This is a genomic window from Kitasatospora griseola, assembly GCF_044999035.1.
Taxonomy (GTDB): domain Bacteria; phylum Actinomycetota; class Actinomycetes; order Streptomycetales; family Streptomycetaceae; genus Kitasatospora; species Kitasatospora griseola.
Map to the genome: position 1 here is coordinate 2,539,616 of NZ_CP173360.1, position 56,605 is coordinate 2,596,220.

At 72.9% G+C, this 56,605-nt stretch carries 50 protein-coding genes (2 of these 50 cut by a window edge); 21 read left to right on the forward strand and 29 right to left on the reverse strand.

Annotated features, from left to right (window positions below; translation table 11 throughout):
• A protein-coding gene (gene cobC, locus ACI1MP_RS11560; RefSeq protein WP_380343870.1) for an Rv2231c family pyridoxal phosphate-dependent protein CobC crosses the window boundary here: on the forward strand, nt 1-476 show its 3' end. It extends 565 nt beyond the left edge of the window; 476 of the gene's 1,041 nt are visible here — the last part of the coding sequence; the start codon falls outside the window, past its left edge; its stop codon occupies nt 474-476.
• A 7-nt stretch (nt 477-483) separates the two neighbouring features.
• Here cobC and ACI1MP_RS11565 read toward each other — a convergent pair whose 3' ends face one another.
• The 4 genes from ACI1MP_RS11565 to ACI1MP_RS11580 all read right to left on the reverse strand — a co-directional run bounded on the left by ACI1MP_RS11565 (nt 484) and on the right by ACI1MP_RS11580 (nt 4,041).
• Complete coding sequence (locus ACI1MP_RS11565) at nt 484-1,260, reverse strand: MOSC domain-containing protein (protein WP_100589426.1); 777 nt, start codon at nt 1,258-1,260, stop codon at nt 484-486.
• Entirely contained in the window at nt 1,257-1,790 is a 534-nt protein-coding gene (locus tag ACI1MP_RS11570; RefSeq protein WP_380343873.1) for a hypothetical protein, read from the reverse strand. The genes ACI1MP_RS11565 and ACI1MP_RS11570 overlap by 4 nt, the downstream gene beginning before the upstream one ends.
• Before the next feature lie 74 nt (nt 1,791-1,864).
• Nucleotides 1,865-3,028, reverse strand: a complete 1,164-nt coding sequence (locus tag ACI1MP_RS11575) for a M48 family metallopeptidase (RefSeq protein WP_404868611.1) — start codon at nt 3,026-3,028, stop codon at nt 1,865-1,867.
• Nucleotides 3,029-3,108: 80 nt separating this feature from the next.
• Complete coding sequence (locus ACI1MP_RS11580; RefSeq protein ID WP_404868612.1) at nt 3,109-4,041, reverse strand: MerR family transcriptional regulator; 933 nt, start codon at nt 4,039-4,041, stop codon at nt 3,109-3,111.
• An 86-nt stretch (nt 4,042-4,127) separates the two neighbouring features.
• Here ACI1MP_RS11580 and ACI1MP_RS11585 point away from each other — a divergent pair, with 86 nt between their 5' ends.
• Nucleotides 4,128-4,892 carry a GNAT family N-acetyltransferase gene (locus ACI1MP_RS11585; protein WP_404868613.1) on the forward strand — a complete coding sequence of 255 codons (765 nt, stop codon included), beginning with the start codon at nt 4,128-4,130 and terminating at the stop codon, nt 4,890-4,892.
• Nucleotides 4,893-4,962: 70 nt separating this feature from the next.
• On the opposite strand, the gene glnII is transcribed toward ACI1MP_RS11585, so the two are convergent.
• Together glnII and ACI1MP_RS11595 are read right to left on the reverse strand one after the other, a co-directional pair.
• Complete coding sequence (gene glnII, locus ACI1MP_RS11590; protein WP_380343885.1) at nt 4,963-5,985, reverse strand: glutamine synthetase GlnII; 1,023 nt, start codon at nt 5,983-5,985, stop codon at nt 4,963-4,965.
• Nucleotides 5,986-6,161: 176 nt separating this feature from the next.
• A complete protein-coding gene (locus tag ACI1MP_RS11595) occupies nt 6,162-7,094 on the reverse strand; it encodes an SCO1860 family LAETG-anchored protein (protein WP_380343888.1) in 933 nt (310 codons plus the stop codon).
• A 245-nt stretch (nt 7,095-7,339) separates the two neighbouring features.
• Between ACI1MP_RS11595 and ACI1MP_RS11600 the strand changes: the two genes are divergently transcribed.
• Nucleotides 7,340-7,738: a hypothetical protein gene (locus tag ACI1MP_RS11600; protein ID WP_404868614.1), complete on the forward strand. Its 399-nt coding sequence runs from the start codon at nt 7,340-7,342 to the stop codon at nt 7,736-7,738.
• Between the two features lie 288 nt (nt 7,739-8,026).
• On the opposite strand, the gene ACI1MP_RS11605 is transcribed toward ACI1MP_RS11600, so the two are convergent.
• From ACI1MP_RS11605 to ACI1MP_RS11660, 12 genes are all read right to left on the reverse strand, one after another.
• Entirely contained in the window at nt 8,027-8,776 is a 750-nt protein-coding gene (locus ACI1MP_RS11605) for an ABC transporter permease (RefSeq protein WP_404868615.1), read from the reverse strand.
• Complete coding sequence (locus tag ACI1MP_RS11610; RefSeq protein WP_404868616.1) at nt 8,769-9,668, reverse strand: ABC transporter ATP-binding protein; 900 nt, start codon at nt 9,666-9,668, stop codon at nt 8,769-8,771. The genes ACI1MP_RS11605 and ACI1MP_RS11610 overlap by 8 nt, the downstream gene beginning before the upstream one ends.
• Before the next feature lie 103 nt (nt 9,669-9,771).
• Nucleotides 9,772-10,926, reverse strand: a complete 1,155-nt coding sequence (locus ACI1MP_RS11615; protein ID WP_404868617.1) for a sensor histidine kinase — start codon at nt 10,924-10,926, stop codon at nt 9,772-9,774.
• A 39-nt stretch (nt 10,927-10,965) separates the two neighbouring features.
• A complete protein-coding gene (locus tag ACI1MP_RS11620) occupies nt 10,966-11,643 on the reverse strand; it encodes a response regulator (RefSeq protein WP_380343899.1) in 678 nt (225 codons plus the stop codon).
• Between the two features lie 100 nt (nt 11,644-11,743).
• Nucleotides 11,744-12,895: a serine hydrolase domain-containing protein gene (locus tag ACI1MP_RS11625; RefSeq protein WP_404868618.1), complete on the reverse strand. Its 1,152-nt coding sequence runs from the start codon at nt 12,893-12,895 to the stop codon at nt 11,744-11,746.
• 173 nt (nt 12,896-13,068) lie between these two features.
• On the reverse strand, nt 13,069-14,211 hold the full coding sequence (locus ACI1MP_RS11630; protein ID WP_380343902.1) for a hypothetical protein: 1,143 nt from the start codon (nt 14,209-14,211) through the stop codon (nt 13,069-13,071).
• Between the two features lie 62 nt (nt 14,212-14,273).
• Nucleotides 14,274-14,945, reverse strand: a complete 672-nt coding sequence (locus tag ACI1MP_RS11635; RefSeq protein ID WP_380343905.1) for an HAD family hydrolase — start codon at nt 14,943-14,945, stop codon at nt 14,274-14,276.
• Nucleotides 14,935-16,185, reverse strand: a complete 1,251-nt coding sequence (locus ACI1MP_RS11640; protein ID WP_380343907.1) for an acetyl-CoA carboxylase biotin carboxylase subunit family protein — start codon at nt 16,183-16,185, stop codon at nt 14,935-14,937. The genes ACI1MP_RS11635 and ACI1MP_RS11640 overlap by 11 nt, the downstream gene beginning before the upstream one ends.
• 186 nt (nt 16,186-16,371) lie before the next feature.
• The gene (locus tag ACI1MP_RS11645; RefSeq protein ID WP_404868619.1) at nt 16,372-17,697 is read right to left on the reverse strand and encodes an MFS transporter; all 1,326 of its coding nucleotides are present in this window, start codon (nt 17,695-17,697) and stop codon (nt 16,372-16,374) included.
• 63 nt (nt 17,698-17,760) lie between these two features.
• Nucleotides 17,761-18,816: an amino acid--tRNA ligase-related protein gene (locus ACI1MP_RS11650; RefSeq protein WP_380343912.1), complete on the reverse strand. Its 1,056-nt coding sequence runs from the start codon at nt 18,814-18,816 to the stop codon at nt 17,761-17,763.
• 7 nt (nt 18,817-18,823) lie between these two features.
• Nucleotides 18,824-20,245, reverse strand: a complete 1,422-nt coding sequence (locus tag ACI1MP_RS11655) for an FAD-binding oxidoreductase (protein ID WP_404868620.1) — start codon at nt 20,243-20,245, stop codon at nt 18,824-18,826.
• Between the two features lie 61 nt (nt 20,246-20,306).
• Nucleotides 20,307-26,723 carry an amino acid adenylation domain-containing protein gene (locus ACI1MP_RS11660; protein WP_404868621.1) on the reverse strand — a complete coding sequence of 2,139 codons (6,417 nt, stop codon included), beginning with the start codon at nt 26,721-26,723 and terminating at the stop codon, nt 20,307-20,309.
• A 649-nt stretch (nt 26,724-27,372) separates the two neighbouring features.
• On the opposite strand from ACI1MP_RS11660, the gene ACI1MP_RS11665 reads away from it, so the two are divergent.
• Both ACI1MP_RS11665 and ACI1MP_RS11670 read left to right on the forward strand, forming a co-directional pair.
• Entirely contained in the window at nt 27,373-27,585 is a 213-nt protein-coding gene (locus ACI1MP_RS11665; protein ID WP_380344679.1) for an MbtH family protein, read from the forward strand.
• Between the two features lie 97 nt (nt 27,586-27,682).
• Nucleotides 27,683-29,461, forward strand: a complete 1,779-nt coding sequence (locus tag ACI1MP_RS11670) for a non-ribosomal peptide synthetase (RefSeq protein ID WP_404868622.1) — start codon at nt 27,683-27,685, stop codon at nt 29,459-29,461.
• 52 nt (nt 29,462-29,513) lie between these two features.
• Here ACI1MP_RS11670 and ACI1MP_RS11675 read toward each other — a convergent pair whose 3' ends face one another.
• Both ACI1MP_RS11675 and ACI1MP_RS11680 read right to left on the reverse strand, forming a co-directional pair.
• Entirely contained in the window at nt 29,514-30,191 is a 678-nt protein-coding gene (locus tag ACI1MP_RS11675) for a uracil-DNA glycosylase (protein ID WP_404868623.1), read from the reverse strand.
• 212 nt (nt 30,192-30,403) lie between these two features.
• The gene (locus ACI1MP_RS11680) at nt 30,404-31,489 is read right to left on the reverse strand and encodes an amidohydrolase family protein (RefSeq protein WP_380344688.1); all 1,086 of its coding nucleotides are present in this window, start codon (nt 31,487-31,489) and stop codon (nt 30,404-30,406) included.
• Between the two features lie 117 nt (nt 31,490-31,606).
• Here ACI1MP_RS11680 and ACI1MP_RS11685 point away from each other — a divergent pair, with 117 nt between their 5' ends.
• From ACI1MP_RS11685 to ACI1MP_RS11695, 3 genes are all read left to right on the forward strand, one after another.
• The gene (locus ACI1MP_RS11685; protein ID WP_404868624.1) at nt 31,607-32,689 is read left to right on the forward strand and encodes a pyridoxal-phosphate-dependent aminotransferase family protein; all 1,083 of its coding nucleotides are present in this window, start codon (nt 31,607-31,609) and stop codon (nt 32,687-32,689) included.
• Nucleotides 32,690-32,814: 125 nt separating this feature from the next.
• Nucleotides 32,815-34,161 (forward strand): AAA family ATPase, encoded by a 1,347-nt coding sequence (locus tag ACI1MP_RS11690; RefSeq protein WP_404868625.1) that lies wholly within the window; start codon nt 32,815-32,817, stop codon nt 34,159-34,161.
• Complete coding sequence (locus tag ACI1MP_RS11695) at nt 34,158-34,877, forward strand: HNH endonuclease (protein WP_404868626.1); 720 nt, start codon at nt 34,158-34,160, stop codon at nt 34,875-34,877. Before ACI1MP_RS11690 ends, ACI1MP_RS11695 begins: the two co-directional genes overlap by 4 nt.
• A 7-nt stretch (nt 34,878-34,884) precedes the next feature.
• On the opposite strand, the gene ACI1MP_RS11700 is transcribed toward ACI1MP_RS11695, so the two are convergent.
• Nucleotides 34,885-35,571: an SMI1/KNR4 family protein gene (locus ACI1MP_RS11700; protein ID WP_404868627.1), complete on the reverse strand. Its 687-nt coding sequence runs from the start codon at nt 35,569-35,571 to the stop codon at nt 34,885-34,887.
• 139 nt (nt 35,572-35,710) lie between these two features.
• On the opposite strand from ACI1MP_RS11700, the gene ACI1MP_RS11705 reads away from it, so the two are divergent.
• Nucleotides 35,711-37,288 (forward strand): TauD/TfdA family dioxygenase, encoded by a 1,578-nt coding sequence (locus ACI1MP_RS11705; RefSeq protein WP_404868628.1) that lies wholly within the window; start codon nt 35,711-35,713, stop codon nt 37,286-37,288.
• A gap of 101 nt (nt 37,289-37,389) precedes the next feature.
• Here the strand turns inward: ACI1MP_RS11705 and ACI1MP_RS11710 are convergent, their stop codons facing one another.
• Together ACI1MP_RS11710 and ACI1MP_RS11715 are read right to left on the reverse strand one after the other, a co-directional pair.
• A complete protein-coding gene (locus tag ACI1MP_RS11710) occupies nt 37,390-38,973 on the reverse strand; it encodes an MBL fold metallo-hydrolase (RefSeq protein WP_404868629.1) in 1,584 nt (527 codons plus the stop codon).
• Between the two features lie 157 nt (nt 38,974-39,130).
• Entirely contained in the window at nt 39,131-41,449 is a 2,319-nt protein-coding gene (locus ACI1MP_RS11715; protein ID WP_380344546.1) for a SpoIIE family protein phosphatase, read from the reverse strand.
• Nucleotides 41,450-41,564: 115 nt separating this feature from the next.
• On the opposite strand from ACI1MP_RS11715, the gene ACI1MP_RS11720 reads away from it, so the two are divergent.
• On the forward strand, nt 41,565-41,768 hold the full coding sequence (locus ACI1MP_RS11720) for a hypothetical protein (RefSeq protein WP_100589402.1): 204 nt from the start codon (nt 41,565-41,567) through the stop codon (nt 41,766-41,768).
• Here ACI1MP_RS11720 and ACI1MP_RS11725 read toward each other — a convergent pair.
• Complete coding sequence (locus ACI1MP_RS11725) at nt 41,765-42,175, reverse strand: RidA family protein (RefSeq protein ID WP_404868630.1); 411 nt, start codon at nt 42,173-42,175, stop codon at nt 41,765-41,767. The genes ACI1MP_RS11720 and ACI1MP_RS11725 overlap by 4 nt on opposite strands.
• A 43-nt stretch (nt 42,176-42,218) precedes the next feature.
• Nucleotides 42,219-42,986: a GntR family transcriptional regulator gene (locus ACI1MP_RS11730; protein WP_043910058.1), complete on the reverse strand. Its 768-nt coding sequence runs from the start codon at nt 42,984-42,986 to the stop codon at nt 42,219-42,221.
• 289 nt (nt 42,987-43,275) lie between these two features.
• Here ACI1MP_RS11730 and ACI1MP_RS11735 point away from each other — a divergent pair, with 289 nt between their 5' ends.
• From ACI1MP_RS11735 to ACI1MP_RS11770, 8 genes are all read left to right on the forward strand, one after another.
• Nucleotides 43,276-44,442, forward strand: a complete 1,167-nt coding sequence (locus tag ACI1MP_RS11735) for an ABC transporter substrate-binding protein (RefSeq protein ID WP_100589400.1) — start codon at nt 43,276-43,278, stop codon at nt 44,440-44,442.
• A gap of 8 nt (nt 44,443-44,450) precedes the next feature.
• Nucleotides 44,451-45,410 carry an ABC transporter permease gene (locus tag ACI1MP_RS11740; protein WP_404868631.1) on the forward strand — a complete coding sequence of 320 codons (960 nt, stop codon included), beginning with the start codon at nt 44,451-44,453 and terminating at the stop codon, nt 45,408-45,410.
• Complete coding sequence (locus ACI1MP_RS11745; RefSeq protein ID WP_198520667.1) at nt 45,398-46,225, forward strand: ABC transporter permease; 828 nt, start codon at nt 45,398-45,400, stop codon at nt 46,223-46,225. The genes ACI1MP_RS11740 and ACI1MP_RS11745 overlap by 13 nt, the downstream gene beginning before the upstream one ends.
• A 22-nt stretch (nt 46,226-46,247) precedes the next feature.
• The gene (locus tag ACI1MP_RS11750) at nt 46,248-47,315 is read left to right on the forward strand and encodes an ABC transporter ATP-binding protein (protein WP_404868632.1); all 1,068 of its coding nucleotides are present in this window, start codon (nt 46,248-46,250) and stop codon (nt 47,313-47,315) included.
• Nucleotides 47,316-47,548: 233 nt separating this feature from the next.
• Complete coding sequence (locus tag ACI1MP_RS11755; protein WP_380344562.1) at nt 47,549-48,217, forward strand: HAD family hydrolase; 669 nt, start codon at nt 47,549-47,551, stop codon at nt 48,215-48,217.
• On the forward strand, nt 48,217-48,537 hold the full coding sequence (locus ACI1MP_RS11760; RefSeq protein ID WP_100589396.1) for a multidrug efflux SMR transporter: 321 nt from the start codon (nt 48,217-48,219) through the stop codon (nt 48,535-48,537). Before ACI1MP_RS11755 ends, ACI1MP_RS11760 begins: the two co-directional genes overlap by 1 nt.
• A gap of 51 nt (nt 48,538-48,588) precedes the next feature.
• A complete protein-coding gene (locus ACI1MP_RS11765; protein ID WP_404868633.1) occupies nt 48,589-49,101 on the forward strand; it encodes a DUF6584 family protein in 513 nt (170 codons plus the stop codon).
• A gap of 64 nt (nt 49,102-49,165) precedes the next feature.
• Complete coding sequence (locus ACI1MP_RS11770) at nt 49,166-49,732, forward strand: DUF6584 family protein (protein ID WP_404868634.1); 567 nt, start codon at nt 49,166-49,168, stop codon at nt 49,730-49,732.
• Between the two features lie 57 nt (nt 49,733-49,789).
• Here the strand turns inward: ACI1MP_RS11770 and ACI1MP_RS11775 are convergent, their stop codons facing one another.
• From ACI1MP_RS11775 to ACI1MP_RS11790, 4 genes are all read right to left on the reverse strand, one after another.
• Complete coding sequence (locus ACI1MP_RS11775; RefSeq protein ID WP_404868635.1) at nt 49,790-51,001, reverse strand: glycoside hydrolase family 3 N-terminal domain-containing protein; 1,212 nt, start codon at nt 50,999-51,001, stop codon at nt 49,790-49,792.
• 90 nt (nt 51,002-51,091) lie between these two features.
• Nucleotides 51,092-51,772 (reverse strand): phosphonatase-like hydrolase, encoded by a 681-nt coding sequence (locus ACI1MP_RS11780; RefSeq protein WP_380344575.1) that lies wholly within the window; start codon nt 51,770-51,772, stop codon nt 51,092-51,094.
• A 34-nt stretch (nt 51,773-51,806) separates the two neighbouring features.
• The gene (locus ACI1MP_RS11785; RefSeq protein ID WP_404868636.1) at nt 51,807-52,928 is read right to left on the reverse strand and encodes a TIGR03364 family FAD-dependent oxidoreductase; all 1,122 of its coding nucleotides are present in this window, start codon (nt 52,926-52,928) and stop codon (nt 51,807-51,809) included.
• Nucleotides 52,929-53,024: 96 nt separating this feature from the next.
• Nucleotides 53,025-53,663 (reverse strand): phosphatase PAP2 family protein, encoded by a 639-nt coding sequence (locus ACI1MP_RS11790; protein ID WP_404868637.1) that lies wholly within the window; start codon nt 53,661-53,663, stop codon nt 53,025-53,027.
• A 190-nt stretch (nt 53,664-53,853) separates the two neighbouring features.
• Between ACI1MP_RS11790 and ACI1MP_RS11795 the strand changes: the two genes are divergently transcribed.
• The 3 genes from ACI1MP_RS11795 to ACI1MP_RS11805 all read left to right on the forward strand — a co-directional run.
• Nucleotides 53,854-54,222 carry a BlaI/MecI/CopY family transcriptional regulator gene (locus ACI1MP_RS11795; protein ID WP_100589389.1) on the forward strand — a complete coding sequence of 123 codons (369 nt, stop codon included), beginning with the start codon at nt 53,854-53,856 and terminating at the stop codon, nt 54,220-54,222.
• Entirely contained in the window at nt 54,219-55,208 is a 990-nt protein-coding gene (locus ACI1MP_RS11800; protein WP_404868638.1) for a M56 family metallopeptidase, read from the forward strand. The genes ACI1MP_RS11795 and ACI1MP_RS11800 overlap by 4 nt, the downstream gene beginning before the upstream one ends.
• A gap of 185 nt (nt 55,209-55,393) precedes the next feature.
• A protein-coding gene (locus ACI1MP_RS11805; RefSeq protein ID WP_380339410.1) for a GAF domain-containing protein crosses the window boundary here: on the forward strand, nt 55,394-56,605 show its 5' portion. 57 nt of this gene lie beyond the right edge of the window; 1,212 of the gene's 1,269 nt are visible here — the first part of the coding sequence; the start codon lies at nt 55,394-55,396; its stop codon lies off the right edge, out of view.

Here is a 56,605-nt window from a genome sequence, read left to right on the forward strand (position 1 = left end):
ACCTGCCCGGCCGGGTGGTGGTGCTGCGCAGCCTCACCAAGACCTGGGGCCTGGCCGGCCTGCGGATCGGCTACCTGCTCGCCCCCGCCGACCTGGTCGCCGAACTCGCCGCCGCCCAGCCCCTGTGGCCGGTCTCCACTCCCGCGCTGGCCGCCGCCGAACTCTGCTCCACGCCAGCCGCCCTCGCCGAGGCCGACGACGCCGCCCGCACCACCGCGCTGGACCGCGAGCACCTGCTGAAGGGCCTCGCCGCACTCCCGGACGTCCGGGTGCACGGCGAGCCGGCGGCCTCCTTCGTGCTGATCCGGCTCTCGGACGCCGCCGCCGTCCGCGACCGCCTGCGCACCGCCGGGTTCGCCGTCCGCCGCGGCGACACCTTCCCCGGCCTCGGCCCCGACTGGCTGCGGCTGGCCGTCCGCGACCGGGACACCACCGACCGCTTCCTCGACGCCCTGGCGGCCGCGATCCCCGGCTGACGCCGCGTCAGTGCAGCTCGACCTCGTCCCCGGCCTCCACCGTGCCCGGGGCGAGGATCTGCGCGTACACCCCCAGGCAGGGCAGCGGATCCATGCCGGGCAGCGGCACGACCCGGTTGAGCCGGGCCGGGCGGCGCAGCGCCTCCGGGTCGGCGGGCAGCTCGCCGTGCGCGAGGGTGGGAACGGCGCAGCGCGGGCTGGCCGCGATCAGGCGCAGCCGCAGGTCCGCGCCGACGGTGAGCTCGCGGCCGACCCAGTCGTTCTCCGCGAACGGCTCCCCGTCCGTCTCCAGGACCAGGTTGGGGCGGTAGCGGGCGGCGGGCGTGCCGGCCAGGGTGGCGGTGGTGACCAGGTGCAGCGGGGCGAAGTCGAAGAAGCTGCCGGGGGCCGCCGCCTTGCCGAAGTCCTGGACGGTGTACTCCACTTCGGCCTCGATGCCGTCGGCCAGCACCTGTTCGGGCACCGAGCGCAGCAGCACGGAGCCGGGCGGCCGTTCGGTGATCAGCCGGACGGGTCGGCCCACCAGCGCGCTGATCGCGTCCTCGTCCAGCTCGCCGCCGTCGGGGCCGGTGATCCGCACGCCGTCGTCCTTGGTCTCGGCGCGCAGGGTGAGCAACTGCCGCCAGGCGCGCGGCTGTTTGGCGCTGGCGACCCGGCCGGTGGTGACGTCCAGCAGGGCCCGGCGGCGGTCGCCCTCGACGCCGTGCTCGTCGATCCGGGCCCGGGAGACCTCCTCGCCGAGCATCGACTTCACGGGGTGGCGGTACAGCGCGGCGACTCTCAACGGTCCAGCTCCTCGGCCCAGGCGGTGAGTTGTGCGAAGTGTTCGGGCCGCAGCCCGTACCGGTGGTCGATCTTCAGGGTGAGCGCCGGGCCCGGGTGGTTGGCGGCGATCCACTCGGTGTCCTGCGGTTCGATCTCGTCGTCCACCCAGGCGAACGGCTGCTGGTCGGCCCACGCCACCAGCTGCCGGGTCTTCCAGTGCAGCCCGTCCGGGTCGCCGTGGTGCATCGACTCCCAGTTCACGTACGGGAACCTGGGCAGCCCGAGCAGCGGCGCCAGGAGCTCGTCCGCCTCCTCCCGCCAGGCCGTCGCCCACACCGGGCTGTACGGCAAGGCCAGCAGGGACGGTCCGTGGTCGGGGTGCAGCCAGACCCGCAGCGGCTTCGGCTTGCGCACGCCCTGATCGAGCTGCCGCTGGCGCCAGGCCCGCGACTGCACCCGGTGCGTCCGGTAGCCGCCGGGCCGCCGGAACCTGCCGTACGGGGCTATCGGGCCGTCGACGTCCAGCATCAGCAGCGGCCGGTCCGCCATGTACGCCTCCTGGGTGCTCGGTGCTCGGTGCCGGATTCTCTCCCGCACCGGGCCCGCCCGGCCACCGCTTTGCGTCAGGACGGCTGCGCGGCCCGCCAGTTGCGGGCGGCGGCGATGCGGCGGGTGGCGCTGGGGTGGGTGGAGAGGAGCAGTTCGAGGACGCGGGGCGGGTTCGGGTCGGCGACGTTGGCGACGGTGAGGCGGCGCTGCATGGCGATGAACTGCTCGGCGTCACCGGTCAGTTCGAGGGCGTGGCGGTCGGCACGGGTCTCGATCCGGCGGCTGACCGTGCACTGGGCGGGGGTGCTGGCGGCACCGAGCAGGGCGGCGAGCGCGGCGAGCAGCGGGAGGGAACGCGGGTCCTGCGGGTGCGCGGCGCCCGCGGCGTCGAGCAGCGGCTGCCAGGCGAGCAACGCCGCCAGCAGCGGCACCACGACGGCCGCGCCGATCGCCCCCAGGACGGTGCCGGTGGCGACGTCGCGGTGCTTGACGTGGCCGAGTTCGTGCGCGGCGACGAGTTCGACCTCGCGCGGGTCGGCGGTCCGCAGCAGGGTGTCGTAGACCACGATCCGCCGGGTCGGGCCGAAGCCGGAGACGTACGCGTTCAGCGCGGTGGTCCGGCGGGACGCGTCGGCGACCAGCACGTCGCGCACCGCGATGCCGTCGCGACGGGCCAACTCCAGCAGGGCGGTGCGCAGTTCGCCGTCCGGCATCGGGGTGAAGCGGTTGAACAGCGGCTCGAAGACCAGCGGGTGCAGGAACGACAGCGCCACCGTCAGCAGCGCCGCGGCCAGTGCGCCGGGCACCCACCAACCGGTCGGCGAGTGCCCGATCAGCGCGTACAGGCCGAGCGCGAGCGGCAGGAACAGCGCCAGGGCCACCGCCGTTCCGCGCACCGCGTCCACCGCCCAGCCCTTCCAGCCCTGGGTGACCAGGCCGAACCGGGCGCGGGCGGTGCGGACCCCGGCGGAGAACGGCAGCGTCACCAGCCGTCCGAGAAGCACCAGCGCCGCGCTCCCGGCCAGCACCTCCGCCGCCCAACTGCCCCCGAACCACCCGCCGACCGCCGTCACCAGCCCCGCCCCGGCCGCCGTGAACCCGAGCACCGCCGACAGCGCCAGCGAGGCCAGCTGCCCGCCGAGCGCCCACGGCAGCTGGGCCCGCCGCAACGCCCGGCCGCGGGCCAGCTCCTGCGGGGTGAAGTCGCCGGACGGGACGGAGGGCGGTGTGTCGGCCATGCCCCCAGCGTAGTGACCCGGCGCTCCGTCGAACCCCTGCGCGCGCAGCCCCGCCGTGCACCGCGCGACCCGTCATGCCGTCAGGCCGCCGCCCGCAGCGCCGCCGTGAACCACGCGAACACCGGCCCCAGCGACGACGGCACCGGCCAGCCGTTGATCCGGGCCAGCAGCTCCCAGTAGCGCTCCACCCGGTGGTCGCCCGCCACCTCCAGCCTGGTCAGCAGCCAGGCCCGGAGCGCGGCGTCGTCCGGCCGCCCGAACACCTGCGCGTACCGGGCCGTCAGGCCGGCCACCACCTGTCCGGCCCGGGCCGAGTCCGGGGCGACACCGGCCGCCAGCGCCCCGCCGACGGCCTCGCGGACCTGCTCGGTCAGCCGGTGGTGCAGCCCGGTGGTGTCGCCGGCTGCGCGTTCCGCGGCCTGGTAGGCGGCCATCCGGCGCAGCGAGGCGCGGAAGTCCTCGTCACGGGTCAGTTCGGCGAGCTCGGCCCAGGCCGCGACCTGGACGGGGCCGGGCTCCTCGGGCAGTTCCGGCACGGCCGTGCGGAGCAGTTCCACCAGTTCGGGGTTGGCGTCCGCCGTGCCGAAGGTGTCCTCGACGAACTCCTCGATCATGCGGCGGCGTTCCTCGTCGGACAGCTTCGCCAGTCGGTGCATCATCGCGATCTCCTCTCCTTCACTTCCCTGTTCGGCGACCGCACGGAGCACGGCCCGGCGCAGCCGCAGCGTCCGGATCTGCACGTCCAGGGCGTCCGCGTGGGCGCGGGCCACCTCGCCGACCGTGCTCTCCCGGTCCAGCAGCCGGCGGACGGCCCCCAGGTCGAGGCCCAACTCGCGCAGGGTGCGCACCAGTTGAAGTCGCGCCACGGCCTGCGCCCCGTACCGGCGGTACCCGGCGGGGCTGCGGTCGGTGGACGGCGCCAGCCCGGTGTCCGCGTAGTACCGGACGGTCTTCACCGTCAGTCCGGTCCGCCGCGCCAACTCGCCGATCGTCACCAGTTCTTCGCCGTCCATGGCCCCACTGTGGGGTCTCCCCCCACGGGAGACTCAAGCCGAATATTCCTTCGGGTACATCCGTCGGCCCGGCCTACGATGGCCGGATGGTGGGCGAGGAGAGTTTGCGGACAGCGCTGGAGTTCCGTCGCGGGTTCGCCCGTCGGCAGGCCGACGAGGTGGTGGAACTGCCGGGCGGGTTCGCGGTGTTGAGCGAGCGGTACCGGTATTCGCACGAGCACAATCAGCTGGTCCTGGACGTGCCGCCGAGCGGGGTGGACGTCGCGGGGCTGGCCGAGGAGGCGCTGGGGCATCTCGGGCACCGGCGGATCGCGGTGTTCGACGAGGCGGCCGGGCAGGCGCTGGCGCCGGGGCTGGTCGCGGCCGGGTACCAGCACGAGGTGGAGCTGGTGATGGTCCACCGGGGCCCGGTGCCGGCCCCGGGCGGCGCCGAGCAGGTCGGACTCGCCGAGCTGGCACCGGTGCTGGAGCGCCAGTGGCGCAGCTGGCTGCCGTGGGCGGCGGACGACTCGATCGCCCAGCTGGTGTCGCGGCGGACCGCCCGCGAGGCCGGCGCGGACCGGGTGCTGATCCTGGCCGCCCGGGACGCGGACGGCGAGTTCGGCGCCTGGGCGGACCTGTACCAGGACGCGGCGGGCACCGCGCAGATCGAGGACCTGGCGACGGCGGAGCACCGCCAGCGCCGCGGCCTCGCGGACCGGGTGCTGACCACGGCCCTGCACCTGGCCGCCGAACAGGCCCCGGACGGCCTGCGTTTCCTGGTCGCGGACGCCGAGGACTGGCCGCAGCAGTGGTACGCCCGCCGCGGTTTCGTGACGGTGGGCCGCACCCACGGCTTCGTCCGGATGTGACGGCGACGACGGCGCCCGCCGACCCCCCGAGCAGGGGTTCGGCGGGCGCCGTCGTGCGACGTGCGGCGGATCAGACCTGGCCGGCCTTCTCCAGGGCCTCGCAGCAGGTGTTGATCATGAGGCGGGTGACCACGTACGGGTCGACGTTCGCGTTCGGGCGGCGGTCCTCGATGTAGCCCTTCTGGTCCACCTCGACCTGCCACGGGATGCGGACCGACGCGCCGCGGTTGGAGACGCCGTACGAGTAGACGTTCCACGGGGCGGTCTCGTGCTTGCCGGTCAGGCGGGACTGGATGTCGTCACCGTACTGGTTGACGTGCTCCAGCACCTTCTCCTGGGAGGCGCCGAGCGACTCGCAGGCGGTGATGATGGCCTCGTAGCCCTCGCGCATCGCCTTGGTGGAGAAGTTGGTGTGGGCGCCCGCGCCGTTCCAGTCGCCACGGGCCGGCTTGGCGTCCAGGGTGGCGTCGATGCCGAACTCCTCGGCGGTGCGGTAGAGCAGGTAGCGGGCGATCCACATGTCGTCCGACACGGTCAGCGCGTCGACCGGGCCGATCTGGAACTCCCACTGGCCGGGCATGACCTCGGCGTTGATGCCGCAGATCGCCAGGCCGGCGTCGATGCAGCGGTCGAGGTGCAGCTCGACGATCTCGCGACCGAAGACCTCCTCGGCGCCCACGCCGCAGTAGTAGCCGCCCTGCGGGGCCGGGTAGCCGCCCTCCGGGAAGCCGAGCGGGCGGGAGCCCTTGAAGAAGGTGTACTCCTGCTCGATGCCGAAGATCGACTCCTGGTCGGCGTAGCGCTCGGCGACCTCGCGCAGCAGGGCGCGGTTGTTGGACTCGTGGGGGGTGCCGTTGGTCTCCAGCACCTCGCACAGCACCAGGATGTGCTCGCCGCCGCGGATCGGGTCCGGAACGACGCGCACCGGGTCGAGCACGCGGTCCGAGGCGTGGCCCTCGGCCTGGTTGGTCGAGGAGCCGTCGAAGCCCCAGGTGGGGATCTTGTCCGCGTTCGGCAGGACACGAGTCTTGGAACGCAGCTTCGCGGTCGGCTTGGTGCCGTCGATCCAGATGTACTCGGCCTTGATTGCCATCGCGGTGAACCTCACTGCTCGGGTGGTGGGTGCCTGCGTAGCCTCGCAAGCCGCCGTTTCCCGGTTGTTCCTCCGATGTAACGCCCATGTGAACCAACGGTGCGCAGTGACATGCTCACTGTCCGGGAGGGTCGCTCCCGTTACGCAGGCATGTCACTGGGGCACCGCGGGCGTGCTCAGCGGTGGCGGGCGTGCGCGGCGCGCCGACGACGGGTCATCCACACGGCGGCCCCGCCGGCCACCACCAGCGTGACGCCGCCGGCGGCCAGCGCGGTGGTGCCGGTCGAGCCGGTGTACGCCAGTTCCTCACCGGCGTCCTTCGGCGTCGTCCGGTTCTGCGCCGTCCCCGACGCGGCGCCGGACGGGTTCGGCGCGGCGGACGAGGCCGCGGCCGGCACCACCGCCGCCACCGGCTTCTCGCACGACACCGCGGCGACCGTCACCTTGCCGTCCACCTTGGCGACGTTCAGGTTCAGCGGGTTGATCGACACCTGCACCTCCAGCGCGGAGGCTGCGGCGGTGCTGCTGGTGACGGTCTTCTTCGAGAACTCGACGTCCACCGAGCCGATCGTCGGAACGTCCACGTGGGTGGGCGAGTTGAGGCCCAGCGTCACCGACTTCCCGAGCACCGTGAGCTTCGCCGGGGCGGTCACCTTGGCGGTCGGCTGGCCGTCCACCGGGCAGCTGACCTCGGCGCTCATCGCGTCCAGCCCGAGCAGCGTGGTCAGCGGCAGCCCGGGGACGTGCACGTCCGCGCCCACCAACTGCACGGAGGCATTGGCCTGGTTGGCGTCCGTCTTGGTCACGGACTTGCCGACCTGCGCCTTCACCAGGGTCACCGGCTGCCCGTTGGCGACCCCGTCGACCGCCGCGGTGAGCATCGCGCCGTCCCGCTGGGCCGGCGACTCCACCTTGTTCAGCGCCACGTCGACGGGCACCTTCACCGTGTTCAACAGCGTGACGTCCAGGGCGAGTTCGGCCGTCACCGCACGCGCCTTCCCGGGCTTCGCGGGCGTACCGGCGTCGGCGGCGTAGGCCGGCAGCGGAAGCGCGACCGCGAGGGCGGAAGCGGCCAGGGCGGACACGGCAACCGTGCGCAGAACAGACATGACAGGAACCCCCACACATGGTGAACGGCAGAGCGCACCCGCGACCTCACCCGGCACCACGCACGGGGAGGGGTTCGCGCTCTCGACTGCCGCCAGTCTTCTCGAACCCTGCGTCACCTCAGCAACACGGAGCGTCAGTTCACTCCTTCGGGTGAGGTTGACGATCCGGACTGACCTTTTCCGGAGAGATTCCGGCACGCATCGGAGCCTTCCCAGCGGGAAAGGGCGCGGGCAGAGTGAACGCCGTGGGGATCGAGATGGTCATCCTGGCTGCACCGCTTGCCTGTTGGCTGTTCGCGGCGCCGAAGGGACGGGTCCGGCCGGTGATCGCCGCGGTGCTCGCGGCGGCGGCCCTGGTCGCGGCGGCCGGAGTGCTGGACCGGCTGCCCCAGCAGGTGCGTTGGACGGGCCTGGTGGGCGTCGGCTGCGCCCTGGCCGTGGTGCCGCTGGTGGGCCTGGCCCTGGTGCGGCCCGTGCGCAACGGCGAGCGCGGCGAACGCCGGGGCATCGTGACCGCGCTGCTGATCGGCTGCACGCTGCTGACGGGGACGGCGAGTTGGCTGTTCGGCTCCTGCACGACGACGGCCGGCCCGCCGGGATCCCGGCCGCGTCGGAACCGGCCCCCAGGCCGACCGGTCTCCTGATCACCTCCGAACGCTCCGGCTGCGGCAGCGGGTCCGCCGACTTCTGCGAGCACGACCTGGTCGTCGGCAGTGCCTCCGGCCAGAACGCCGGCCAGTCCTCGACCGGGTCCGCGGTCACCTGACGGCCTCCGGCCGGCCGCTCGCCACGGACGACCGGGGCGGCTGGTCGGCCTGCCGGACCCGCGGTTCGCTCCTGGACGCCCACCGGGTGTGCGTCTTCGCGGCCGGCACCGACAGCGGCACCACCGTCACCCTCCGCACCATCGGCACCTGGTGACCCACCGACCGTCAGCCGTCCCAGCGGCGCAGCCGCAGGAGGCCGAGGGCCAGCGTGGCGGCCGTCCAGGCCGACAGCACCAGCAGGCCCCGGAGTTGGTCGTGGGAGCCCACCGTGAGCAGCTCGGCGCCGGCCCGGTCCGGCAGGTAGCGGGCGAGCTGCCGGGTCGCGCCGAGCAGCGACAGCAGGTGCGAGCCGGCCAGCACGGGCAGCAGGACGACCAGCGGGACGACGGCGTTGCGCGCCGCCGCGGCGAGGCCGGCCGCGAACAGGCTCATCAGCACCAGGTAGCAGGCCGCGCCGAGCAGCGCGACGGGGACGCCGGCGGCGCCGAGGCCCGCGCCGTGCGGGCCGAGCGCGTACTGGGTGACCAGGTACCCGGCCACCGTCACGGGGGCGCCGACCGCGAGGGCCGCCAGGGCCGTCGCGACGGTCTTCGCCAGGTAGAGCCGGCCCCGGTCGGGCACGGCCAGCAGTGAAGTCCGCAGCAGGCCCGAGCCGTACTCGCCGGCCACCGCCAGCACCGCGAAGACGATCAGGGCGAGCTGGCCGTACTGGATGCCGTCCAGGCCGGTCTGCTCCGGGGTGAAGTCGGCGCGCAGCAGCGGGTTGTGCGCGTCCAGCGCGGAGCGCGCGGAGACCCCGTCGAGGGCGCCGATCCCCAGGCTGACCGGGGCGAACAGCAGCAGCGCGAGGAAGGTGCCGCGCACCCTGCGCAGCTTGACGAGTTCGCCGCGCAGGGCGGCCAGGGTCTCAGGCACGGGCGTCGCTCCTCGCGGCGAGCAGGGCGAGGAAGGTCTCCTCCAACGACCCGGTCCGGGTGCCCAGTTCGTCGAGCGCCAGGCCGCGGGCGGCGGCCAGCCGGCCGATCTCGGCCGCGGGCAGCCCGGTGACCTGCAGGCTGCCGTCCCCGGTGCGCCGCACGGCGGCGCCGGCCCGCTGCAACTCGGCTGCCAGCGACGCCGGTTCGGGGGTGCGGACCTGGACGTGCGAGCGGGCGTGCCGGGCCAGGAACTCCTCCAGCGGGGCGTCCGCGACCAGTCGGCCGCGGTCGACCACCACCAGCCGGTCCGCCACCATCGCCGTCTCGGCCATCAGGTGGCTGGACACGAGCACCGTGCGCCCCTCCGCGGCCATCGCCCGCAGCAGTTCCCGCAGCCGGCGGATGCCTTCCGCGTCGAGGCCGTTGACCGGCTCGTCCAGCACCAGCACCGGCGGGTCGCCGAGCAGCGCCGCGGCCAGCCCCAGGCGCTGGGACATGCCGAGCGACAGCGCCCCGACCCGCTTGCCGGCCGCCGCGCCGAGGCCCGTCAGGTCGAGCATCCGGCCGACCCGCTCGGGCGCGATGCCGTTGCTCCGGGCCAGCCAGCGCAGGTGGTCGCGGGCGGTGAGGCCGCGGTGCGCCCCGCCGCCCTCCAGCAGGGCGCCTACCTGCCGTACGGGGAACCGCAGTTGACGGTACGGCAGGCCGTTGATCAGGGCACTGCCGCCGTCCGGGCGGGTCAGGCCGAGGATCATCCGCATGGTGGTGGTCTTCCCGGCGCCGTTCGGGCCCAGGAATCCGGTCACCGTGCCGGACCGGGCGGCGAAGGTCAGCCCCTCCACGACGGTGTGCCGGCCGTACCGCTTGGTCAGGTCGTTGACGTCGATCACGCCGTCCAGTCTCGGCGGGTGGCGCCGGCGCCGCATCGGCCCCCGGTCCGGTCCCGCCGGCCCCGGGCCGCCGCCCGAACCCCTACCCGAGGATGAGATTCCGTCAGTACGGCAGCACCGCGCGGACGGTCCAGCCGCCGCCGTCGCCGGGCCCGGCCGTGAGGGTGCCGCCGTGGGCGTGGGCCCGCTCCCGCATGCCGAGCAGGCCGAGGCCGCTGCCGGGCACCGGCCCGGCCGGCCCGCCGCCGGACCGCCCGTCGTCGGCCACCTCGACGGTCAGTCCGCCGTCGGCCGCGACCACCCGGACCCGGCAGCGCGTGGGGGCGGCGTGCTTGGCGGTGTTGGTCAGCGCCTCCTGCACGATGCGGTACCCGGCGAGCGCGACACCGCCCGGCGGCTCCACCGCGCAGCGCGTCGTCAACTCGACCCGCACCCCGGCGAGTTCGGCGGCGCGGACCAGCTCGGGCAGGTCGGCCAGACCCCGGGCCGGCCGCAGGTCGCCCCCGTCGGAGCCGTCCTCGCCGCGCAGCACCACGAGGGTCGCACGCAGGTCGCTCAACGCCTTCCGGCTGATCTCCTCGATGGCGGTGAGCGCGAGCCCGGCCTCCTCGGGACGGGTGGCGGCGACGTGGTTGGCGATGCCCGCCTTGACGGCGATCAGGCCCACGCTGTGGGTGACCACGTCGTGGATGTCCCGGGCGATCCGCAGCCGCTCCTCCCGCCTGGCCCGCTCCCCGGCCTGCTCGATCGTCCGGCGCACGCCTTCCCGGCGCTCCCGCACGGCGAGGCCGGCCGCCCACGTGGCGCCGAGCACCAGCACGCCGAAGAGCACCTGCACCGCCTGCGTCCCGCCCGGGTAGTGCGGACTGCCGCCGACGGTCAGCAGGACCACGCCCGCCGCGCTCGTCCCGCCGATCACCGCCGCACCCCGCCCGAACGGCGGCGGGCCGGTCCGCAGCGCGACCGGGTACGCCGCGAAAGCGGCGGCCAGGAACGCGGTCGGCGCCAGGCCCAGCGGGATCGAGGCCACGGCCACCGCGAGCACCGTGAGGAACACCGGCCACGGCCCGATCCGCCGCACCACCAGGGGCGCCGCGGCCGCCACGGCCGCCGCCCCCAGCACCCAGCCCGGCACGCCGTCGCCGGCCTGCGGCCGCAGCGGGGACAGCGCCGGGAGCAGCGCCAGTCCCACCGCGGCGGCGGCGTCGACCGCGATCAACTGGCGTACGGCGGAGGCCTTTCGGAATGCGGACAGCATGCCGACAACGCTACGGCCGGTCCGAACCGGCGGTCGGCGTCAGAGCTGCGGCATGCCGGGCTCGGCGATGCCGGCCTCGTAGGCGACGATCACCAGCTGGGCGCGGTCCCGGGCGCTCAACTTGGCCAGCAGGCTGCCGACATGGGACTTCACCGTGGGCAGGCTGATCACCAGCCGCTCGGCGATCTCCTGGTTGGAGAGCCCGTTGGCGATCTGGACCAGCACCTCGTGCTCGCGGCGGGTCAGCCCGACCAGCCGCGGCTCGGGCCGAGCCGGCCCGGCGTTCCGGGACACGTCCGCGATCAACCGCCGGGTCACCGTCGGCGACAGGATGCCCTCCCCCGCCGCGACGGTCCGGATCCCCGTCACCAGGTCGGCCGGTGTGGCGTCCTTCAGCAGGAAGCCACTGGCCCCCGCCCGGAGCGCCGGATACACGTACTCGTCCAGGTCGAACATGGTCAGCGCCAGCACCCGGACGCCTGCCGACTCCGGATCGGAGCAGATCTCCCGGGTGGCGGCGATGCCGTCGAGCACCGGCATCCGAAGGTCCATCAGCACGACATCCGGCCGCAGTTGCCGCGCGAGCCGGACGGCAGCCGCCCCGTCGGCGGCCTCCCCCGCGGCCGCCAGACCGGGCGTGGAGTCCACCAACAGCCGGAAACTGCCGCGCAGCAGCGCCTGGTCGTCCGCGATCAGCACCCGAATCTCGCCCGCCATGGCCCCCACTGTATGCGCCACGGGCCGGCGCCGAAGCTCCTGCTGCCGGTGGCCCGGTCGGCCGGGCGAAGCACGGCGCCCGGAGTCCGGGCTCGCCGGTTCACCTGCGAGGCGCCGCCTCCGACTTGTCGTCAACTCCCGGACAGAGCGCCCAGGCCAGCAACGCCCGGGCCGCCGGCAGCGGATCGCCCGGGCCCCAGGCGGTCCAGTCGAGCGTCACCTGGCGGCTGCCGTCGAGGGAGTGGAAGGAGAGCGTGTGGTAGCCGGCCGCGCCGCCGCCGTGGCCGGCGATCGGGCCGCACGGGAGGTCGGCGAGTTCCAGCCCGAGCCCCCAGCCGCCCGCCGACGGGTCGGTCATCGCTCGCAGCAGGGCCGGGGTGAGCAGACGGCCGGTGAGCAGCGCGGCGTAGAAGCGGTCGAGGTCGGCGGTCGTGGAGACGAGGTCCCCGGCGGCCGCGGCGATCGACAGGTTGACGACGGTGAAGTCGACGGGTCGCACGCTGCCGTCGGGCAGCGCGGCCGGCTCGTAGGCGTGGGCGTGCGGGCCCGGGAGGGCGGGGGAGGAACCCGGGAGGCGGGTGTCGCGCAGACCGAGCGGCCGCAGGATCCGGCGGTCGATCTCGGTGGCGTAGGAGTCGCCCGTGGTCCGTTCGATCAGCTCCCCGAGGACCACGTAGTCGGTGTTCGAGTAGTGGTGCGCCTCGCCCGGCGCGAAGAGCAGCGGCTCCGCGGCGACCCGGCGGACCAGTTCGGCGGCGGTCCAGGTCCGGAAGCGGTCGATCGGCGCATCGCCCCGCACCAGGCCGTCGGTGTACTCGGGCAGGCCGCTCGAATGGTCCAGCAGCTCCTTGACGGTGATCCGCTCGCTGCCGGGCGCGGTGAGCAGGCCGGGCGCCAACGACCGTACGGTGTCGTCCAGGCCCAGCCGTCCCTCCCCGACCAGTTGCAGCACGACCGTGGCGGTGAACGTCTTGGTGACGCTTCCGGCCCGGAACCTGGCGTCGGCGGGCACCGGCCGGCCGCCCGTCAGGGTCGTCCGCCCGCTCCCCGCCCGCCGCACGGCCGCTCCCCGCCGGACTTCGGCGACCGCCCCCACCGCGCCGTCGGCGGTCAACCGGTCGAGCATCACCCGCAGTTCGCCCGAGTCCGCCGGGCCCGGACCCCGATCCGCCGCCTGCGCCCCGGGGGCGCCCGCCCCCAGCAGCACGCAGCCGGCGAGCACGGCCGCAGCAGCCGCCCTCAGATGTCGCATGGCACCCTAACTCCCCTCGCCCTCAAGGGCATTCGCCCACCCACCAGGCTCGGCGGACCGGCCGGGTGAGGGGATCGGCCGTACGGACGAGGAGCACCCGGAGGATTCGGCGCCGGGCCTCCGGGTCGGGTGAGGGTTCGCCGGTCGACCACTCCCGGCGGGCCGGACCGGGCCTAGCGTGAAGTCCCGACGTGTGCCCGGTACTTGGCGAACCGGTCGGCGATCTCCTGCGCCCGGGACTCCGCCTCCGCGAGGGGCATCTCGTCGCAGGAGTAGCCGATCTCGTCGGTGAGGATCTGCATCGCTCCCGGTTCGAAGCGCACCGTGCCGTCCGGGCGGATCTCGCTGATGCCGTCGGCGAGTTGGCCCGAGACGTTGATGGCGAGGGCCTCCTCCGAGGTCATCCCCCCGGGCAGGCGGAGCTGGATCTTTCCGCCTTCCAGGGCGACCGGGTAGCCGCCGAGCATGCCGTCCGGGCCCGGTGCGTGGACGAGGGCGTCGCGCTCGTCGACCAGGGGTTCGAGGACGCTGAGGGCCGAGGTGGCGGTCATGGCGTGGCCGGCCAGGCCGCCGGTGCGGCGGTATTCGTGCGGGAGGCGCTTGAGCAGGGCCGGCAGGTCGAGGTCCGCGGTGATGTCGTGACCCTGCCGCAGCACGGCCAGGCCCATGGCGGCGGGGTCGCTGTCGCCGTGGCGGGACAGCCGGTGGGAGACGTAGTGGTGGGCGACGAGTCGCACCTCCAGCTCCGCGGCGGCGCAGCCGAGGGTGTCGGCCACCACGGCCTGGATGCCGGGGACGTTGTTGGCGACGTTGCCGATGCCGAGGTCCGGCGAGAGTCCGGCCGCGGAGAGCGCGGGGTGGACGGCGTCCGGGTAGGCGGCGTTCACCACGACGGCCTGGCTGCCGGACAGCTTGACCGCTTCCATGGCCTTCATCACGGGGACCAGGTGCATGGGCAGCCAGGGGCCGAAGTTGGCGGCGTACAGCCGCGCGAAGGAGTCCTGGGGCAGCGTCGAGATCACCCACCAGGACTGGTAGCTGACGGCGAGGAAGATGACGTCGGGGGCGAACTCCGCGATGCGCTCGGCGGTGCGGGCGGTGTCGGTCAGGTCGCTGACCGAGCCGCTGACCGTGGACGAGAATCCGCGCTGCAGCGCACAGAACCTGGCCAGGTTCACGGCTCGTACGACGGCTTCCTGGTCCCTGCCGACGAGTTCGACCTGGCGCCCACGGCTGGTCTGCGCCAGTTCGTGGAACACGCGGCGGCCGATGTCGCCTGCACCCAGGACCATGACCTTGCGTGCGTCGTCCATCATGATGTGCCTCCGGGAGGAGCAGTGGATAGGGGCGGGTGGCCGGGGTCGTTCCGGGATCGGGGCTACAGCTCGGCGATCAACCGGGGCAGGTCCCGCATCGAGAAGAAGGGCCGGACGTCGTCCCGGTGCGGGGTTCCGGCCGGATCGGCGGTGTACTGCAGGACCCGCATGCCCGCGCCGAGCGCGGCGTCGACGCCGACCCGGCTGTCCTCGATGACGACGCAGTCGTCGGCGGGGACGCCGCATTCCGCGGCGGCCCAGCGGAACAGGGCGGGGTCGGGCTTCCAGGCGGCGACCTCGTAGGCGGAGTAGATCCGGGTGCCGAAGTGGCGGAGCACCCGGGCCTTCGTCAGCCGGCGTTCGATGATGTCGCGGGGGCTGTTGGACGCGACGCACATGGCGAAGCCCCGGTCCGCCAGCGCTTCGAGCGCGTACGCCACGCCGTCGATGGGGTCGATCCGGTCACCGATGAGCTCTTCGCACCTGGCCCGGGCGAGTGGGACGGCGTCGGCCGGCGGGCTCGTCCGGGCCAGGCCCGCCATCAGGTCGATGCACTCCTGCATCTTCTTGCCGGAGAACAGCTCGTGTTGCCGCTCCTCGTCGAGGGTGAGCCCCATCAGCTCCCCCACGTACGCGATTCCGGCGTTCTCGGCCGCCTGGGTGTCGACCAGGACGCCGTCCAGGTCGAAGATCACCAGCTTGGGGGCCCGCGACGTCAGGGGCTCAGTACTCATAGCTGATCCAGTCCGCACTCTCGATCGCGGCCACCGTCGCCGCCAGTTCCTCATGGGTCGCGACGGCCCCGGTGACGGCCGCCACGTTGGCCTCCGCGCCGATCTGCCAGCCGACTTCGGTGCCGGGCTCGGTCAGCACGGAGACCCGTTCCACGTTCGGCAGTCGCCGCAGGGCGCCCACGTCGCCGATCGCCCGGACCCGTCGGGCGTCCGCGGGCGGCACGATCAGGTAGTGGAAGGCGATCGGGCCGGCCGTGCTGATCTCCGGGGTCTCGCAGGGCCGGCCGAGCGCCGCCCGGATCGCGGTGTCCGCGGGGTCGCTGGTGCGCGAGCGCACCGCGAGGTCGTCGACCCAGGCGCCGAGCCGGCCGTTGACCTCGATGACCCGCGGCCCGGCGGCCGTCAGTTTGATCTCGACGTCCGCGACGCCGTGGATCCGCAGCGCGCGAACCGCCGCGCACGCCAGGTCGATCACCGCGCGCACCTCGTCCTTCGGCACCACGGAGTACCCGCCGTAGCCGCCGCGTTCGCGGAACGGCTCGGCGAGGGCGAACTTGCTGGTGACGAACACCGGGCGGACGTCGTCCCCGAACGCGACGCAGTCCACGGCGATGTAGTCGCCCCACGGGCGCGGTTCGGGCCGGCCGACGAGGAGTTCCTCCACCATCACGGCCGTCTCCACCGGCCCGCCGGAGTCCCGGTCGAACATCCGGGCCAGCGCGGCACGGCACTCCTCGGCGGTCGCCACGGCCACGGTGTTCCGGCTGGACGCCCCGACGACCGGCTTGATGATGGCGGGGAGCCCGACCAGCTCGATCGCCTCGTCGGCCTGCGCGGCGGAGGTGACGGTGTGGAACCCGATGCTGTCGATGCCGGCCTGCGCGAAGCGCTCCCGCTGCCGGTCCTTGTGCGTGATCGCGTCCAGGTCCGCGGTCCGGTGGTACGGCAGTCCGAGCGCTTCGGCCAGCCGCGCCGTGGTGCGGATCTGGTCCTCGCCGAAGGTGAGGATGCCGGCGGGCCGCAGCTCGCGCAGGCTCCGCAGGACGTCCTCCTCGGTGCGGTCCACGGTGTTCACCACCGCGCCGAACATCTCGAGGATCACGATCATCTCCTGCGCGTGCTCCGTCTCCGGGACGACGAACACGACGTCACATCCGTTGCTCCGGGCGGCCTCGGCGATCCGGGTCGGCGCGAGGCTCCCGGTGTCGTAGACGACGAGCAGCACCGGCTTCTGGCTCATGGGTAGACCTCGCGTTCTGGGCCGTCCGGGCGCACGGCTGCGCCACGGCGGGACGTTTGGCTTGGTGGTGGACGGCGGCGCGGTGCGTCCCGCGCCGGCGCCCTTCGTTCTCGGCGGCCGCGGCCGGCGCCTGCCGACCGCGACCGTCCGCGGCAAGGCCTCGATCGGGCCTCGCTCGGGCCGTGATCAGGCCGCGACGAGGTCGGCCCGCGGCTCCGTCGGGAAGTCCCGAACCCGCCGCAGGGGCCCGGCCAGCAGGATCAGCCCGAACAGCACCAGCAGGATCGTCATGATCCACATCGTGGGGCGGGTGCCGATGACGCTTCCGAGGAAGCCGCCGAGCAGGGCGCCGAGCGGAACCGTGCTGTAGTTCAGGAACATCGTGGTGGCCACCACCCGGCCGAGGATGTTCGGCGGGCAGTACCGCTGCCGGAAGCTGTTGAGGAAGGCGTTGCTGGCCACCACGCCGACCATCGGCGCCATCGACCCGATGGCGAAGAAGACCAGTCCGACGCCCGGCGTCGTGAGCGGCATCAGCAGGGCGAACGGGGCCGCCCCCAGCTGGCAGATCAGCATGCCCCGGGCGGTGCCGAAGCGGTCCCCGATCGGCTTGGCGATCATCGCGCCGAGGACGCCGCCGATGCCCGCGGCGGCGATCAGCCCGCCGACCACGGCCGAGTCGGCGCCGACGGTGCGGATCAGGAAGACGATCTGGACGGCCTGGTAGCCGTCCAGCGCCAGGTTCGCCAGCGCGCCGTACATGACGATGGGCAGCAGGTACGGGTCACGGACGGTGAACCGGAGCCCCTCGGCGATCTGCTGCCGCAGGGAGTCCTCGCGCTCCGGCTCGGTGGGCTCGGGCTCGCGGGACCGGATCAGCAGCAGGCAGACGGTCGAGATCAGGAAGGTGACCGCGTTCGTCAGCAGGCCGATGACGGCGCCGGCCCACTGGGCGATCAGTCCGCCCGCACCGGGACCGACGACCTCCATCACCGACTCGGCGCCCTGGAGCTTCACGTTCGCCTCCATCAGGTCGTCCTCCGCCACGATGGACGGCAGGTAGACGTGATAGGCGGTCGAGAAGAACACCGAGGCGGTACCGGTGACCATGGCCACCACGAGCAGGTGACCGATCGTCAGGACGTCCAGCCACCAGGCGATCGGGACGCTCGCGAACAGCACGGTCGAGACGATGTTACAGGTGATCATCACGGGACGGCGGGGCAGCCGGTCCACCCAGGCCCCGACCGGCAGGCCGACGATCAGCCACGGCAGCCAGACCGCCGCGGCCAGCACGCCCACCGCCATCGGGCCGGCGTGCAGCGCCACCACCGCGATGAGCGGCAGGCTCACGGTGGCGATGCCGTTGCCGAACGAGCTGCTCGTCTCGCCGAACCAGAGCAGGCGGAAGTCCCGCTGCGCGAACACCCCGCCGCGCTTCCTGACCCCCGTCCCGCTGTCCGAGGACTGCGGCGCCTCGGCAGTGGCCACCTCGGCCGCGGATTCGTCCACGGTCTTCTCCATCACACAGATTCCGCTCTACTGGTAGTAACCGGCCGCACTAGGGGCGATCGACTAGGGGCGGTCGACGCTCTCGGGCCACTTCGTGGTCTCGCCGACCCGGGACACCAGCGGAATGTCGCGGATGTCGTGGTGGTCGAGCACCCACATCAGGAACCGCTCGACGCCCATGCCGAAACCGGCCGTGCGCAGCGGCATCTCCTGCTTCATGTCCACGTACCAGGCGTAGTCGTGCTCCGGGACGTTGTGCATGGCCAGCGACTTGCGGACGGGCTCCGCGTCGGTGTGCCGCTCGCCCGAGCCGACGATCTCGCCCAGCCCGAACAGCAGGTCGGCGTTCTTCGCGGTGCGGCCCTCGTTGTCCCCGAAGGCCTGGTAGAAGGGGACGGTGAGGTGGTCGAAGTGCGTCACCCAGACGAACTCGTTCACCCGCTCCATCAGCAGGCGCTCGCCCTTGCGGTTCAGCGTCCGGCCGTCGCCCTCGTAGCCGATGCAGCCCTCCTCGTCGCGCAGCAGCCGCTCGGCCTCGTCGAAGGTGAGCCGCTCGAACCCGCCGGCGGAGTTCACCATCCGCTCCAGGTGGGAGACGTCGCCCCGCGCCTCGGCGAGCCGGTCCCCGCACCGGTCGAGGATCGATCCGGCCAGCGCCTTCACGTACCCCTCGACGTAGTCGATCAGGTCGTCGAGTCCACCCGGGATCTCGGCCTCGCTGTGCGTGAACTGGCTGAGGTGGGTCGCGTCCGGCACCTCGTTGCGGAACGACGGCAGGATGCCGTAGCAGCCGCCCGGGGCGATCTGGCAGCCGTACTCCAGCAGGAACTGCGCCGAGTCGGACAGGTAGGTGTCGACCCCGCTGACGTTCACGGCGACCGGCTCGGTGTCGCTCCCCAGCCCGGACGGGCAGGTGATGGTGCGGGTGGTGAGCGGCAGGCTGAGCGCCTTCAGCCCGCGCGATCGGGCGTAGTCCGCGGTCGCCACCTGCACGGTGTCCTGGAGCTCGGCGACCAGGGAGTACCAGGGCGAGCGCAGGGTCGTGAGGAAGGCGCCGGCGCCACTGTCCCAGGTGGCCGGAGGCTGGACGGACGGCCGGAACTGACTGAGCTTCGTCATGGAAGTACTACCTCTCGGACGGAAGGTGCGCGGTGCCCGACGTGGGCCGGATGTTCTGGTTGCTCCGCAGGACATTGCGCGGGTCGTAGCTGTTCTTGACGGCCGCCAGCCGCCGGTAGCGCGCGTCGCCGTACACCTCGACGACCCGGTCGGCGGGCTCGTCCTGGAGGTAGTTGACGTAGGCGCCGCCGTACGTCCAGGCGGCCAGCCGCGCCACGGTGTTCCGGGTCCAGGCGATGTTCTCCGCGTCGTGCTGCGGGTCGATCCACTGCGCGGACGCGGTGCAGATGTACGGCGCCTCCCGGCGGGGGAAGGCGGACTCCTCGTTCGCGGGCCCGGAGATCGCGCCGCACAGGAACTCGAAGTCGATGGAGGAGAGCGGCGACCGGATGTCACGGGCGGCCTCGACCAGCTCCGCCACCGGGTCGGACGCCAGGTCCGACAGGTAGCAGGACTTGGTGAAGTACCGGTTCCCGTGCGGCTCCCCGTGGTCACCGAGGCCCTGCAGCTCCAGGTACGGCATCACCCGGGCGACCGAGCCGGCCGGCTCCACCGTGCCGAACAGCGGCGCGACGGCCGCCGGTCCGTCCGCCGGGTCCCCCAGCCACACCGCGGTGAGGAACAGCGCCGGCTCACCCCGCAGGCGCTCCGGGATCCACTCCTGCTGCCCGGCGACCTTGAACGCGCCGACGGCGTGCATGTCCGACGACTGCCCCGCGGCGAACCGCCGGTACTCCTCCAGCGCCGCCGGAGCCTCGTCCGGACCGAACACCGCGGCGTGGTGGTACACCGGGCCGACCGGCCGCAGCCGAAGGGTGAACCTGGTCACGATGCCGAAGTTGCCGCCGCCGCCGCGCAACGCCCACAGCAGCTCCGGGTGCTGACTCTCGCTCACCTCGACGACCGACCCGTCCGGCAGGACGACCTCCGCGGCCAGGATGTGGTCGCAGGTCAGCCCCCACTTGCGGGCCAGCCAGCCGTAACCGCCGCCCAGCGCCAGACCACCGAGCCCGGTGTGCGACACCACGCCCGCCGGGCAGGCCAGCCCGTGCGGCGCCGTGGCCGCGTCCACCTCGCCCAGCAGGCAGCCGCCCTCGGCCTCGGCCTGCTCGGCCGCCGGATCGACCGTCACCGCGCGCATCAGCGACAGGTCGATCATGACGGAGTCGTCGGAGACCGCCGTCCCGGCGACGTTGTGGCCGCCGCCGCGCACCGTCACCGGAACGTCCGCCGCGACCGCGTGCCGCAGCACCGCGCTGACGTCCGACGCGGTCAGACAGCGGGCGATCAGCGCCGGCCGGCGGTCGTGCATGCCGTTCCAGACCCGCCTGGCCTCGTCGTAGCCGGGATCCCCGAGCACCAGGACCGGGCCCCGGTGCTCCGACCTCAGGTCGGTGAGAGCGATGCCGCTGAGTATCTCTTCGTGCACGTCTGTCACTTGATCTCTTGTCTTTCCAGCGTTTCCGAGGCCGGAAGGCCTCTGATGTCGGTCAGGGGAGCAGGTCGAGTCGGTCGAGGCGTCGGGTGGCGTCGGTGGCCACGCTCTCCAGGAGGCGGAGCAGCCGGTCGGCCATGGCCTGGACGGTGGCGTGCTCGAACAGGTCGGTCGCGTACTCCAGCACCATCCGCAGACCGGCCGGCTCGCGGTCCCCGTCCCGGAGGTCCTCGAAGCTCGCCGTGAGATCGAACTTCGCGATCGGCAGCCGCACCGCCTCGGGCACGAAGACACCCTCCTCCGGCTCGGCGGTGCTCCCGCCCTCCAGCGCGACCATGACCTGGAAGATCGGATGGTGGGCCAACGAGCGTTCGGGGTTGAGGAGTTCGACGAGCCGCTCGAACGGGATGTCCTGGTGGTCGTAGGCCTGGAGATCGGCGGTGCGGGTCCGCGAAAGGAGATCGGCGAAGGTCGGGTTGCCCGAGGTGTCGGTCCGCAGGACCACGGTGTTGACGAAGAACCCGACCAGGTCGTCGAGGTCTTCGTCGGTCCGTCCGGCGACCGGGGTGCCGATCGGGATGTCCTCGCCCGCACCGGAGAGCGTGAGGAGAACGGCGACCGCCGCCTGCAGGACCATGAACAGCGTGCTGTCATGGGCGCGGGCCAGCGCGAGCAGCCGCCGGTGAAGATCGGCAGTGGCGGTGAGAGTGACCACCGCGCCCTGGTAGCCGGCGATCGGCGGGCGGGGCCGGTCGGTGGGGAGTTCGAGCTCCTGCGGGATGCCCGCGAGAGCGGCGGCCCAGTGCTCGACCTGGCGGGCGAGGAGGCTGCTGGGGTCGTTCTCGTCGCCGAGGGTCTCGCGCTGCCAGACGCTGTAGTCGATGTACTGCACCGGCAACGGCGCCCAACTCGGGGCGGTGCCACGGGTCCGCGCCGCGAAGGCGGTCGCGAGATCGTCCATCAGCGGACGCATCGACCAGCCGTCACCGGCGATGTGGTGCAGCACCAGCAGCAAAGTGTGCCGATCCGGGCCGGTGGTGAACAGCGAAGCACGCAACGGCGGTTCGGTCGTGACGTCGATCACCTCCGCCGCGGCACCGACCAGCGCGGACTCCAACTCCTCGACCGTGCAGGAGACACGACGCAGCACGGGGCGCGCATGTTCGTTGTCCAGAACGTGCTGGTAGGGCAGACCGTCGACGGACGGGAAGATCGTGCGCAGAGTCTCGTGGCGCTGCGTCACATCGGCGAGCGCCGCTTCGAGGGCATCCGCGTCGACCACGCCGGTCAGCCGGACGGAGACCGGGATGTTGTAGGTGGAGCTCGGCCCTTCGAGCTGGGCGATGAACCAGAGCCGCTGCTGCGCGAACGACGGAACGGGATGGGCGGTCCGGGCGACGGGCGCGAGCGTGCCCACCTCCCTGGCAGGCGCGCCGGCCGCAGTGAGCGTCTCCGCGATTCCGGCGATCGTCGGCGCCCGGAACAGGTCGCGAATGCCCAGATCGGCGCCGAGGGTCGAGCGAACCCGGCTGATCAGACGCATCGCCAGCAGCGAATGGCCGCCCAGGTGGAAGAAGTTGTCGTCGATCCCGACACCCGACACTCCCAGCACCTCGCTGAACAGCGCGTGCAGCGCACGCTCGGCGGGGGTGTGGGGAGCTCGGCCCGGAGTGGTCAGCGTCGTGTCGGGTGCGGGGAGCGCCGCCCGGTCCAGCTTGTCGTTCGGCGTGACCGGAAGCCGGTCCAGCACCACGAAGAACGACGGAACCATGTAGTCCGGCAGCTTCCCGCTGACCAGCGCCCGCAGCCCCGCGACATCCACCGCCGCACCCGATTGGGGAACGACGTACGCCACCAGGCGCTTGTCACCAGGCCGGTCCTCCCGCACCACCACCGCCACGTGACGGACCGTCGGGTCGAGCTCGATCACTGCCTGGATCTCGCCCGGCTCGACCCGGAACCCCCGCACCTTCACCTGATGGTCGACACGACCGACGAACTCCAGCTCACCACGCGTGTTCCACCGCACCAGATCACCCGTGCGGTACATCCGCTCCCCCGGACCACCGAACGGATCCGCCACGAACCGCTCCGCCGTCAGATCAGGCCGACCCGCGTACCCACGCGCCAACCCCGACCCCGCCACGTACAACTCCCCCACCACACCCGGCGGGACCAGCCGCAGCCCACCGTCCAACACGTACACCCGCATGTTCACGAGCGGCTTGCCGATGGGGACACGTGCGCCGTTGAGGGAGTCCTCCGAGGTGATCACCGAGATCGACACGTCGTCCGAGCACTCGGCCGGCCCGTAGACGTTGACCAGCGGGGTGTCCGGGAACCGCGCGAACCACCGACCGACCAGGTCCGGGGGGAGCGCCTCCCCGTGCACGAGCATCCAGCGCAGTCCGGCGAGGCGTGCCGTGCTGCTGTCATCCACGTCCCATTCGTCCAGGATCGCCCGCAGCAGGACGGGGACGATCTGGAGCACGGTGATCCCGTGCTTCTCGACGCTCGCCAGCAGGTCCAGCGGGTCGCGCGCGGTGTCGTTGTCGATGATGTGGACCCGGCCACCGACCGCGAGCAGCGTGAGGGTCTGCCAGATCGACACGTCGAAGGTCAGCGGGGCGTTGAACGCGATGACGTCGTTCTCGTCGAGACCGTAGAGCTCGATCACCGCTTCCAGGTGGTTCGACAGCCCGCGGTGCGGGATGAGCACGCCCTTGGGCCGCCCGGTCGAACCGGAGGTGAAGACCGCGTAGGCGAGCGAGTCCGGCGTGTCGCGGAGGTCCGGCGGCGTCCAGGACGCTGTGTCGGCCGGGACGTCGGTGTCCGGCAGAACGACCTCGTGCACAGTCGCGCACGCGATCGCCGCCGCGCTCTCCGCGAGTTCGGGAGCGGCCACCAGGTGTCGCACACCGGCGTCACCCAGCATCTGCGCCGCCCGGGGCAGCGGGGTGCCGGGGTCGAGCGGCATGTATCCCGCCCCCGCGCCCAGGATGCCGATCACCTGGGCGACGAACCAGGGGCCGCGATCCGCGAGCACGGCGACCAGGGCGTCCGGCCCCACGCCCGCGGCGGCCAGCCGACCGGAGATCCGATCCGCGGTCCGCGCCAGCTCACGGTAGGTCAGGTTCCCGGAGGCGTCCGAGACCGCGACGGCGTCCGGGCGCTCCGACGCGAACTTCCGGACGAGCGCCGGGAGATCGAGGGGCGTCTCGGCCGTGCTCGGCCCGTTCCAGTCGACCAGCAGCCGCCGGCTCTCCTCCGGGAGGAGCAGGTCGAGCTGGTCGAGGCGTCGGGTGGCGTCGGTGGCCACGCCCTCCAGGAGGCGGAGCAGCCGCTCGGCCATGGCCTGGACGGTGGCGTGCTCGAACAGGTCGGTCGCGTACTCCAGCACCATCCGCAGACCGGCCGGCTCGCGGTCCCCGTCCCGGAGGTCCTCGAAGTCCACGGAGAAGTCGTACTTCGCGATGTCGATGCTCTGGGCCAAGATCTCGGCCTCGACCCCGGGCAGCCGGAACTCCGGCACCGCGAGCCCCGCGTCCAGTAGGGCGACCATGACCTGGAAGATCGGGTGACGGGCCAACGAGCGTTCGGGGTTCAGGAGTTCGACGAGCCGCTCGAACGGGATGTCCTGGTGGTCGTAGGCCTGGAGATCGGCGGTGCGGGTCCGCGAAAGGAGATCGGCGAAGGTCGGGTTGCCCGAGGTGTCGGTCCGCAGGACCACGGTGTTGACGAAGAACCCGACCAGGTCGTCGAGGTCTTCGTCGGTCCGTCCGGCGACCGGGGTGCCGATCGGGATGTCCTCGCCCGCACCGGAGAGCGTGAGGAGAACCGCGACGGCCGCCTGCAGGACCATGAACAGCGTGCTGTCATGGGCGCGGGCCAGCGCGAGCAGCCGCCGGTGGAGGTCGGGGGTGGTGGTGAGGGTCACCTCCGCGCCGCGGTAGCCGGCGATCGCGGGGCGGGGCCGGTCGGTGGGGAGTTCGAGCTCCTGCGGGATGCCCGCGAGGGTGGTGACCCAGTGCTCGGCCTGGCGGGCGAGGAGGCTGGTGGGGTCGTTCTCGTCGCCGAGGGTCTCGCGCTGCCAGACGCTGTAGTCGATGTACTGCACCGGCAACGGCGCCCAGTCCGGGGCACTCGCGCGAACGCGCGCCGCGTAGGCGGTCGCGAGATCGTCCATCAGCGGACGCATCGACCAGCCGTCACCGGCGATGTGGTGCAGCACCAGCAGCAAAGTGTGCTGATCCGGGCCGGTGGTGAACAGCGAAGCACGCAACGGCGGTTCGGTCGTGACGTCGATGGTGTCGGCAGCTGCGTCAGTGAGGCTGCGCTCCAACTCCTCCGGCACGCAGGCGATGCGGCGAAGAGTGGGCCGCGCGTGCTCGTTGTCGAGAACGTGCTGGTAGGGCAGGCCGTCGACGGACGGGAAGACGGTGCGCAGGGTCTCGTGGCGCTGGGTGACGTCGGCGAGCGCGGCCTGGAGAGCGTCCGCGTCCACCGCGCCGGTCAGGCGGAGGGAGATGGGGATGTTGTAAGTGGAGCTCGGCCCTTCGAGCTGGGTGAGGAACCAGAGCCGCTGCTGCGCGAACGACGGAACAGGGTGCGCCGTCCGGGCGACGGGCGCGAGCGTGCCGGCCGCGCGCACCGGAGTGTCCGCGGCGGCGAGGGTCTCCGCGATCCCCGCGATCGTCGGCGCCCGGAACAGGTCGCGAATGCCCAGATCGGCGCCGAGCGTCGAGCGAACCCGGCTGATCAGACGCATCGCCAGCAGCGAATGGCCGCCCAGGTGGAAGAAGTTGTCGTCGATCCCGACACCCGTCACCCCCAGCACCTCGCTGAACAGCGCATGCAGCGCACGCTCGGCGGGAGTCCGGGGAGCACGCCCCTCCGCCGTCAACACAGTGTCCGGCGCCGGCAACGCCCCTCGGTCCAGCTTTCCGTTCGGCGTGACCGGAAGCCGGTCCAGCACCACGAAGAACGACGGAACCATGTAGTCCGGCAGCTTCCCGCTGACCAGCGCCCGCAGCCCCGCGACATCCACCGCCGCACCCGATTGGGGAACGACGTACGCCACCAGGCGCTTGTCACCAGGCCGGTCCTCCCGCACCACCACCGCCACGTGACGGACCGTCGGGTCGAGCTCGATCACTGCCTGGATCTCGCCCGGCTCGACCCGGAACCCCCGCACCTTCACCTGATGGTCGACACGACCGACGAACTCCAGCTCACCACGCGTGTTCCACCGCACCAGATCACCCGTGCGGTACATCCGCTCCCCCGCAGCACCGAACGGATCCGCCACGAACCGCTCCGCCGTCAGATCAGGCCGACCCGCGTACCCACGCGCCAACCCCGCCCCCGCCACGTACAACTCCCCCACCACACCCGGCGGGACCAGCCGCAGCCCACCGTCCAACACGTACACCCGCATGTTCGCCATCGGGCGGCCGATCGGCACGGTCCGGCCTTCGCCGTGCTCGGCGCGCACGGTCTGACAGACCGACAGGATCGTGCACTCGAGCGGCGAGTAGCCGTTGACGACGCGGAGCTCCGGGAACTCGCGGAGGGCTCGGCGGACGTAGGCGGGTGAGACGGGTTCGCCGCCGGTGAAGGCCAGCCGGACGGTGTCGAACGCCTCCGGGTGCTCGTCGACCATGAAGTTGAAGAGGCTCGACGACATGTACGTGGTGGTCACCCGGTGCCGGACGGACAGCGCCGCCATCTCCGCCGGCTCGGGGATCTGGCCGGCCTGGAGCACACAGGCGCCGCCGGCCAGCAGCGGGCCGAACAGTTCCAGCGCGAACACGTCCCAGGAGACGGGGGAGCACTGGAGGACCACCGCGTCCGGGCCGAACCGGGTGAACTCCCGGTCGTGGAAGAAGCCGACGATCGCCCGGTGCGAGGTGGCCACACCCTTGGGCGTGCCCGTGGATCCCGAGGTGAACATCACGCAGGCGAGGTCGTCGGGCTCGGCGCCGACCACCGCGGTGGCCGTCTCGGGATCCGGCCCGGACTCCGAAGTGGCGGACATCTCAAGGAAGGTGACGCCCGGCCAGTCGAACCGCTCCGCCGGCCCGAGCCCGGTGACGACCAGTTCGACCGACGCCTCGCGGACGACGGTCGCCAGCCGGCCGGCCGGGAAGGCGGGGTCGAGCATCAGGTACGCGCCCCCGGCCTTGAGGACGCCGAGGAGGGCGACCACCATGTCGGGGCTGCGCTCCAGATGGACGCCGACGACCGCGCCGGGGCACACTCCGCGGCGCACCAGCCGTCGCGCCATCTCGTCGGCGCGGGCGTCCAGTTGGGCGTAGCTGACCTCGTCGTCGGCGAAGAGCAGCGCCGTGGCCCCGGGGGTGCGCCGCGCCTGCGCCTCGAACAGCTCATGTACGCACGCGTCGGGGCAGTCTGCCTCGGTCGCGTTCCACACGGTCGGGTCCGGCGCGTCCTGCGGGTGGGACGAAGACACTGATGCTCCCTTTCACGGACAGGACGAACCAGCAGGGGCCCGCCCACGGCGCGATGCGCCGCCGGACCTCCCGCACAGCCGTACGAAGGCTCCAGAACAATGGAGAGATGAATTCGCGCACGAGTAATTCACATGCGCATGTGCCGCGATCACCCCCCGGTGCAGCAACCCCCTACGGGGTCAAATGTTTGCCAAGAATCCGTCAAGTCGGCCGCACCTCCGAGAGGGAGGCGCCGGGCCGGCGAGGAAGATCAGCGAGCGGTTAGCTTGCCAACTTGGCGGGTTGATGTCAACAGTTGATCGAAGTTGCTCGGATCGTCGGGGCGGCGGCGTGTCAAGCGGTTTATTTTCGATGGTTGCCGACCGTCCCGGTGCTGTGCCACAGTGCCGGTCGGCCCCTGGACCGAACAAAGAGCTGCCCGATTTTGTCGGATACACGCGCCTTGTGGTCGAAAGGGGGAGCTTCGGGGAGGAGCGGGTGCCGGCAGGCCGTGACGTGCGGCTTCCGGCCCGGCGGCCCGGCCGGCGAGCGGGTGTCCTCGGTCACACCTCGACCGCCTCCGACCTGCCCGCCCCCCGTCGGCCGCATTTCTCTCCCGAGCAGACCCCGCCGTGTCCGGCCGGCGTCACCCTGAAAGGAAGATTCGAAATGCCAAACCCGTTCGAGGATGATTCGGCCCGTTACCTGGTGCTCGTGAACGAGGAGCAGCAGTATTCGCTGTGGCCGCAGGGCACCGGGATTCCGGACGGCTGGGAAGTGGTCGTCGAGAACGAAACCCGGGCCACCTGTCTCGAATACGTCAGGGAGAACTGGATCGACATGCGTCCGCGCTCTCTCGCCGAATCCGGACGGGCCCGGTAGCAGCAGGCATCGCATTTCGTGGAATGTCCGGTCGGACTCCGCGGGAGTCGGCTGCGGTCGGGCCCACCGGAATCGGCCGAAGAGGAAGCGGGGAATCGTGATTCAGGAAAACAGCAAGTCCTCCGTGCTCGCAGAGTTCCGGCGGAGCGCGGAGTCATGGCCGGACCGGACCGCCGTGGTGTCCGGGGAGGTGTCGCTCACCTTCGCGGAGCTGGCGGATCGGGTGGAGCGTCTCTCGGCGGTGCTGCGGAGCCTCGGGATCGGCCCCGAGCAGTCCGTTGTGTCATGTCTCGCACCAAGTGCCGGGGTGCCGGTCGCCATGCTCGGCGTCTGGAGCGCGGGCGGCACCTACGTCCCGCTCGATCTCCAGGTGCCTTCCGACCGCCTCCGCTACGTGCTCGACGACTGCCGGGCGCAGGTGCTGATCGTGGCGAAGGGGACGGCCGTCGATCAGCCCGGCGTCCGGATCGTCGAACTGGACGACACCGGTGCGCCCGTGCAGGTTGCTCCGGAGCGGTTCGAAACACCAGTCACACCAGCACCGAATGACCTCGCCTACATCATCTACACCTCTGGTTCCACGGGTCGACCGAAGGGCGTTCTGGTCGAGCACGGCAACCTGGCCGAAATGACGGCCAACTACGAGGCGGCCCTCTACGGTCCGCTGGACCGGCCCGTTCGACGGATATGCGTCAACAATCCGTTGATCACCGACTCCGCGGTGTCCGATCTGGTCCATATCGCTTTCGGTCGGACCCTGTACTTCGTCAGCCCCTCGGTCCGGCGCGATCCCGACCGTATGGCAGCCTTCCTGACGGAGCATCGGATCGAGCTGCTGGACGCGACGCCCACCCAGATCAGGGCGCTGCTGATGGCCGGCCACGCCGATGCCCTGCGGTCCCTCCGGGTGCTGATCGTCGGCGGCGAGAGCACCGACAGCTCACTGTGGGCCGCGCTCCAGGGCCTGGAGGGCGTCGCGGTGTTCAACCTCTACGGCCCCACCGAGTGCACCGTCGCCGTGACCTTCGCCGACGTCAGGGCCGACAGCCTGCCCACCATCGGCGCCGAGTTCCCGAACTGCCCGGTCTTCCTGCTCGACGACGGGCTCCGACCGGTGTCGGACGGGGAGACCGGCGAGATCTGCGTGTCCGGCGTCCAGGTCGCCCGCGGCTACCTGAACGCGCCCGAGCAGCAGGCCGACCGGTTCGTCTCCTTCACCCCTCCCGGGCAGTCGGAGGCGGTGCGGATCTACCGCACCGGCGACCGTGCCCGGCGCACCGCGGCCGGCACCCTGGAGTTCTTCGGCCGCACCGACGACCAGGTGAAGATCAGGGGCTACCGGGTCGAACTGGGCGAGCTGGAGGCCGTCCTGCGGCAGTGCCACGGAGTCTTCGACGCGGCAGCGGCCCTGGACCGGACCGACTCCGAGCCGGTCCTGCGCGCCTTCGTCGTACTGGCCGGGGGAACCTCCGAAGCCGAGGTCCAGCAGTACCTGAAGGACACTCTCCCCGCGCACATGCTGCCCAGGCTCAGCACCGTGCCGGGCATCCCCTCCGGCCCCACCGGCAAGGCCGACCGAAAGGCGCTGCTCGCGGCGCTCGCGGACGGCGGAGCGGAGGCCGTGGCGGTCACGGCGCCGCCGCAGGGGAGCGGTGACCCGCGGGTCGATCTGCTCCGCGACATCTGGTGCCAGGTGCTGCACCTGACCGACGTCGCCGCGGACGACGACTTCTTCACCCTCGGCGGCGACTCGCTCAAGGCGACCCGGATGACCCTGAAGGTGCGCAAGCAGCTCACCGCCGCCGCCCCGGTCAGCGCCGTCTTCGAGCACCCGGACTTCCGGGGCTACTGCGCAGCGATCACGGCGCTCCGATAGCCGCTCCGGGGGCGGGTCGCAGCGGGCCCGCCCCTCCCGGGTCGACGCTCCGTCAGGGCAGACGCCAGTCGACGGGCCGGCCGCCCTGACGGACCAGCAGGTCGTTGGCGCGGCTGAACGGGCGGGAGCCGAAGAAGCCGCTGTCGGCGGAGTAGGGGCTGGGGTGCGGCGATTCGATGCTGGGGACCTGGCCGAGCCACGGGCGCAGCTCGCGGGCGTCGCGGCCCCAGAGGACGGCGACGAGCGGGCCGCCGCGGGCGGCGAGGGCCTTGATGGCCTGCTCGGTGACGGCCTCCCAGCCCTTGCCGCGGTGGCCGTTGGTCTTGCGGGTCTGGGTGGTGAGGGCCCGGTTGAGCAGCAGGACGCCCTGGTTCGCCCACGGCGTCAGGTCGCCGTTGGACGGCGGCGGGAAGCCGAGGTCGCTGCTGTACTCCCGGTAGATGTTGACCAGGCTCGGCGGTATCGGCCGCACGTCCGCGCCGACCGAGAAGCTCAGGCCGACGGCGTGGCCCGGCGTCGGATACGGGTCCTGCCCGACGATCAGCACCCGGACGTCCGCGAACGGCTGCTGGAAGGCCCGTAGCACCTGCGGCCCCGGCGGCAGGTAGGTGCGGCCGGCCGCGATCTCGGCGCGCAGGAAGTCGCCCATCGCGGCGACCTGTCCGGCGACCGGTGCGAGGGCCTGGGCCCAGCCGGGTTCAACGATTTCGTGCAAGGGTCGAGCAGCCATGACGGAAGCCTATCGGCCGCACCGACAACGCCAGTTCACGAGGTCGGACGCACCCGCCGCAAGGCGCCGTCGTCGGGCGTGCGGGGGCTCGCGAAATGGAAGGGCGCCCGGAGCGCTGCCGCCACCGCGGCGCCGATCAGTTCGGCCGCCACCGCGTGTGCGGCCGTCCGTCGACGCGTTCGTCCGGGCCGAGGTGGCGGGTGCCGGTGTACTCACACCACCGCGCCGTTGAGCACGACGTGCCTCGGCGCGCCCAGCACCCGCAGGTCGGCGCGCGGGTCGGCGTCGTAGACCACCAGGTCGGCGGGGGCGCCCTCGGTGAGGCCCGGGCGGCCGAGCCACTCGCGGGCGGACCAGGTGGCGGCGGCGAGGGCCTCGGTGGGGCTCAGACCCGCCTTGGTGAGTTCGAGCGCCTCCTCGCCGACCAGGCCGTGGGCGAGCGAGCCGCCCGCGTCGGTGCCGACGTAGATCGGGATGCCGGCGTCGTGGGCGGCGCCCACCGTCGCGTAGCGGTTCTCGTGCAGGCGGCGCATGTGCGCGGACCACTGCGGGAACTTGGACTCGCCGCCGTCCGCGAGGGTCGGGAAGGTGGCGATGTTGACCAAGGTGGGGACGATCGCCACGCCGCGTTCGACGAAGGCGGGGATCAGCTCCTCGGTGAGGCCGGTGGCGTGCTCGATGCAGTCGATGCCGGCCGCCAGCAGGTCGGGCAGCGATTCGGTGGCGAAGCAGTGCGCGGTGACCCGGGCGCCCTCGGCGTGCGCGGCGGCGATCGCCTCGGTGAGCGCGTCGCCGGGCCAGCAGGCGGCGAGGTCGCCGACGCCGCGGTCGATCCAGTCGCCGACCAGCTTGACCCAGCCGTCGCCGCGCCGGGCCTCGGCGGTGACGTACGCGGCGAGGTCGCCGGGCTCGATCTCGTGCGCGTAGTTGCGGATGTAGCGGCGGGTGCGGGCGATGTGCCGCCCGGCCCGGATGATCTTCGGCAGGTCGGCGCGCTCGTCGATCCACCGGGTGTCGGCGGCGGAGCCGGCGTCGCGGATCAGCAGGGTGCCGGCGTCCCGGTCGGTGAGGGCCTGCTTCTCGCTGGTGGCCCGGTCGACGGCGCCGTGCGCGTCGAGTCCGACGTGGCAATGGGCGTCCACCAGGCCGGGCAGTGCCCAGCCGGTGAGGGTGGCGGTGGGTTCGGCGGCGGGCCGCGCGAAGGTCACCCGGCCGTCCACCGCCCAGAGTTCGTCCCGGACGTCCTCCGGTCCGACCAGTACCCGGCCCTTGATGTGCAGCACCCCACCGTCTGTCATGCCTGGCACTGTACTCGGCACCTGTGCGGGCGCACGGGGCGATCTGCGGCAGACTGTCCGACGGCGACCCCTTCGTCGCCCCGGCGAAATCCTCCGCTGCCCGAAAGGCCTCCCCGCATGCTGCTCGACCTCCCGCCGATGACCGCCGCCCAGTTCGCCGCGATCGAGGACAAGGTGGCGGCGCTGCTGCACACCCAGGCCGACGTGATTGTCACCCAGGGCGAGGCGCTGCTGCCGCTGGAGGCGGCGATCAAGGGCGCGGCGCACCCGGGTTCGACCGCGCTGAACGTCATCACCGGCCCGTACGGCCAGACCTTCGGCGGCTGGCTGCGCGACGCGGGCGCCAAGGTGGTCGACCTGGCCGCGCCGTTCGACGCCGCCGTCACCGCCGAGCAGGTCGCGGACGCGCTGCGTGCCGATCCGGAGATCGACTTCGTCTCGCTGGTGCACGCCGAGGCCGCCACCGGCAACACCAACCCGGTCGCCGAGATCGCCGCCGTGGTGCGCGAGCACGGCGCGCTGCTGATGCTGGACGCGGTGGCCTCGGTGGCCGCCGAACCGCTGCTGACCGACGCCTGGGGCATCGACCTGTGCGTGATCGGCGGCCAGAAGGCGATGGGCGGCCCGGCCGGCGTCTCGGCCGTCTCGGTCAGCGAGCGCGCCTGGCAGCGGATCGAGGCCAACCCGGCCGCGCCGCGCCGCTCCTACCTCTCGCTGCTCGACTGGAAGGCCCGCTGGACCGACGCCGGCCGCACCCAACTGCCGCACGCCCCCGCCCAGTTGGAGATGCTCGCGCTGGACGCCTGCCTGGACGCGATCACCGCCGAGACCCTCGACGCGGTGATCGCCCGGCACCGCGCCGCGGCCGCCGCCACCCGCGCGGGCGCCACCGCCCTCGGCACCGTCGCCCCGTTCGTCCGGCTCGCCGAGCACGCCGCCCCGGTCGCCACCACGCTGCGCACCGCCGAGGGCCTGGACGCGACCGAACTCGCCGCCGAACTCCGCCGCCACGCCCCGCAGTTGCCGATCCAGGCCGGCGGCGGCGCACTCGCCTCCACCATGCTGCGCCTCAACCACTACGGCCCGGCGGCCACCGCCGAGACGGTCGTCGCCGCCCTTGAGTCGCTCGCCCAGGCCACCGGCGTCCCGGCCGCGGCTGCGGTCACGGCGGCCACCGAGGCCTGGGAGCGAGCAATCTGACGGCACGCCGCAGTCCAGCGACTGGCAGGTACAGGCAGGTGCGACGGGCCTCGTGAGAGCCTGGTCCGCGCCGGCCGGCCCGCGCCGGGACCGAGTCGGCCGTCCGGAACAAAGAGGGAGTGCGGGTGTACGTCACCAGGGTCCAGCTCAGGAACATCAAGGGCTTCAGCGGGAAGCGGGCCGTGGACCTGCCGCTGGCGGGACACAGCGGCTGGACCGTCCTCGCCGGACGCAACAGCTCGGGCAAGTCCACCATGCTCCAGGCGATCGCGCTGGCGCTCGGGGGTCCGGGTGTCGCCCGGGCCCTGGTGACGGACTTCACCGGGTGGGTGACCACTGGCGCCAAGCGGGGCGAGGTGGAGGTCAACGTGACCCACGAGCCGTCTGTGGACGGCTTCGTCGGCCCCGGGAACACGCCGCAGCGGGAGATCTCCCTGGGGCTCCGGTGGACGCCACCGTCCGCCGACCAGGACCACGGTGCCCGACCCGTGATGGACACCTTGACACCCAGGATCAAGAACGGCCCCCGCGGCCCCTGGGCCGAGAACCCGATCGGCTGGTTCTGCGCGGGTTACGGGCCGTTCCGGCGGCTCACCGGAGGCTCCAGCGAGGCCCAGCGCCTGATGCTGAATCAGGGCCCGAGCGGCCGTCTGGCCACGCTCTTCCACGAGGACGCGTCACTGGCCGAGGGCGTGGCCTGGCTGATCGATCTGCGCCTGCGCATGTTCGAGGAGGGCTCCCCGGCAGGCGGCGCCGGGGAATTGCTCGACCTCGTGCTCGAACTGCTGAAGGACGGACTGCTGCCCGACCGGTACCAGATTCAGCACGTGACGGCGGACGGCCTGTGGGTGGCCGAGGCGGGCGGTGGGGGTCGGCGCTTCCCGCTGAAGGAGATGAGCGACGGTTACCGGACAGTCGCAGCCCTGGTCCTCGACATCACCCGCCAACTCCACCATACCTACGGCTCGTTGACCGTATCCGGAACAGGAAGCGGGGGCCTCGCGATCACGTCGCCCGGTGTCGTGCTGATCGACGAGGTCGATGCGCATCTGCACGTCACCTGGCAGCGCAAGATCGGCGACTGGCTTCAGGAGCATTTCCCGAACATCCAGTTCATCGTCACCAGCCACAGCCCCTACATCTGCCAGGCCGCAGACCCGGAGGGCCTGATCCGCCTGCCCGGGGTGGACGAGCAGCAGCCGGCCGAGGTCGTCGACGACGACCTCTATCGGCGGGTCGTCTACGGCAGCGGGGACGACGCGGTGCTGTCCGAACTGTTCGGTCTGGAGACGCCCTACTCCAGCCGCGCCGAGCAGCGGCGCAGGCGGTTGGTCGCACTGGAGACCAAGGTGTACACGGAGACGGCTTCCGCGGAGGAGGTCGCCGAGTACCGGAGTCTGGGCGAACTGCTCACCAGCTCGCTGAGCAGCAGGGTCGCCGAGGTGTCGGCCAGGCTGGAGCGGGACCGGTGATCCCCCTCCGGCGGATACCGCTGTCGGCGGACGCCGAGAAGCTGCTGACCAAGTGGACCGGCCGGGTCTCCACCGAGGGCGGCACCTCGAAGACGGCCCGCGAACTGTGGCGAAATGCGCACACGCCCAAGCGGCGCGTCCGCGACGCGCTGGAGCCGATGGCCCGCGGCAACGTCAGGTGCATGTACTGCGACGACAGCCGGGCCACGGACATCGACCACTTCCAGCCGATCGAGAAGGCCCCACTGCGGACCTTCGACTGGGCGAACCACCTCCTCGCCTGCTCCTACTGCAACAGCAACGCCAAGCGTGAGCTCTACCCGGTGGACCACAGCGGCACCTGCCTACTGATCGACCCGACGGCCGAGGACCCCGCCGACCACCTGATGCTGCTCCTGCTGAGCGGCGAGTACGTGCCGGTGAAGAACTCCCCCAAGGGACAGCAAACGATCGAGGTGTTCGGCCTCAACCGCCGGGAGCTGGTCAAGGGCCGCCTGGACGCCTTCGACCGCGCCTGCTCCAACATTCGCGACTGGCACCTGCTGGTCCAGGACAGCGACGCGCACGCCGACCGGGTGGCACGGGCCCTGCTGGACTCCCCGTTCATCGACGTCGTCCACGCGATGACCCGGCTGAAGCCGACAGTCGCACCGAAAGTCGTCGGACCGCGGACGGTGGCCGCGCTTGACGCCTGGCGGTCCGCACACGGCTTCTGACGTATCGTCAGCGTTCGAGCCAGGAGGCTTCCAGCCGTTCGCACAGCGCCTCCAGAGCCTCCTCGTTCGTCGCGCGGATCGCCACCCAAGAGTCGCCCTGCATGACCAGCAGGGCGTCCGGGCGGGCGAAAAACCGGGAGTCGATGCCGGCCTCGCACAGCCGCGGCAGTTCCACCCAGTCGACCAGTCCGGCGAGATCGAGCTGGCCGGAGTCCACGTACGCGTCCTCGTCGAACAGCGGCTCGGTGAGGACGACCGCCAGGCACTCGGTCGAGAAGCTCGCCGTCCACGGGGTGATCTCCAGTTGTACGGATGGCGCGACGTCCGGCCAGGCCACGGTCGGCGGGTCCGCCCGGTCGAGGGCGGCGAGCGGTATGCCCCAGTAGGCGCAGGACTGGTTCTCCACGCGGTAGACCAGGCAGTCCTGGTCGACGTAGAAGCGGTCCGGCGGCAGCAGGGTGTCCTGGTTGCCGGTCAGGTCGGGGCGGTTGCCGATCAGCCGGTACGCCTCGCGCAGCGCGGCGGGCAGTTCCAGGCCCAGCCGGGCTTCGGCGGCGTCGAGTTCGGCGTCGGTGCAGCCGCCGTCGGGCAGCAGCGGGGTTCCCCAGAAGGCCGCGATGTCGGCGATCAGCCGCCAGGCGGCGGCGCGGTCGGCGAGGGCGGCGGGCAGGTCGCGGACGAGGTCGAGCGTCATGACTGCACGCTAGCGCCCGGCACGGACAGGGTTCGGCTGCCGGTGGCCGACCGTTCACCGGCCGGGCAACCGGTGTACGCGAACGGGCATTTGGCTGAGCAGCCACGCCAAGTTGTCTGTACAACCGGAGGCTGCTCCCATGTCCGTCCCCCACCCCTACTGGCTGCGCGACAACTGCCCGTGCGCCGAGTGCCGCAACCCGCGCAGCGGGCAGAAGCGGTTCCAGGTCGGCGACCTGCCGGACGACCTGACCGCCGCCGAGGCCACCGAGGACGGGGCCGGGCTGAGCGTGCTGTGGTCCGACGGCCACCGCTCGTTCTACCCGACCGGCTGGGACGCCGCCGATCAGGACGGCGACCACCGCACCGAGCACGGCAAGCGCCTGTGGGAGGCCGCCGACTTCGCCCGCGGCCTGCCCGAGGCCGACTGGTCGAGCTACCTGGCCGACCCGGAGGAGAAGATCGCCGTCCTCTCCGCCGTCCGCCGGTCCGGCTTCGCGGTGCTCCGCGGCGTCCCCGTCGAGGAGCGCCGAGTCCTCGCCGTAGCACGGAGTTTCGGCTACGTCCGGGACACCAACTACGGCGAGCTGTTCGACGTCCGGGTGGAGCCCGACGCGGTCAACTTCGCCTTCACCGACGCCGCCATCGCCCCGCACACCGACAACCCGTACCGCGATCCCGTCCCCACCCTCCAGCTGCTGCACTGCCTGCGCAACGAGGCCGCCGGCGGCGACTCCGGCCTGGTCGACGGCTTCCGCGCGGCCGCGCTGCTCCGCGAGGAGGACCCGGAGGCGTTCGCGCTGCTCGCCCGCACCCCCGTGCCGTTCCGCTACCGCGACCGCACCGCCGACCTGGCCGCCGAAATGCCGATGATCGGGCTCGACCCGCGCGGCGCGATCCGCGAGATCCGCTTCAACAACCGCTCCATCGACACCCTGCGCACGCTCCACGGCGCCGAACTCGACGCCTTCTACGCCGCGTACCGCCGCTTCGCCGGGATCACCCTCCGTCCCGAGCTCCAACTGGAGTTCCGACTCGGCCCCGGCGACTGCCTGATCTTCGACAACACCCGCCTGCTGCACGCCCGCACCGCCTTCGAGCAGGCCGGCGGCCGCCACCTCCAGGGCTGCTACGCCGACCTCGACTCGCTCTCCTCCACCCTCTCCGTGCTGCGCCGCAACGTCGCCGCGCTCGACGAACTGGAGGCCCTGTTCGCCGGCGAGGGCGCCGGCGAGTACCTCGGCGAGGCCGTCACCATGGCCGAACACATGCTCCAGGCAGGCCGGTTGGCCCGCGCCGCCGACGCCCCGCCCGCACTGGTGGCCGCCGCCCTGCTCCACGACATCGGCCACTTCCACGGCAGCGGCCTGGAGTTGATGGCCGGCGCCGACAACCGCCACGGCGCGACCGCCGCCGCCTGGCTCTCCCGCTGCTTCCCGCCCGCTGTCACCGAACCCGTCCGTCTGCACGTCCCCGCCAAGCGCTACCTGTGCACCGCCGAACCGGACTACTTCGCCAAGCTCTCCCCCGCCTCCGTCCACACCCTCGGCCTCCAGGGCGGCCCGATGACCTCCGCCGAGGCCGAGGAGTTCGCCGCCGGCCCGTTCGCCGCGGACGCGGTGGCCGTCCGCCGCTGGGACGAGGCCGCGAAGGACCCCTCGGCCGGAGCCCCGACGTTCGCCGAATTCCGGCCGCTGCTGCTGGAGTTGATGAGCTGAGCCGGCTCGGCCCGCTGCTGCCCGCAGTCCCGGGCGGTGTCCGCCGCAGACCGGCGCCGCGCACGCCGCTGCGCCGCCGGACGGACACCGCCCCGTCGCTGCTACCAGCGCCACTCCTGCTGACCGTACAGGTGGCCGGCCTTGATGCCGCGGCCGCGGCACCACTCCAGGAACTCCTCGATCTGCTTGATCTGGTAGGTGTCCTCGTTGTACGTGGTGGCCATGACGTGGCCCAGCCACGGCTCCTCGCCCATCGCGTAGACGTAGGCCTCCTCGACGCCGAGCTCGGTGAGGATGTCGCCGGCCTGTTTGGCGTCGGAGCCGGACAGCTTGCGGGAGTTGCTCATCTTCTTGGTGACCGGCTTGGTCAGCAGCGCCTGGTACAGCCAGGTCAGCGGCGCGCCGTCGCACTCCATGCCGACGAAGGCGATGTCGGCCCTGCCCAGGTGGTTGCGGACGTAGCGGTAGAGCTTCGGCTCGATGCCGGAGGAGTCGGCGCCGACGAAGATCTTGCGGCCCGCCAGTTCCACCCAGTAGGTCGACTTGCTGCGGATGTCCAGGTCGCAGTGTTCGCCGAGGAACGGGGTCGCGGTGACCTTGCCACCGGGGAACGGCACCTCGTCGAAGTCGTCGACCTCGATGACCTCGAAGCCGAGGTGGCGCAGTACCAGGGCCATCGACGGGTCGGCCAGGTTGCCGCGGGAGGGGCGCGGAACGACGATGGCGCCGACCCGGCCGCGCAGCTGAAGCAGTGTCTCCAGCACGATGTGGTCCTGGTGGCCGTGGGTGATCAGCACCAGGTCGATGAAGTCCGGGAGGTCGTCGAGGGTGTAGCGGTCGCCCTGCGAGTTGTCCGCGGAGATGAAGGGGTCGGTGACGACGGCGCCCTCGGGGGTCTGCAGCACCAGGCAGGCGTGGCCGAAGTAGCGGATCCGGCCGCCCTCGCCGATGTGACGGTCCGTCGACAGGCTCGGTTCGTCGGCCAGCAGGCCGAGCAGCTGCTCGGTCTGGGCGTCGTCGAGGCCGAGGGCGGCGCGCAGGTGGCCGAGGGTGGCGCCGTGCACGCGGGACTTGAACAGCTCGGTCAGGCCCGGGTGGTTGAACGGGATCGGGAGATCGAGCACGTTCGGGTCGGTGAGGCGCGGGGTGCTGAGGATGAACGGACGCTCGGTGTCCGGCTCCAGGGAGAGCTGCACGGACTGCCGGGCCTCGGTGTAGGCCGGGCTCAGGTAGGCGAGCGGCTCCATGAACCGGACCGCGGCCTGGTTGTCGGTGTCGTAGGCGAGTTCGACGATGCCGCCGAGCTCCGCGGGCAGCTGCGGGTAGAGCGGGGTCAGGTCGAAGCCGGTGGCGTTGGCGCGCAGCAGTTCCTGGCCCTCGGCGATCGCCTCGGCGAAGCGGAGCATGTCGGCGCGGTCGCGCTTGATGGTGGCGAGCAGCTCGCGCACCTCCTCGACGCGCTCCTCCGGGATGTTGACGTAGTAACCGCCGCGCAGCTCGGGGTTGCTGCTCGCCGCGATGTGGACCTGCGGGGACTGCAGGTACGACTCCAGCAGCGGAACCTGCCGGAATGCCAGGTTCATCGCCGCCTGCACCGGCGCGACGGTGTAGAGCCAGGCGTAGAACCGGTCCACCAGCGGCTCGACGATGGTCCGGGAGCGCAGATACTTCAGCTGTTCTTCCATCAGTGATCTTCCACGGTTGTCGGAAACACGAATTCGGCCGGCCCTTTCCGCGCGGGGAGTCCGGAGCGTCCCGCCGGACGGGCCCCGGTCACCGTGGCACCGGGCACCGGAAGCGAGGTGGAGAACTACTGGAAGCTGCTGCTGGAGAAGACAGGCCCTAGCGCCCCCGGGGCCACAGTTCGAACCACACCGTCCGCCCGCCGGCCCGGGGCTCGGCCCCCCAGCGGTCGGCGCGCCAGGCCACCATCAGCAGACCGCGATCGGCCTCCTCGTCGAGCGGGTCGACCACCGCCAGGACGGGGAGCCGGTGGTGGTCGTCGGTGACCTCGACCAGCAGGCGGTCGGTGTGCACCAGACGCACCCTGACAGGTCCTCCGGCCACCAGTACGGCGTCGGCGATCAGTTCGCCGGCCAGCAGTTCGGCGGCGTCGACGTCGACCTCCAGGCCCCAGTCGGTGATCCGGTCCCGGACGAACTGCCGGGCGGCCCGCACCTCCTGGGCCCGGGCCGGCAGTTCGTAGTGCGCCACTCGGTCCGCGGGGATGCCGTCGAGCCCCACCACCAGGAGGGCGAGGTCGTCCCTGCGCGCCGTCGCGGACAGGTCGTTCAGCAGGTCCTCGCACACCTGGTCGGGTGTGGACTCCGGCCCGATCAGGTCGGCGCAGCGGTCGGCGAACTCCCCGAGCCCGTCGTAGTCGCGCAGCGGGAGCAGGTTGTCGGAGCCGAGCACCAGCACGGATCCGTCCGGGACGTCCACCGTGACGGCGCCGAACGGCAGCCCCCCGATCCCGACCGGGAGGTTGGAGGGCAGGTCGAGCCAGTCGACGCTGCCGTCCGGGTGCCGCAGCAGTGGGGGCAGATGGCCGGCCGAGGCCATCTCGCACCGCCGGGCGATCGGGTCGTACACCAGGTAGAGACAGGTGGCCGGCTGGGCGACGCCGAGGCGCAGGACCAGGTCGTCGAGGTGGCGCAGCAGTTGTGCGGGCGGTACGTCGAGCAGGGCGAAGGCCTGCACCCCCGCGCGGAGCCGGCTCATCGTCTGGGCGGCCTCCAGGCCGTGGCCCATCACGTCGCCGACCACCAGGGCGACCCGGTTGCCGGCCAGTTGGATGACGTCGAACCAGTCGCCGCCCACCCCGGCCCTGCGATCGCCGGGCAGGTACTGGTGGGCGGCCCGCACTCCGGCGATCCGGGGCGGGTCGAGCGGGATCATCGAACGCTGCAGGGCCTCGGCCAGCCGCGCTTCCGCCTGGTGCAGCCGCGCGCTGTCCAGCAGCAGCGCCCCGCGCTCGGCGAGTCCGTGCAGCGGGAGGACGTCGGCGGACTCGAACGGCGCTCGGCCCGACAGCCGCACCAGTTGCAGCACCCCGAACACCCGCCCCCGAACCATCAGCGGGAGCGCCAGCACCGACGACTCCGGGCCGGCCCCGGACAGCCGTTCGTCCACCGGGGCCAGAACGGGTTCACCGTCCTTCAGGGCGCGCCCGGCCGGAGTGCCGGGCTCGATCCGCAGCAGCGCACCCATCCGTGGGGACCGCCCGAGCAGGCGAACGCTGTCCCCGCCGTGGCCGACCACCTGGAAGGTGGAGGTCCACACCGACGGCTCGCCCTCCGGGTGGGAGCCGAAGACGAAGGAGGTCCGCAGGTAGACCGTGGCCAGGTCGGCCCAGGCCGGCACGAACACCTCGCACAGCTCGGCGGCCGTGGTGTCCAGGTCCACGGTGGTGCCGACCCGGCGGGCGAACTCCCGCGTCAACACCGCGCCCGGCGACTCCAGCTCCGCCCGGTATCTGAACTCCCTTTCGTGGCGGGCCCGTTGCGTGGCCAACGCGGCCTCGGCGGCCAACAGGCGGGCCTCCAGGCGGACGCATTGCTCCTCCGCGTCGTGGCGAAGGGTCTGGGCCCGCGCCAGCTCGGCCCGAAGCAGGTCCAACTCCCGCTTCAGGAAGCGCAGTTCTTCCCGCACCTGCTCGGTCTCGGGTCCGTCCGCCCAGCGTTCCAGCTCGCCGGCGCCGTAGCGGGCGGCGGCCCGGTCCGCTTCCAGCCGGCGGTAGCGCTGCTCGGCCTGCTGCGCCTGCGCCTCCGTCGCCTCCAGGGAGCGCAGCAGGTGCCGTTCCCGCACGCCCGCCAACTGGAGTTCGCGCTCCGCCGCGCCCAGCCGGTCCCGCAGCTGCTCGACCTCGTGCCGGGAGGCGTTGCGGACCCGCAACGCCTCCATCCGCAGCCGGTGGACGTGTTCCTGGACCTCGGGGGTGACGGACTCCCCGGTGGTCTCGGCGACCTGACGCAGCAGCTCGTCGACGAAGTCCTTCGGGGCGATCCGCGCCCCGCTGAAGTAGCGCGAGACGCTGCCCTTGTCGCGGTTGCAGCGAGCCGCGTAGCGGGTGAGCGAGATGCGCAGCCCCTGGAACAACTGCCCCAGGAAGGCGGTGAACGCCGCCACTTCCGGCTCGCCGCCCTGCGGTTCGAGCGTCATGGAGTCCTCTCCCCGACCGTTGCCGGGAAGTGGCAATCCGTTGCACCTGGTGCAACCCCGGCCTGCACCGAACAGTAGGAGAAAACCTCAACGGTCCGCAGCGAAAGGCGCATTGATGTTCACCGGAGTCGTCCGACAGCTGGCCGCCTGCCAGCGCGCAGTGGTCGTGTCCCTGGCCCTGGTGCCCGTGGTCCTGGTGACCGTGGCGTGCCTGCCCGCCGTCCTGGTGCTGCCCGCGTTCCCGGGCGGGATGCAGCGCCTGGGCGCACTGCTCACCTCACTGCGCCGCTGGACGGACACCGTCCTGTCCCGGAGCTAGGGCTGAGGCAGCGCCGCCGTCAGGTCGATCTCCACCAACTGGCCGCGGTAGCCGAGCGCGGCGACGCCGAGCAGCGTGCTGGCGGTGGCGAACGCCGGGGCGAGCGGGCCGGCCTGGAGGTGGGCCCAGGCGGCCCCCAGCACCTCGCTCCGGTCGCTGACGACGTAGATGACGGAGCGGACCACCCGCTCCGGGCCGACCCCGGCGGCGGCCAGGGCGGCGAGCGAGTTGGCCACCACCTGGTCGATCTGGGCGAACAGGTCGCCCTCGCCGACCAGGGCCTCGTCGCGGTCCAGCGGGCACTGGCCGGCCAGCTGCGCGGTGCGGCCGGCCTCGACGACGGTGATATGGGCGTAGCCGGCGGTGGGGTGGAGTTCGGCGGGGCTGATGCGAGTGATGTCGGTCATCCGTCGATGGTCGCCCGCGCACCGGACAGTCCGCATCCGAATATCAGTCGCTCTCCCGGGCGTGCCGCGAAAGTGCCGACGAAGCAAGGGAGTTGTGGATCGAGAAGGCGACCGTCCCGGGCAGGTAGCGGTCCTGGGACCACTCGACGGGGGTGCCGGTGGGATCGGTGGTGCGGCGCTTCTCGCGCAGCAGCGGGCTGCCGCGGCGGCAGCCGAGCAGCCGGGCGTCGTCGGCGTTGGCGCCGACCACGTCGATGGTGTGGTCGGCGTCGCTGAACAGGATGCCGTGTTCGCGCAGCGGTTCGGTGTGCGAGACGGCGTCGGGCGGCAGTTGGGCGACGAGTTCGCCGACCCGGGGCGGGTAGACGGTGCGTTCGACCATGACGGGGGTGCCGGACAGGGTGCGCAGCCGGAGCATCGCGTACACCTCGGCGCCGGGGTCGAGGCGCAGCTGTTCGCGTTCCGCGGCGTCGGCGGGGCGGCGGACGATGGACTCCAGCCGGCCGCCGGGCTCCTCGCCCATGGAGCGGGCCCAGTGGGTGAAGGAGAGCAGCTCGGAGAAGGACTGGACGCGGGCGCTGCCGAGGACGACCCGGCGGGTGCCGCGACGGGAGGTGACCAGTCCGTCGGCGCGCAGCAGGGCGAGGGCCTGACGGACGGTGCCCCGGGAGACGCCGTACTGCTCGGCGAGGGCGCCCTCCGCCGGCAGCCGTCCGGCGTCGCCGAACGAGCCGGAGGTGATCGCTTCGCGCAGGTCGGCGGCCACCTTGCGGTAGAGCGAGCCGGCCCCGCTGTCCTGTTCGAGTGCCACGTGCGTCGAGTTCCCTTGGCTGGTAAGGAGATTGGGCTGTGTCCGCGGCGTGATCGCGCGTACACCATTGACTGTAGCCGCTGCCGCCGCGCCGTCCGGCGTCGGGCGCGACCGTTCCGACAGCCGCCCCCTGTACTGGGCCGTCCGTTCACTTTCCCGTCACCGGCCTCGGGCGTACTTACCTCGGGCGACGGAAGTTGGCTGGCCAACTTGGCCGCGACATGCCGCGCTTCGCACCGAACGCCTTCTCGTGATCTCTGCAGCTCCCCTTCCTTCAGGAGACCTCCCCGTGACCGTGCACCGCCACCGCGCCGCCGCCCTCGCGGCCGTGCTGACCGCTGCCGCGCTCTCCCTCTCCGCCTGCGGCTCCGCCGGCTCGACCGCCAAGTCCGGCGACGCCAAGGGCGGTTCGGGCAACGCCAGGACCGCCACCTCGCTCGCCGACTTCGGCGGCATGGACGGCCTGGTCGCCGCCGCGAAGAAGGAGGGCAAGCTGCACGTCATCACCCTCCCCCGGGACTGGGCCAACTACGGCAAGCTGATGGACGACTTCAAGGCGAAGTACGGCATCGAGATCGAGGACGAGAACCCGGACGGCTCCAGCCAGGACGAGATCAACGCGGTCAAGTCCCGCAAGGGCCAGGACCGTGCGCCCGACACCCTCGACCTGGGCTCGGCGTTCGCGCTGTCCGCCGCCAAGGAGGGCCTCCTCGCCCCGTACAAGGTCGCGGGCTTCGACAAGATCCCGGACACCATGAAGGACCCGGCCGGTCTGCGGGTCAACGACTACGGCGGCTACGTCTCGATCGGCTGCGACGCCAAGAAGGTCGCCAACTGCCCGAAGACCTTCGCCGACCTGCTCAAGCCCGAGTACAAGGGCCAGGTCGCGCTGAACGGCAACCCGACCAAGTCCGGTTCGGCGTTCGGCGGCGTGTACGCGGCCGCGCTCGCCAACGGCGGTTCGCTGGACAACATCCAGCCCGGCATCGACTTCTTCGCCAAGCTGAAGCAGTCCGGCAACTTCAACCCGGTGGAGTCCACCCCGGCGACCGTCGAGAAGGGCGAGACCCCGATCTCGATCGACTGGTCGTACCTGAACGCCGGCTACACCGACGAGTTCAAGGGCAAGGGCATCGACTGGAAGGTGTCGATCCCCTCCGACGGCTCCTACGCCCAGTTCTACAACCAGGCCATCAACAAGGACGCCCCGCACCCGGCGGCCGCCCGCCTGTGGATGGAGTACCTCTACTCGGTCGAGGGCCAGAACGGCTTCATGGGCGGCTACGCCACCCCGGCGCTGTTCGACGCCATGAAGAAGGACGGCTCCCTGGACGCGGCCGCCGCGGCCAAGCTGCCGGTCGTCGAGAAGCCGTTCACCACCTTCCCCAGCTCGGAGCAGATCGACGCGGCCAAGAAGGTCGTGACCGAGAACTGGGCCAAGGCGATCGCGGGCTGATCACCGACATGACCACGGCTCCCACCCCGGTGCCGGCCCCGGCCGCCGCTGACCTCAGCGGCGGCCCGGTGGCCACCGGCACCGCCACCACCGCCCCCACCCCCGGGCCCGCCGGACGCCGCCTGCTGCGCGGCAAGTCCTGGCTGGCCACCGTCCCACTGCTGCTGTTCTTCCTGATCGGCTTCGGCCTGCCGGCCGTCGCCATCGTCACCGGGGCGTTCACCGTCTCCAGCGACGCGGAGACCGGCGCGGGCTCGTTCACCACCGCCAACGTCACCGACTCGGTGCAGGGCGCCTACTGGACGGCGCTGCTGTCCAGCATCAAGCTGTCCGCGCTCACCGCACTGATCGGCACCGCGGTCGGCGTGCCGATCGCCCAGGCGGTGCTCACCTCCCGGTTCCGGATGCTGCGCGAGGCGGTGCTGACCGCCTCCGGCGTGCTCGCCAACTTCGGCGGCCTGCCGCTGGCGTTCGCCTTCGTCGCCACCCTCGGCAACGCCGGCGAGCTGACCAGGATGTTCCACCTAGCCGACCACGGCTGGTCGCTGTACAGCTTCACCGGCCTGACCGTCGCCTACCTGTACTTCCTGGTGCCGCTGATGGTGCTCACCATCACTCCTGCCCTGGAGGGCCTGCGGGTCCAGTGGCGCGAGGCCGCCCAGAACAACCGGGCCACCGGCCTCCAGTACTGGCGGCACGTCGCGTTGCCGATCCTGTTCCCCTCGCTGCTCGGCGGCTTCGTGCTGCTGTTCGGCTCGGCGTTCGCCGCGTACGCCACCGCCGCCGCGATGGTCGGCGCCACCGTCCCGCTGATCAGTCGTCAGATCGCCGACGCGCTGTCCGGCAACGTGCTGGTCGGCCAGGGCAACCTGGCGCTGGCGCTCAGCCTGGACATGATCATCGTCGCCGTCCTGGTGATGGCCGTCTACCTGCCCCTCCAGCGCCGGAGTGCCCGATGGCTCAGCTGATCTCCCGTCTGCGGGTCTGGCGCGGGGCGGTCCTGCTGCTGGCCGGCCTGTACTTCCTGATCCCGATGGCCGCCTCGGTGTGGTTCTCGATCGACGATGTCAACGGCATCTCCTTCGACGCCTACACCGGCCTGCTGTCCGCCCCCGGCTTCACCGACAGCCTGGTCCTCACCCTGGAACTCGCCGTCGTCACCGTGGTGGTGCTGCTGCTCCTGCTGGTGCCCGCGATGATCGCGGTCCGGCTCGGCTCGCCGAAGCTCCGCCCGGTGCTCGAAGTGGTCTGCACCCTGCCGCTGGTGGTGCCGCCGGTCGCCCTGACCGCCGGCCTGATCGGCGTGCTCCGCTGGGGCCCGGACTACCTGATGGACACCCCGTTCTTCCAGACCTTCGTGTTCATCCAGCAGCCGCAGTTCCCGCTGGTCCTGGTGATCGCCTACGTGCTGATGGCACTGCCGCTCGCCTACCGCGCCCTGGACTCCGGCCTGCGCGCCGTGGACGTCCGCACCCTGGTCGAGGCCGCCCGCAACTGCGGCGCGAGCTGGCCCCGGGCCGTGTTCTCGGTGATCCTGCCGAACCTGCGCGGCGCGCTGCTGAACGCCTCCTTCCTCACCCTGGCCCTGGTCCTCGGCGAGTTCACCACCGCCTCGATCCTCGGCTACCAGCCCTTCGCCGTGTGGATCTACTCGGTCGGCAACAGCCAGGGCCAGATGTCCGTCGCGGTGTCCGTGCTCAGCCTGCTGATCACCTGGGTGCTGCTGCTCCTGCTGGCCGCCGCCGGCCGCGAGCGCCGCCACAAGACCGCCACCGCCTCCTGAGCCTCCCCGGAGACCACCACCCATGAGCACCGCCACCGTCGCCCCCACCACCAGCGCCACCGTCGAATTCCGCTCGCTGCGGCGGCAGTTCGGCACCACCACCGCCCTCGACGGCCTCGACCTGACGGTCGCGCCGGGCGAACTCCTCGCCCTGCTCGGCCCGTCCGGCTGCGGCAAGACCACCGCGCTGCGCATCCTCGCCGGGTTCGAGACGCACGACTCCGGCGAGGTCCTGGTCGACGGCGAGGACATCACCCGGATCCCCGCCCACAAGCGCGACGCCGGCATGGTGTTCCAGTCCTACAGCCTCTTCCCGCACCTCACCGCCGCCGACAACGTCGCCTTCGGCCTGCGCATGCGCGGCGTCGCCAAGGCCGAACGCCGGCGGCGCGCCCAGGAGTTGCTGGAACTCGTCGGCCTGCCGCAGCGCGCCGAGCACTACCCGCACCAGATGTCCGGCGGTCAGCAGCAGCGCATCGCCCTGGCCCGCGCCCTCGCCCTCCAGCCCCGCGTGCTGCTCCTCGACGAGCCGCTCTCCGCGCTCGACGCGAAGGTCCGCCTCTCGCTGCGCGAGGAGATCCGCCGCCTCCAGCAGGAACTCGGCATCACCACCCTGTTCGTGACGCACGACCAGGAGGAGGCCCTCTCGATGGCCGACCGGGTCGCCGTGCTGCGCGCCGGACAGCTCGAACAGTGCGCGACGCCCTCCGAGCTGTACTCGCGGCCGGCCACCGCGTTCGTCGCCGAGTTCGTCGGCACCATGAGCCGCATCCCGTGCGTGCGCACGGCCGACGGCCAGGTCGAGGTGCTCGGCCGCCGCCACCCCGTGGACGGCGACCTCCCCGCCGACGGCGACCTGGACGTCCTGGTCCGCCCCGAGAACGTCGAGCTCACCCCCGCGGCGGACGGCCCCGCCCAGGTGATCGCCGCCTCCTTCCTCGGCGCCGTCACCCGCCTCACCGTCCGCCTCCCCGACGGCACCGAGATCAAGTCCGACCTCCCCACCGAGACCGCCGTCGCCCTCCCCCTCGGCACCCACGCCACCCTCGCCCTCCCCGACCGCCCGGTCCTCGTCGACCGCAGGTCCTGACGGACGGCGACTCGCGCCCGGTCGGAGAAACGTCGCCCTCCGGGCCGGCCGGCCCGGCACTCCGAAGTCCCGGGCCCACGAAGGTCGGCGCCACTGAAGTCCCGTGCCCCGTCAGGGGCGTGGGGAACTGCGCGAAGCGGAGGACCGCACGCCGCAGCCGCCCGCCGACAGCCGGGTGCACCGCCCAACGCCCCTGCGCCCCGTCGCCCGATGAGCCCACGTAAGGTACCGCCATGCCTGCATCCCGCCCCGCCGCCGTCCTGTTCGACATGGACGGCACCCTGGTCGACACCGAGCACCTCTGGTGGCAGGCCGCAGCCGAACTCGCCGCCGAGCTCGACCTCACCCTCACCGACGCCGACCTCCCGGAGGTCCTCGGCCAGGCCGTCGAGCACACCGCCGCCCACCTGCACCGCAGCAGTCTCACCGGCCGCCCCGAGGCCGATCTGGTCGAGCACCTGAACAATGCGTTCGCCGCCAAGGTCGAGGCCGAGATCGTCCCCCGCCCGGGTGCTCTCGCCCTGCTCGCCGCGCTCCGGGAGGCGCGGGTCCCCGCCGCGCTGGTGTCCGCGTCCCCGCGCCGCGTCGTCGATCTCGTCCTGAACGCCCTCGGTCCGCACTGGTTCGCCACCACGCTCGCCGCCGAGGACACCCCCCGCACCAAGCCCGCGCCGGACCCGTACCTGGCCGCCGCCGAGCGCCTCGGTCTCGCCCCGGCCGCCTGCGTCGCCGTCGAGGACACCCCGACCGGTGTCGCCTCCGCGCGCGCCGCCGGCTGCGCCGTCCTCGCGGTGCCGTCGACCGTCCCGATCCCGGCCGCCGACGGCATCACCGTGCTGGACAGCCTCGAACACGCCGATCTCGCGTTCCTCGGCGCCCTCACCGCCGGCCCGGCGTCCTGATGCCGTACCTGCTGCTCGCGCTCGCGATAGCCAGCGAGGTCTGCGCCACCAGCCTGCTGAAGCTGACCGACGGCTTCTCCCGGCTGTGGCCCAGCCTCGCCGTCGGCGCCGGCTACGTGCTGTCGTTCTACCTGCTGGGCCGCGCCCTCAAGCACATACCGGTCTCCGTCGCCTACGCCGTCTGGTCCGGCGCGGGCACGGCCGCCGTGGCGGCCATCGGCGCCACCTTCTTCGGCGAGTCCCTGGGCCGGCTGCAGTGGTGCGGCATCGCCCTGGTGATCGCCGGCGTGGTCCTGCTCAACCTCCGCTCCACGCACTGAGCTGCGCACCTCGGATTGACCGCCGCGCCGCCGGTCGACGAGCATCCCCGCATGCCGCTGCACGCCACCCTCGCCCGCGCCGACGCCGATCTCGCGGCGGGCCGCGTCCCGATGGCCCGGCAGCGGCTGCGCAGCCTGGTCGAGCACTACCCGACCGACCTGACGGTGCGTCGCCGGCTGGCCGCCGTGTACCGCCTGTACGGCGAGCCGGCCGAGGCGGGGCGCTGGAACTACCTGGACGAGTCCGCCGACCCGGCGGAGACCGCGGCGTTCGAGGCCCGGCACCCGGATCCGCTGCGCCGGATGATCGCCCTGTGCTGGCGCGCCCCCGAGGAGCACGCCCCGACGGAGACGGCCCGGGCCCGGCTCGCCGCCCTCCGCGGGACGGCCGTCGGCGGCGACGGCGGCCCCGTCGCCTGGACCGATCTGTACACCGCCGCGGCGGACAAGGTCCCGAAGGACGAGCCGCGGGACTTCCTCCTGCCCGGCTGCCTGGCCGTCGCGGCCGTCCTCCTCGCGCTGGCCGTGATCGGCGCGGTCACCACCGCCCGGTGGCTCCTGTGACGGGACGGGCCCGCGCCGGAAAGCCGATTGACGCCTCGTCCGCGCGCCCGGGACGATCACCGTCATGAGCGTCGAATCCACCCTGGCCAAGGCCGAGACGGACCTGCGCGAGGGTCGGCTCGGCCTGGCCCGGCGCCGACTGCGCGGCCTGCTGGAGAGCCGCCCGACCGACCTGACCGTCCGTCACCGCCTCGCCGGGTCGTACCGCTGGATCCACTGCCTCGACGAGTCGGGCCGGTGGAACTACCTGGACGAGTCGCTGACCGCCGACGAACTCGCCGCCTTCGAACGCCGGTTCCGCGACCCGGCCCGGCGCCTGGCCGTCCTGCACTGGCCCGACCCCGAGCACACCCCGCCGGCGACCCCGCTCGCCCGCCGTCGTCTCGCCGCCCTGCACCGGCAGGCCACCGGCCGGCAGCCGGACTGGCCGGACCACCCGGACGACGCGGCGACGGTCGCCCCGCCCCTGCCGCCGCGTCCGATGCCACGGCAGCCCGTACACCGGGCACCGGTCCCCCGGTTCGCGCCGCGCCCGCCCGAAATGCCGATGCATGTCGCCGCGTTCCGGCTGACGCTGTTCATCGCCGCCGGGGTGGCCCTGATCGCGCTGGTCCAGCACCAGCTCGGTTGACCCCCACCGGAAGGCCTCCAGGGCGCCGGGGATTCCTCAACCCGCCGACGCCGTCCGCTACTTGAGCGAGTCCCGCAGCGCGTCCACCCGGTCCGCGGAGGCGGTGAACTCGTCGCGGTCGAGGTCCCCGGAGTCCAGCGCGCCCGCCAGGGCGGCCGCGGCCTGGTCGCCCTGGCCGACGTCGCGGGCGGAGCAGAGGATCAGGTCGACCCCGGCCCGGGCGACGGCGAGGGCGCGCTTGTCGGTGCCGCCGACGGGGTCGAGGGCCTTGGCCTCCAGGGCGTCGGTGACGGTGACGCCCTGGTAGTTCAGGCGGGTGCGGAGCTCGTCGTGGACGACGGTGCCGGACAGGCCGGCGGGGGTGCCGGGGTCGAGCGCGGGGTAGATCGCCCAGGCCAGCATCACCAGTTCGACGCCGGCGGCGACCGCGTCCCGGTAGGGCCGCTCGTCGACGCTGCGCAGCTGGTTGAGCGGGACGGTGAGGGTGACGGGTTCCTCGTCGGTGTTGGCGCCGGCGGGGGCGCTGCCGAGGCCCGGGAAGTGCTTGGCGGTGGCGGCGACGCCCGCGCCCTGCTGGGCCTTGATGAAGGCGGAGCCGAGCTTGCCGACGACCGCGGGGTCGGTGCTGTAGGAGCGCTGGGCGCTGTCGGCGAAGTCGCCGGGGGTGCGGTAGACGTCGAGCACGGGCGCCAGGTTGAGGTTCAGTCCGAAGCCGGCGAGCGTGGCGGCGGCCTGGTTGCCGGTGGCCGTGGCCGCGGCGGTCGGATCGGCGGCGCGGCCGACGTCCTTCGCGGACTGCGCGGGCCCGCCGGGCAGCCGTCGGACCAGGCCGCCCTCCTGATCGGTCATCAGCAGCAGCGGCCGGGGATGCGGGCTCTGCTGTTCGGCCTGCCGCAGCTGGTTGACGGCGGTGCGCAGCACGGACGGGTCGCTGCCGACGTTCTCGGCGAAGAAGATCACTCCGGCCACCCGGCCTTCGCGGATGCGTTGCAGCAGCGCGGCGGGCGGGGTGGTGCCGGGGTAGGAGTAGACGATCCGCTGCCCGGCGAGGTCGGCGGAGTTCGTCCCGGCGGTGGGGGACGGCGTCGGCTCGGGGCTGGTCGTCGGGCTCGGCGACGGGCTTGCGGGCAGGGGGCTCTCGGTCGGCGCGGCGTCGGTGGTCGCGGGGGCCGGCGACGGGCTGCTGCCGCCGGTGCCGGGCGATCCGCAGGCGGTGAGCAGCGTCAGGCCGAGAGCGAGCAGGCCGACCGACCTCAGTGAGAGCGACATACCGTCAGATAAGCACGTGAATACGCCGGGAGCCAGCACCAGCGGCCCCGGGCGTCGCCACCCGGGGCCGTACGGAGCATTGACGCGGCGTCAGCCGAGCAGCACCGCGGGCAGCTCGGCGATCGAGCCCAGCACGTGGGTAGCGCCGTCGGCACGCAGCCGGGCCTCGTCGTGGGCGCCGGTGAGCACGCCCGCCACCACGGACGCGCCCGCCCGGGTGCCGGTGAGCATGTCGTAGCCCGTGTCGCCGGCCACCGCGATCTGCCGGACCGAGTCGGTGCGGGTGCGCAGCAGCGCGGTGAGCACCATGTCGGGGTAGGGGCGGCCGCGGCCCGCGTCGGCGGGGCACAGCGTCAGGTCGGCGATGTCCTGCCAGCCGAGGGCCGCGAGGATGCTGTCCTGGGTGGTCCGGGAGAAGCCGGTGGTGAGGACGACCTTCCGGCCCCGGCCGCGCAGCTCGGCGATCGCCTCGGCGGCGCCGGGCAGCGCCTCGCAGCGGCCCTGGCCGACCAGGCTGTCGTAGCCGGCCTCGAAGGCCAGGTTGGCGGCCTGGGCGCGGTCCTCGTCGCCGAACAGGTGACGGAACACCGAGATCTTGGACTCGCCCATGGTGGCGCGGACGTGCGCCAGCATCGTGGCGTGCTCGGGGCTGCCGGGCTCGACGCCCTGGGAGCGGGCGGCGGCCTCGAAGGCGAGCTCCACCAGGCCGTCGTCGGCGACGGTGGTGCCGGCCATGTCGAGCACCACCAGGGACACATCGTGCGTGGTCATCTTCTGCCCTTGCAGTCGAACGGGAGGGGGAGGCTCAGAGGCCGGCGAGGTTCGCCGTGGTCTCGGCGATCGCGGGCGAGCAGGTCATGCCGCGCCCGCCGGGGCCGGTGACCAGCCAGGTGCCCTCGGCGACCTGCTGGCGGTGCACCACCCGGGTGCTGTCCAGGCACTGGGCGTAGACGCCGGCCCAGCGGCGGCGGATCTTCGGCAGCGGCCGGCCGAGCAGCGCCTCGGCGACCCCGGCGACGTGCTCGTACGGGTCCTCGACCACGTCGAAGCCGAACGGCTGGTCGTACTCGTGGGTGTCGCCGATGGTGAGGCCGCCGTCCTTGCGCTGGACCATCAGCAGCTGCATCTTGTGCTCGGCGGCGACCGGCGGCTGCGGCTGGGAGGCGCGCAGCGCGTCCAGCTCGGGGCCGGCGAAGGCGGGGTAGTAGCGGAACGAGTCGCCGTCGGCGACCGAGGTGGTGAGGGTCTCGTCCAGCGGGTCGGTCTGCATCATCTGCAGGCGCACCCGGCGCACCGGCAGGTCGGGGGCGAGTTCGCGGACCAGGCCGCCGAGCCAGGCGCCGGTGCACAGGATCACCTGGTCGCCCTGGTGCAGCTGCCCGTGGTCGTCGCGGACGGCGGCGGCGCCGACCACCTCGCGGACCTCGCGTCCGGGCAGGAAGGTGTAGCGGCCGGTGGCCTCCAGCGCGGCGCGCAGCGCGGGCTGCGCGACCCGGGACTCGACGGCGCCGTCGCGGGTGCAGTGCAGGCCGCCGAGGAAGCTGCCGCGCAGCGCCGGGTTGACGGCGCGGACCTGCTCGGCGTCCAGCAGCCGGTAGCCGCGGGCGGCGGCGTCGGGCAGCTGCACGGCGGCCTCGGCGACGGCCAGCTCGGCCTCGGTGCGGGCCAGCGTGAGCGAGCCGTTGGGGCGGAACCACAGGCCGGGGACGCGGGCGCCGATCTGCTCCCACAGTTCGCGGGCGCGCAGCGCGACCTCGAGCTCCTCACCGGCGGCGCGGCCGCTGACCCAGACCAGTCCGAAGTTGCGGACGGAGGCGCCGCGCGCCTCGGCCTCGCGCTCCAGGTGGACGACCTCGTGGCCGCGCTCGACGGCCTGCCAGGCGTGCATGGTGCCCAGCACGCCTGCTCCTACGACGATTACCTTCATGCGGACAGGCTCGGGCGTCGAGGTGGCCGCAGGTCGTCCGGCTCCCGTCGGACAGGTGAACCGCCCGCAAGAGTTGTCCATACAACCTGCGCGCTGCTACGCCACTCCGGCACCGAGCACGGGGCCGAGCGGGCCGGTGCGCAGCCGGTCGACCAGCGGCGCGGCGCGGCCGGCCAGCGCGGCCAGCGGGAGCGCCACCAGGACGCCGACCACCGCGGCCACGGCCACGTCGTGCGGGTAGTGCGCGCCGACCCAGACCCGGGAGGCGCCCATCAGCACGGCGGCGAGCAGGCCGATCCAGCCGAGTCGGCGGTCGGCGTACCAGAGCGCGGCGGCGGCGGCGAACGCGATCACCGTGTGGTTGCTGGGGAAGGACCAGTCGCCGGGGGCCGGGCAGGCCTCGATGGTGAAGCTGCCCGGGATCTGCCGGCAGGGCCGGTTCTCCTCGACGATCCCCTTGAAGACCGAGTTGACCAGGTACGCGGCCACCACGATCAGCGGCGAGGCCAGCACCCGGGCCATCATCACCGAGTCGGCGGCCCGGGCCCGCCACCAGCCCCACACCATCAGCAGCGCGAACACCGCGAGGCCGTACGCGGACCACTCCTTGGTCAGCTGGTCGAACCAGTGCGGGGCGGACTCGGCCCACCCGGTGATCCGGGTGTAGAGGCTGCCGTCGATGCCGCTGCCGTCGTAGGCGAGCAGGCGGGCGGAGGGATGAACGTTCGGAGTCACAGGGACAACATGTACCAGAACGGACACCGCGGACGGCTCGTTCGCGGTTCCGAGCAGGAGTGACTGGGGCAAGGCTGGCGGACCTCCCGTTACCGTGGGGGGTGGCCGATCGCGGGCCGCCCCCGTGCGTCTACAGTGTTGTAGACGTCGATCGACAGGACTGTAGACGAATCCCGGAGGTTCGCGCGACATGACGGATTCACCCGCCCGTCGCCCGGCAGGAGAGCTCGAGGCCCAGGTGCTCGCCGCCCTCTGGGCCGCCGGCGCCCCGCTCACCCCCCAGCAGGTGCAGGACGCCGTCGACGCCGACCTGGCCCGCACCACGGTCGCCACCATCCTGGCCAGGCTGCACGAGAAGGGCACCGTCGCCCGCAGCAAGGCCGGCCGGTCCTTCGCCTACACCCCCACCGTCCAGGACGCCGACGGCCTCGCCGCCCGCCGGATGCGCACCGAGCTCGACCGCGGCCGCGACCGCTCCACCGTCCTCGCCCGATTCGTCTCCGACCTGTCCGACGAGGACGAGCGGCTGCTGCGCGACCTGCTCGGGGACCAACCGTGACCCTCGCCGTCTGGATCCCGCTGCTGCTGCCGCTGCTCGCCGCCCCGCTGGCCCGCCGGCTCGCCGAGCAGCTCGCCCCGCGCGCCGCCGCGCTCACCCTGGCCGCCACCGCCGCCGCGCTCGGCACCGCCGCACTGGCCTCGCTCGGCCTGCTCGCCGTCACCGGCCTGCTGCACCTGCCGTACGCCGCCGCCCTCGCCCACTTCTCCCCCGCCCACCGCCTGCCCGACGCGCTGACCGGGACGCAGTGGGCGCCCGCCGCCACCGCCGCCGTGCTCGCCCTGCTGCTGATCGGCGCGCTCGCCGGCCGCACCGCCCACCACCAGCTCGCCGACCTGCGCCGCGCCCGCCGCGCCATCGGCGACGCCCCCGTCGGCCTGCGCGAACGACTGCGCCGCACCGACCCGGCCACCGCGCTCACCGTGCTCGACGACGACCGCGCCGACGCCTACGCGCTGCCCGGCCGCCCGCCGCGGATCGTCGCCACCACCGGCATGCTGGCCGCGCTCAGCGCCCCCGAGCGGGCCGCGCTGCTCGCCCACGAACGCGCCCACCTGGCCGGCCGCCACCACCTGCTGCTGGCCGCCGCCGAGTACGCCGCCGCCTGCCACCCGGCGCTGCGGCCGCTGCGCGGCGCGCTCGGCTACCACCTGGAGCGCTGGGCCGACGAGTGCGCCGCCGCCGAGGTCGGCGACCGGGCGCTCACCGCCCGCGCCATCGGCCGGGCCGCACTCGCCACCGCCCGCCACCCGGCCGCCCCGCGCCCCCGGCTCGCCCCCGCGGCGGCCGGCGGCCCGGTGCCGCGCCGGGTCCGGGCCCTGCTCACCCCCGCCCCGCCGCGCCACCGCCGCACCGTCCGCACGCTGGCCGCGCTCGCCCTGGCCGGCTGCCTGGCCGCCACCGCGGTCACCACCGTGGAGGCCGGCCACGACCTCCACCGGGCCGTCGAGACCGCCCAGGGCGAGCGCCCCGCACAGCACCGCTGACCGGGCGGAACCGACCAGTCTGCACCGGCGCCCGCCGCGTGCACGACATCTTCTGCCCGGCTCGGCGTGTCCACGTCGACCGGCCTACGCTGACAGCCGACGTCGAGACGGGGGTACCCATGCAGCACGGCACCAGAAGCCCCCGCCCGCCCGCACGCGCGCACGCCAGGGCCTACGACCGGACCATGGCCGGCGAGCGGCCCGCCCCCGACGGCCGTCCGGTCCGCCCGGAGATCGAGGACTCCTGGGCCCGGCTGCGCCGCCTCGGCATGGACCCGGAACGCCCCCGCGAGACCCACCGGGTGGCGCCCGCCGAACTGGAGGAGCTGCGCCGCGCCACCGGCCTCGCCGCGGTCCTGCCGGTGCTCCGCTCCACCCTCTTCATGCCCGGCGACTCCACGCCGCTGGTGCTCGCGGTCTCCGACCCGAAGGCCCGGATCCTGTGGATGGACGGCGAGCAGCGGCTGCGCCGCGCCGTGGACGCGATCGGCTTGGAACAGGGCGCGCTCTGGTCCGAGGACGAGGTCGGCACCAACGCCATCGGCCTGGCCGCCCGCACCGCCCGACCCGCCCAGGTGCACTCCGTCGAGCACTACCTGCGCAGCCACCACCACTGGTCCTGCTTCGGCGCGCCGATCCGCGACCCGCGCACCGGCCGCCCGGCCGGCGTGGTCGACCTCAGCGGCCCGGCCGTCGGCGACCACCACTACCTGCGGCAGCTCGCGCTGACCGCCGCGCGCCTCGCCGAGACCGAGCTGCGCGCCGCCCACCTGGAGGCACTGCACCACCTGCGCACCGTCGCGGTGCCGCTGCTGGCCCGCTTCGGCGGCCCCGCCCTGGTCGTCGACCCGGCCGGCTGGACGGCCGCCGCGGTCGGCGTCCCCGCCCCGCCCCGGCTGGCCCTGCCCGCGGAGAACTGGGAAGGCAGCAGCGTGCACTGGGTGCCGACGCTCGGCGAGTGCACGGTGGAGCCGCTGGCCGACGGCTGGCTGATCCGCCCGTCCGCGCCGCAGCCCGCCGACCCCGCCGCGCACTCCGGCCCCGGCCTGGTCGAACTGGACCTGCGCCGCACCGACCGGCCGGAACTCCGGGTCAGCGGCAGCGCCGGCTGCTGGTCGCACACCCCGAGCCCTCGGCACACCGAACTGCTCCTGATGCTGGGCCTGCACCGGGACGGCCTGAGCGCCGCCGAGCTCGCCGAGGCGCTGTTCGCCGACCCCGGCCGCACCGTCACCGTGCGCGCCGAACTCTCCCGCCTCCGCCGACACCTGGGCCCGCTCCTGGAGGCCCGGCCGTACCGCCTGTCCGCCTGCGCCCAGGTGACGGTGCACGGCCCGGACGACCCCTACGACCTGCTCCCCGGCTCGGCCTCCCCGGCCGTCCGCGCCCTGCGGGCC

Coding starts and splice junctions, on each gene's coding strand:
- ACI1MP_RS11570 (WP_380343873.1), bottom strand. CDS start 1,790: ATGGCGGACCGGCCGCTGCTGATGCTGGACGTCGACGGCCCGATAGCC.
- ACI1MP_RS11575 (WP_404868611.1), bottom strand. CDS start 3,028: ATGGCCGACACACCGCCCTCCGTCCCGTCCGGCGACTTCACCCCGCAG.
- ACI1MP_RS11580 (WP_404868612.1), bottom strand. CDS start 4,041: ATGGACGGCGAAGAACTGGTGACGATCGGCGAGTTGGCGCGGCGGACC.
- ACI1MP_RS11585 (WP_404868613.1), top strand. CDS start 4,128: ATGGTGGGCGAGGAGAGTTTGCGGACAGCGCTGGAGTTCCGTCGCGGG.
- glnII (WP_380343885.1), bottom strand. CDS start 5,985: ATGGCAATCAAGGCCGAGTACATCTGGATCGACGGCACCAAGCCGACC.
- ACI1MP_RS11595 (WP_380343888.1), bottom strand. CDS start 7,094: ATGTCTGTTCTGCGCACGGTTGCCGTGTCCGCCCTGGCCGCTTCCGCC.
- ACI1MP_RS11615 (WP_404868617.1), bottom strand. CDS start 10,926: ATGCTGTCCGCATTCCGAAAGGCCTCCGCCGTACGCCAGTTGATCGCG.
- ACI1MP_RS11620 (WP_380343899.1), bottom strand. CDS start 11,643: ATGGCGGGCGAGATTCGGGTGCTGATCGCGGACGACCAGGCGCTGCTG.
- ACI1MP_RS11625 (WP_404868618.1), bottom strand. CDS start 12,895: ATGCGACATCTGAGGGCGGCTGCTGCGGCCGTGCTCGCCGGCTGCGTG.
- ACI1MP_RS11630 (WP_380343902.1), bottom strand. CDS start 14,211: ATGATGGACGACGCACGCAAGGTCATGGTCCTGGGTGCAGGCGACATC.
- ACI1MP_RS11635 (WP_380343905.1), bottom strand. CDS start 14,945: ATGAGTACTGAGCCCCTGACGTCGCGGGCCCCCAAGCTGGTGATCTTC.
- ACI1MP_RS11640 (WP_380343907.1), bottom strand. CDS start 16,185: ATGAGCCAGAAGCCGGTGCTGCTCGTCGTCTACGACACCGGGAGCCTC.
- ACI1MP_RS11650 (WP_380343912.1), bottom strand. CDS start 18,816: ATGACGAAGCTCAGTCAGTTCCGGCCGTCCGTCCAGCCTCCGGCCACC.
- ACI1MP_RS11665 (WP_380344679.1), top strand. CDS start 27,373: ATGCCAAACCCGTTCGAGGATGATTCGGCCCGTTACCTGGTGCTCGTG.
- ACI1MP_RS11675 (WP_404868623.1), bottom strand. CDS start 30,191: ATGGCTGCTCGACCCTTGCACGAAATCGTTGAACCCGGCTGGGCCCAG.
- ACI1MP_RS11680 (WP_380344688.1), bottom strand. CDS start 31,489: ATGACAGACGGTGGGGTGCTGCACATCAAGGGCCGGGTACTGGTCGGA.
- ACI1MP_RS11685 (WP_404868624.1), top strand. CDS start 31,607: ATGCTGCTCGACCTCCCGCCGATGACCGCCGCCCAGTTCGCCGCGATC.
- ACI1MP_RS11700 (WP_404868627.1), bottom strand. CDS start 35,571: ATGACGCTCGACCTCGTCCGCGACCTGCCCGCCGCCCTCGCCGACCGC.
- ACI1MP_RS11705 (WP_404868628.1), top strand. CDS start 35,711: ATGTCCGTCCCCCACCCCTACTGGCTGCGCGACAACTGCCCGTGCGCC.
- ACI1MP_RS11710 (WP_404868629.1), bottom strand. CDS start 38,973: ATGGAAGAACAGCTGAAGTATCTGCGCTCCCGGACCATCGTCGAGCCG.
- ACI1MP_RS11715 (WP_380344546.1), bottom strand. CDS start 41,449: ATGACGCTCGAACCGCAGGGCGGCGAGCCGGAAGTGGCGGCGTTCACC.
- ACI1MP_RS11720 (WP_100589402.1), top strand. CDS start 41,565: ATGTTCACCGGAGTCGTCCGACAGCTGGCCGCCTGCCAGCGCGCAGTG.
- ACI1MP_RS11725 (WP_404868630.1), bottom strand. CDS start 42,175: ATGACCGACATCACTCGCATCAGCCCCGCCGAACTCCACCCCACCGCC.
- ACI1MP_RS11740 (WP_404868631.1), top strand. CDS start 44,451: ATGACCACGGCTCCCACCCCGGTGCCGGCCCCGGCCGCCGCTGACCTC.
- ACI1MP_RS11745 (WP_198520667.1), top strand. CDS start 45,398: ATGGCTCAGCTGATCTCCCGTCTGCGGGTCTGGCGCGGGGCGGTCCTG.
- ACI1MP_RS11750 (WP_404868632.1), top strand. CDS start 46,248: ATGAGCACCGCCACCGTCGCCCCCACCACCAGCGCCACCGTCGAATTC.
- ACI1MP_RS11755 (WP_380344562.1), top strand. CDS start 47,549: ATGCCTGCATCCCGCCCCGCCGCCGTCCTGTTCGACATGGACGGCACC.
- ACI1MP_RS11760 (WP_100589396.1), top strand. CDS start 48,217: ATGCCGTACCTGCTGCTCGCGCTCGCGATAGCCAGCGAGGTCTGCGCC.
- ACI1MP_RS11765 (WP_404868633.1), top strand. CDS start 48,589: ATGCCGCTGCACGCCACCCTCGCCCGCGCCGACGCCGATCTCGCGGCG.
- ACI1MP_RS11770 (WP_404868634.1), top strand. CDS start 49,166: ATGAGCGTCGAATCCACCCTGGCCAAGGCCGAGACGGACCTGCGCGAG.
- ACI1MP_RS11775 (WP_404868635.1), bottom strand. CDS start 51,001: ATGTCGCTCTCACTGAGGTCGGTCGGCCTGCTCGCTCTCGGCCTGACG.
- ACI1MP_RS11780 (WP_380344575.1), bottom strand. CDS start 51,772: ATGACCACGCACGATGTGTCCCTGGTGGTGCTCGACATGGCCGGCACC.
- ACI1MP_RS11785 (WP_404868636.1), bottom strand. CDS start 52,928: ATGAAGGTAATCGTCGTAGGAGCAGGCGTGCTGGGCACCATGCACGCC.
- ACI1MP_RS11795 (WP_100589389.1), top strand. CDS start 53,854: ATGACGGATTCACCCGCCCGTCGCCCGGCAGGAGAGCTCGAGGCCCAG.